The sequence below is a fragment of the Streptomyces sp. MP131-18 genome, from assembly GCF_001984575.1.
GTDB lineage: Bacteria > Actinomycetota > Actinomycetes > Streptomycetales > Streptomycetaceae > Streptomyces > Streptomyces johnsoniae.
In genome coordinates, this window is the sequence record NZ_LZNS01000001.1 from 1,037,967 (window position 1) to 1,092,947 (window position 54,981).

General features: G+C 74.1%; 54 protein-coding genes (2 of these 54 running past the window's edge). 29 read left to right on the forward strand and 25 right to left on the reverse strand.

Annotated features, from left to right (window positions below; genetic code table 11):
• The 6 genes from ligD to STBA_RS04320 form a co-directional block, all read left to right on the forward strand.
• On the forward strand, window positions 1-817 hold the 3' portion of the coding sequence (ligD, locus tag STBA_RS04295; RefSeq protein ID WP_077057941.1) for a non-homologous end-joining DNA ligase. Its footprint begins 191 nt before the window's first position; 817 of the gene's 1,008 nt are visible here — the last part of the coding sequence; the start codon falls outside the window, past its left edge; its stop codon occupies window positions 815-817.
• 35 nt (window positions 818-852) lie between these two features.
• Complete coding sequence (locus STBA_RS04300) at window positions 853-1,482, forward strand: nucleoside/nucleotide kinase family protein (protein ID WP_077057942.1); 630 nt, start codon at window positions 853-855, stop codon at window positions 1,480-1,482.
• A 71-nt stretch (window positions 1,483-1,553) separates the two neighbouring features.
• Complete coding sequence (locus tag STBA_RS04305; RefSeq protein WP_077057943.1) at window positions 1,554-3,440, forward strand: methylmalonyl-CoA mutase family protein; 1,887 nt, start codon at window positions 1,554-1,556, stop codon at window positions 3,438-3,440.
• Window positions 3,440-5,644: a methylmalonyl-CoA mutase gene (scpA, locus tag STBA_RS04310; protein WP_077057944.1), complete on the forward strand. Its 2,205-nt coding sequence runs from the start codon at window positions 3,440-3,442 to the stop codon at window positions 5,642-5,644. The genes STBA_RS04305 and scpA overlap by 1 nt, the downstream gene beginning before the upstream one ends.
• 22 nt (window positions 5,645-5,666) lie before the next feature.
• On the forward strand, window positions 5,667-6,668 hold the full coding sequence (meaB, locus tag STBA_RS04315; RefSeq protein ID WP_077057945.1) for a methylmalonyl Co-A mutase-associated GTPase MeaB: 1,002 nt from the start codon (window positions 5,667-5,669) through the stop codon (window positions 6,666-6,668).
• Window positions 6,669-6,721: 53 nt separating this feature from the next.
• Window positions 6,722-6,952: a DUF6191 domain-containing protein gene (locus STBA_RS04320; protein ID WP_253194521.1), complete on the forward strand. Its 231-nt coding sequence runs from the start codon at window positions 6,722-6,724 to the stop codon at window positions 6,950-6,952.
• 40 nt (window positions 6,953-6,992) lie between these two features.
• Here STBA_RS04320 and STBA_RS04325 read toward each other — a convergent pair whose 3' ends face one another.
• Together STBA_RS04325 and STBA_RS04330 are read right to left on the reverse strand one after the other, a co-directional pair.
• Window positions 6,993-7,661, reverse strand: coding sequence for a histidine phosphatase family protein (locus STBA_RS04325; protein ID WP_077057947.1), 669 nt, complete (start codon window positions 7,659-7,661; stop codon window positions 6,993-6,995).
• A gap of 117 nt (window positions 7,662-7,778) precedes the next feature.
• Window positions 7,779-8,411 (reverse strand): NAD(P)H-dependent oxidoreductase, encoded by a 633-nt coding sequence (locus STBA_RS04330; RefSeq protein WP_077057948.1) that lies wholly within the window; start codon window positions 8,409-8,411, stop codon window positions 7,779-7,781.
• A 139-nt stretch (window positions 8,412-8,550) separates the two neighbouring features.
• Between STBA_RS04330 and STBA_RS04335 the strand changes: the two genes are divergently transcribed.
• Window positions 8,551-9,162: a TetR/AcrR family transcriptional regulator gene (locus STBA_RS04335; RefSeq protein WP_077057949.1), complete on the forward strand. Its 612-nt coding sequence runs from the start codon at window positions 8,551-8,553 to the stop codon at window positions 9,160-9,162.
• Window positions 9,163-9,286: 124 nt separating this feature from the next.
• Window positions 9,287-9,820 (forward strand): hypothetical protein, encoded by a 534-nt coding sequence (locus STBA_RS04340; protein WP_143659422.1) that lies wholly within the window; start codon window positions 9,287-9,289, stop codon window positions 9,818-9,820.
• A gap of 298 nt (window positions 9,821-10,118) precedes the next feature.
• Here STBA_RS04340 and STBA_RS04345 read toward each other — a convergent pair whose 3' ends face one another.
• Window positions 10,119-10,997: a LysR family transcriptional regulator gene (locus STBA_RS04345; RefSeq protein WP_077057951.1), complete on the reverse strand. Its 879-nt coding sequence runs from the start codon at window positions 10,995-10,997 to the stop codon at window positions 10,119-10,121.
• Between the two features lie 83 nt (window positions 10,998-11,080).
• Here STBA_RS04345 and STBA_RS04350 point away from each other — a divergent pair, with 83 nt between their 5' ends.
• Window positions 11,081-11,806 carry an SDR family oxidoreductase gene (locus STBA_RS04350; protein WP_077063103.1) on the forward strand — a complete coding sequence of 242 codons (726 nt, stop codon included), beginning with the start codon at window positions 11,081-11,083 and terminating at the stop codon, window positions 11,804-11,806.
• A gap of 136 nt (window positions 11,807-11,942) precedes the next feature.
• Here the strand turns inward: STBA_RS04350 and STBA_RS04355 are convergent, their stop codons facing one another.
• Entirely contained in the window at window positions 11,943-12,953 is a 1,011-nt protein-coding gene (locus STBA_RS04355; RefSeq protein WP_077057952.1) for a hypothetical protein, read from the reverse strand.
• 116 nt (window positions 12,954-13,069) lie between these two features.
• Here STBA_RS04355 and STBA_RS04360 point away from each other — a divergent pair, with 116 nt between their 5' ends.
• Window positions 13,070-13,726 (forward strand): TetR/AcrR family transcriptional regulator, encoded by a 657-nt coding sequence (locus STBA_RS04360; RefSeq protein WP_077057953.1) that lies wholly within the window; start codon window positions 13,070-13,072, stop codon window positions 13,724-13,726.
• A 162-nt stretch (window positions 13,727-13,888) separates the two neighbouring features.
• Here STBA_RS04360 and STBA_RS04365 read toward each other — a convergent pair whose 3' ends face one another.
• Together STBA_RS04365 and STBA_RS04370 are read right to left on the reverse strand one after the other, a co-directional pair.
• Window positions 13,889-14,068 (reverse strand): DUF397 domain-containing protein, encoded by a 180-nt coding sequence (locus STBA_RS04365; RefSeq protein ID WP_366510731.1) that lies wholly within the window; start codon window positions 14,066-14,068, stop codon window positions 13,889-13,891.
• A gap of 4 nt (window positions 14,069-14,072) precedes the next feature.
• Window positions 14,073-14,963: a helix-turn-helix transcriptional regulator gene (locus STBA_RS04370; RefSeq protein ID WP_077057955.1), complete on the reverse strand. Its 891-nt coding sequence runs from the start codon at window positions 14,961-14,963 to the stop codon at window positions 14,073-14,075.
• 249 nt (window positions 14,964-15,212) lie between these two features.
• On the opposite strand from STBA_RS04370, the gene STBA_RS37555 reads away from it, so the two are divergent.
• Window positions 15,213-15,362: a hypothetical protein gene (locus STBA_RS37555; protein WP_171987639.1), complete on the forward strand. Its 150-nt coding sequence runs from the start codon at window positions 15,213-15,215 to the stop codon at window positions 15,360-15,362.
• Window positions 15,363-15,630: 268 nt separating this feature from the next.
• Window positions 15,631-15,897 (forward strand): hypothetical protein, encoded by a 267-nt coding sequence (locus STBA_RS04375; RefSeq protein ID WP_077057956.1) that lies wholly within the window; start codon window positions 15,631-15,633, stop codon window positions 15,895-15,897.
• A gap of 11 nt (window positions 15,898-15,908) precedes the next feature.
• Here the strand turns inward: STBA_RS04375 and STBA_RS04380 are convergent, their stop codons facing one another.
• Complete coding sequence (locus STBA_RS04380; RefSeq protein ID WP_077057957.1) at window positions 15,909-17,915, reverse strand: TIM-barrel domain-containing protein; 2,007 nt, start codon at window positions 17,913-17,915, stop codon at window positions 15,909-15,911.
• Between the two features lie 524 nt (window positions 17,916-18,439).
• Here STBA_RS04380 and STBA_RS04385 point away from each other — a divergent pair.
• Together STBA_RS04385 and STBA_RS04390 are read left to right on the forward strand one after the other, a co-directional pair.
• On the forward strand, window positions 18,440-18,628 hold the full coding sequence (locus STBA_RS04385; protein WP_077057958.1) for a DUF2795 domain-containing protein: 189 nt from the start codon (window positions 18,440-18,442) through the stop codon (window positions 18,626-18,628).
• Window positions 18,625-19,452: an SDR family oxidoreductase gene (locus STBA_RS04390; protein WP_077057959.1), complete on the forward strand. Its 828-nt coding sequence runs from the start codon at window positions 18,625-18,627 to the stop codon at window positions 19,450-19,452. The genes STBA_RS04385 and STBA_RS04390 overlap by 4 nt, the downstream gene beginning before the upstream one ends.
• Before the next feature lie 56 nt (window positions 19,453-19,508).
• On the opposite strand, the gene STBA_RS04395 is transcribed toward STBA_RS04390, so the two are convergent.
• The 8 genes from STBA_RS04395 to STBA_RS04430 all read right to left on the reverse strand — a co-directional run bounded on the left by STBA_RS04395 (window position 19,509) and on the right by STBA_RS04430 (window position 27,949).
• Entirely contained in the window at window positions 19,509-20,825 is a 1,317-nt protein-coding gene (locus STBA_RS04395; RefSeq protein ID WP_077057960.1) for an MFS transporter, read from the reverse strand.
• Window positions 20,826-21,025: 200 nt separating this feature from the next.
• A complete protein-coding gene (locus STBA_RS04400; protein WP_077057961.1) occupies window positions 21,026-22,201 on the reverse strand; it encodes a zinc-dependent alcohol dehydrogenase in 1,176 nt (391 codons plus the stop codon).
• Between the two features lie 89 nt (window positions 22,202-22,290).
• Window positions 22,291-22,647: a hypothetical protein gene (locus tag STBA_RS04405; RefSeq protein ID WP_077057962.1), complete on the reverse strand. Its 357-nt coding sequence runs from the start codon at window positions 22,645-22,647 to the stop codon at window positions 22,291-22,293.
• Complete coding sequence (gene ctaD, locus STBA_RS04410; RefSeq protein WP_077057963.1) at window positions 22,644-24,395, reverse strand: cytochrome c oxidase subunit I; 1,752 nt, start codon at window positions 24,393-24,395, stop codon at window positions 22,644-22,646. The genes STBA_RS04405 and ctaD overlap by 4 nt, the downstream gene beginning before the upstream one ends.
• Before the next feature lie 92 nt (window positions 24,396-24,487).
• Window positions 24,488-24,946: an SRPBCC family protein gene (locus STBA_RS04415; protein ID WP_077057964.1), complete on the reverse strand. Its 459-nt coding sequence runs from the start codon at window positions 24,944-24,946 to the stop codon at window positions 24,488-24,490.
• Window positions 24,937-26,508: an NAD(P)/FAD-dependent oxidoreductase gene (locus STBA_RS04420; protein WP_290443702.1), complete on the reverse strand. Its 1,572-nt coding sequence runs from the start codon at window positions 26,506-26,508 to the stop codon at window positions 24,937-24,939. Before STBA_RS04420 ends, STBA_RS04415 begins: the two co-directional genes overlap by 10 nt.
• Window positions 26,505-27,569: an NAD-dependent epimerase/dehydratase family protein gene (locus STBA_RS04425; protein WP_077063105.1), complete on the reverse strand. Its 1,065-nt coding sequence runs from the start codon at window positions 27,567-27,569 to the stop codon at window positions 26,505-26,507. Before STBA_RS04425 ends, STBA_RS04420 begins: the two co-directional genes overlap by 4 nt.
• The gene (locus STBA_RS04430; protein ID WP_077057965.1) at window positions 27,566-27,949 is read right to left on the reverse strand and encodes a DUF2267 domain-containing protein; all 384 of its coding nucleotides are present in this window, start codon (window positions 27,947-27,949) and stop codon (window positions 27,566-27,568) included. The genes STBA_RS04425 and STBA_RS04430 overlap by 4 nt, the downstream gene beginning before the upstream one ends.
• A 205-nt stretch (window positions 27,950-28,154) precedes the next feature.
• On the opposite strand from STBA_RS04430, the gene STBA_RS04435 reads away from it, so the two are divergent.
• On the forward strand, window positions 28,155-29,006 hold the full coding sequence (locus STBA_RS04435) for a SigB/SigF/SigG family RNA polymerase sigma factor (protein ID WP_077057966.1): 852 nt from the start codon (window positions 28,155-28,157) through the stop codon (window positions 29,004-29,006).
• A gap of 140 nt (window positions 29,007-29,146) precedes the next feature.
• Here the strand turns inward: STBA_RS04435 and STBA_RS04440 are convergent, their stop codons facing one another.
• From STBA_RS04440 to STBA_RS04455, 4 genes are all read right to left on the reverse strand, one after another.
• The gene (locus tag STBA_RS04440; RefSeq protein WP_077057967.1) at window positions 29,147-30,037 is read right to left on the reverse strand and encodes an SDR family oxidoreductase; all 891 of its coding nucleotides are present in this window, start codon (window positions 30,035-30,037) and stop codon (window positions 29,147-29,149) included.
• A 63-nt stretch (window positions 30,038-30,100) separates the two neighbouring features.
• On the reverse strand, window positions 30,101-31,903 hold the full coding sequence (locus STBA_RS04445) for a thiamine pyrophosphate-requiring protein (RefSeq protein ID WP_077063106.1): 1,803 nt from the start codon (window positions 31,901-31,903) through the stop codon (window positions 30,101-30,103).
• Between the two features lie 31 nt (window positions 31,904-31,934).
• Window positions 31,935-32,897 carry a TIGR03557 family F420-dependent LLM class oxidoreductase gene (locus STBA_RS04450; protein ID WP_077057968.1) on the reverse strand — a complete coding sequence of 321 codons (963 nt, stop codon included), beginning with the start codon at window positions 32,895-32,897 and terminating at the stop codon, window positions 31,935-31,937.
• Between the two features lie 79 nt (window positions 32,898-32,976).
• Window positions 32,977-34,056 carry an NAD-dependent epimerase/dehydratase family protein gene (locus STBA_RS04455; RefSeq protein WP_077057969.1) on the reverse strand — a complete coding sequence of 360 codons (1,080 nt, stop codon included), beginning with the start codon at window positions 34,054-34,056 and terminating at the stop codon, window positions 32,977-32,979.
• Between the two features lie 177 nt (window positions 34,057-34,233).
• On the opposite strand from STBA_RS04455, the gene STBA_RS04460 reads away from it, so the two are divergent.
• Genes STBA_RS04460 through STBA_RS04505 form a run of 10 tightly spaced genes read left to right on the forward strand, consistent with a single transcriptional unit; the run spans window position 34,234 to window position 44,882 of the window.
• The gene (locus tag STBA_RS04460) at window positions 34,234-35,178 is read left to right on the forward strand and encodes an NAD-dependent epimerase/dehydratase family protein (protein WP_077057970.1); all 945 of its coding nucleotides are present in this window, start codon (window positions 34,234-34,236) and stop codon (window positions 35,176-35,178) included.
• Window positions 35,179-35,215: 37 nt separating this feature from the next.
• Window positions 35,216-36,871 carry a carbamoyltransferase C-terminal domain-containing protein gene (locus tag STBA_RS04465; protein WP_077057971.1) on the forward strand — a complete coding sequence of 552 codons (1,656 nt, stop codon included), beginning with the start codon at window positions 35,216-35,218 and terminating at the stop codon, window positions 36,869-36,871.
• Window positions 36,868-37,974, forward strand: coding sequence for a glycosyltransferase (locus STBA_RS04470; RefSeq protein WP_077057972.1), 1,107 nt, complete (start codon window positions 36,868-36,870; stop codon window positions 37,972-37,974). Before STBA_RS04465 ends, STBA_RS04470 begins: the two co-directional genes overlap by 4 nt.
• Window positions 37,967-38,605, forward strand: a complete 639-nt coding sequence (locus STBA_RS04475; protein ID WP_077057973.1) for an HAD-IIIA family hydrolase — start codon at window positions 37,967-37,969, stop codon at window positions 38,603-38,605. The genes STBA_RS04470 and STBA_RS04475 overlap by 8 nt, the downstream gene beginning before the upstream one ends.
• On the forward strand, window positions 38,602-39,678 hold the full coding sequence (locus tag STBA_RS04480; protein ID WP_077057974.1) for a glycosyltransferase family 9 protein: 1,077 nt from the start codon (window positions 38,602-38,604) through the stop codon (window positions 39,676-39,678). The genes STBA_RS04475 and STBA_RS04480 overlap by 4 nt, the downstream gene beginning before the upstream one ends.
• Entirely contained in the window at window positions 39,675-40,640 is a 966-nt protein-coding gene (locus STBA_RS04485) for a glycosyltransferase (protein ID WP_077057975.1), read from the forward strand. The genes STBA_RS04480 and STBA_RS04485 overlap by 4 nt, the downstream gene beginning before the upstream one ends.
• Window positions 40,640-41,875 (forward strand): glycosyltransferase, encoded by a 1,236-nt coding sequence (locus tag STBA_RS04490; RefSeq protein ID WP_077057976.1) that lies wholly within the window; start codon window positions 40,640-40,642, stop codon window positions 41,873-41,875. Before STBA_RS04485 ends, STBA_RS04490 begins: the two co-directional genes overlap by 1 nt.
• 30 nt (window positions 41,876-41,905) lie before the next feature.
• Complete coding sequence (locus STBA_RS04495; protein ID WP_077057977.1) at window positions 41,906-42,535, forward strand: SIS domain-containing protein; 630 nt, start codon at window positions 41,906-41,908, stop codon at window positions 42,533-42,535.
• A complete protein-coding gene (gene rfaE2, locus STBA_RS04500; RefSeq protein WP_077057978.1) occupies window positions 42,532-43,929 on the forward strand; it encodes a D-glycero-beta-D-manno-heptose 1-phosphate adenylyltransferase in 1,398 nt (465 codons plus the stop codon). Before STBA_RS04495 ends, rfaE2 begins: the two co-directional genes overlap by 4 nt.
• Window positions 43,926-44,882: a glycosyltransferase family 9 protein gene (locus tag STBA_RS04505; protein ID WP_077057979.1), complete on the forward strand. Its 957-nt coding sequence runs from the start codon at window positions 43,926-43,928 to the stop codon at window positions 44,880-44,882. Before rfaE2 ends, STBA_RS04505 begins: the two co-directional genes overlap by 4 nt.
• Here STBA_RS04505 and STBA_RS04510 read toward each other — a convergent pair.
• A complete protein-coding gene (locus tag STBA_RS04510; protein ID WP_077057980.1) occupies window positions 44,870-45,769 on the reverse strand; it encodes a glycosyltransferase in 900 nt (299 codons plus the stop codon). The two genes, STBA_RS04505 and STBA_RS04510, sit on opposite strands and share 13 nt — an antisense overlap.
• On the reverse strand, window positions 45,756-46,628 hold the full coding sequence (locus STBA_RS04515) for a glycosyltransferase (protein ID WP_077057981.1): 873 nt from the start codon (window positions 46,626-46,628) through the stop codon (window positions 45,756-45,758). Before STBA_RS04515 ends, STBA_RS04510 begins: the two co-directional genes overlap by 14 nt.
• A 101-nt stretch (window positions 46,629-46,729) precedes the next feature.
• On the opposite strand from STBA_RS04515, the gene STBA_RS04520 reads away from it, so the two are divergent.
• From STBA_RS04520 to STBA_RS04530, 3 genes are all read left to right on the forward strand, one after another.
• Entirely contained in the window at window positions 46,730-47,662 is a 933-nt protein-coding gene (locus STBA_RS04520) for a polysaccharide pyruvyl transferase family protein (protein ID WP_077057982.1), read from the forward strand.
• Window positions 47,663-47,710: 48 nt separating this feature from the next.
• Window positions 47,711-49,819: a catalase gene (locus tag STBA_RS04525; RefSeq protein ID WP_077057983.1), complete on the forward strand. Its 2,109-nt coding sequence runs from the start codon at window positions 47,711-47,713 to the stop codon at window positions 49,817-49,819.
• A 113-nt stretch (window positions 49,820-49,932) separates the two neighbouring features.
• Window positions 49,933-50,355: a CBS domain-containing protein gene (locus STBA_RS04530; RefSeq protein WP_077057984.1), complete on the forward strand. Its 423-nt coding sequence runs from the start codon at window positions 49,933-49,935 to the stop codon at window positions 50,353-50,355.
• A 61-nt stretch (window positions 50,356-50,416) separates the two neighbouring features.
• Here STBA_RS04530 and STBA_RS04535 read toward each other — a convergent pair whose 3' ends face one another.
• Together STBA_RS04535 and STBA_RS04540 are read right to left on the reverse strand one after the other, a co-directional pair.
• Window positions 50,417-51,721 (reverse strand): NAD(P)/FAD-dependent oxidoreductase, encoded by a 1,305-nt coding sequence (locus STBA_RS04535; RefSeq protein WP_077057985.1) that lies wholly within the window; start codon window positions 51,719-51,721, stop codon window positions 50,417-50,419.
• Window positions 51,722-51,795: 74 nt separating this feature from the next.
• The gene (locus tag STBA_RS04540; protein ID WP_077057986.1) at window positions 51,796-52,512 is read right to left on the reverse strand and encodes an ANTAR domain-containing protein; all 717 of its coding nucleotides are present in this window, start codon (window positions 52,510-52,512) and stop codon (window positions 51,796-51,798) included.
• Window positions 52,513-52,592: 80 nt separating this feature from the next.
• Here STBA_RS04540 and STBA_RS36255 point away from each other — a divergent pair, with 80 nt between their 5' ends.
• Window positions 52,593-53,759, forward strand: a complete 1,167-nt coding sequence (locus STBA_RS36255) for a PAS domain-containing protein (RefSeq protein ID WP_077057987.1) — start codon at window positions 52,593-52,595, stop codon at window positions 53,757-53,759.
• On the opposite strand, the gene STBA_RS37035 is transcribed toward STBA_RS36255, so the two are convergent.
• Window positions 53,656-54,210, reverse strand: coding sequence for a DUF6328 family protein (locus STBA_RS37035; protein ID WP_143659423.1), 555 nt, complete (start codon window positions 54,208-54,210; stop codon window positions 53,656-53,658). The genes STBA_RS36255 and STBA_RS37035 overlap by 104 nt on opposite strands.
• 4 nt (window positions 54,211-54,214) lie before the next feature.
• Window positions 54,215-54,981, reverse strand: partial view of a SigB/SigF/SigG family RNA polymerase sigma factor gene (locus tag STBA_RS04555; protein WP_077057988.1) — the 3' portion only. The gene runs 46 nt beyond the window's last position; 767 of the gene's 813 nt are visible here — the last part of the coding sequence; the start codon falls outside the window, past its right edge; it ends in the stop codon at window positions 54,215-54,217.

The following is a 54,981-nucleotide window of genomic DNA, read 5'->3' on the forward strand; positions in this document are numbered from 1 at the left end:
CCCGCCCGCCGCGTTCGGCGGGCTGGCCACCGTCCTCGACGGCGAGATCGTGGCCCTGGACGCGGCCGGGCGGCCCGACTTCGGCCTGCTCCAGCGCCGCCACCAGCGCCGCCCCGGCACCGGCCGCCCGGCCGCACCCGCCGTCACCTACTTCGCGTTCGACCTCCTGCTGCGCGGCCAGGACACCCACCTGCGGGCCCCCTATGCGGAACGCCGCGCCGCGCTGAGCCGGTTCGCCGCCGCCGCGGAGCCGGCCGCGGGCGGCCGGCTGGCCGTTCCGCCGCACTACACCGGACCCGGCATCGGCCCGCAGGACCTCCTCGGCATCGCCGAACAGCACGGTCTGGAAGGGCTGCTGGCCAAGCGGCTCGACTCCCCCTACCAGCCGGGCCGCCGCTCACGGCTGTGGATCAAACGGCCGCTGGTGTCCACGCAGGAGGCCGTGATCGGCGGCTGGCAGCCGGGCGACGGCCGCCGCTCCGGCACCGTCGGCTCCCTGCTGCTCGGCGCCCACGACGCCGAGGGACACCTGCGCTACATCGGCCACGTCGGCAGCGGCTTCACCGCGGCCACGCTCGCCGACCTCCTGCGCCGGCTCACTCCGCTGGCGCGCGCCACCAGCCCGTTCGACGGGCCCGTGCCCCGCGAGCACGCCCGCACCGCCCGCTGGACCGAGCCGCGCCTCGTCGGAGAGGTCGCCTTCCGTGCCTGGACCCGCGACCTCAGGCTGCGCCAGCCCTCCTGGCGCGGCCTGCGCCCCGACCGTTCCCCGGAGGGCATCACCCTGCCGGGACCGCCGCCAGGGAACGACCGCTGAGGAGCGCTGCGCGCGCTCCCGTAGGGTTGCCGCCCATGGATCTCGACGCGCTCGCCGCGGACGCCCGCGGCCTGCGGCGGGCCGGACGGCGCGCCGTGCTCGGTCTCGCGGGCCCGCCGGGGGCCGGCAAATCCACGCTGGCCCGCGCCCTGGTCGCGGCGCTCGGCGAGGAGGCCGCCTACGTTCCGCTGGACGGTTTCCACCTCTCCAACGCGCAGCTCGACCGCCTCCGGCTGCGGTCGCGCAAGGGCTCGGAACCCAGCTTCGACGTCTGGGGCTACGCCGCCCTGCTGCGGCGGCTGACCGCGGGCGAGGGCGGGGACCCGGCCCGTGAGGTGTACGTGCCCGACTTCGACCGCGGGCTCGACGAACCGGTGGCCGCCAGGCACCGGGTCCCGCCGGGCGCCTGGCTGATCGTCACCGAGGGAAACTACCTGGCCTGCGACCTCCCCGGCTGGCGCGAGGCACGCGCCTTGATGGACGACGTCTGGTACGTGGACGCCGCCGACGCGGTCCGCGACGCCCGGCTGATGAGCCGCCACACGGGCCACGGCCGCACCACCGCCGCGGCGCGCGCCTGGGTGGACACCAACGATGTGCCGAACGCCACACTGGTGCTGGCCTCGCGGGAGCGCTGCGGGCGCGTGATCCCCGCCGACGGCTGACCGGGCGGTGGCACCCCGGTGCCGAAGCTGGGGTGGGTAGCGGTTTCACCGCGACCCCCAGTTCTGGAAGCATGACGGTCATGAGTGATGAGGAACTCCCCCTGGCCGCAGAGTTCCCCGCGGTGACGCGAGAACAGTGGCAGGAACTGGTGGCCGGCGTGCTGCGCAAGGCCGGGCGGGGCGACCTCGCGGGCCCGGACGCCGAGGCGAAACTGGCGACCCGGCTCGGCGACGGCCTGGTGACCCGCCCGCTGTACACGGCGGAGAACGGCCGGGCCGAGGGCGGGTACCCCGGCTTCCCCCCGTTCGTGCGCGGCGGCAGGCCGCAAGGCACCGCGGTCACCGGCTGGGACGTGCGGCAGCGGCACAACGATCCGGACCCGGCGCGGACCAACGAGGCGGCGCTCGCGGACCTGGAGAACGGCGCCACATCGCTGTGGCTGACCGTCGGAGCCGCGGGACTGCCCGTGAGCGGCCTGGAGAAGGCCCTGTCCGGCGTCTACCTGGATCTGGCGCCCGTCGTGCTCGACGCGGGCGCGGAGACGGGGGCCGCGGCCCGGGAGCTGCTGCGCCTGTTCGAGGAGCGGGGCGTGGCGCCCGGCGACGCGCTCGGCCACCTCGGCGCCGATCCGCTGGCCCTGGTCGCGCGCACCGGCCGCGACGGCGGGCTCGCGGCCCAGCTCGCGCAGGCGGCCGAGCTGGCGGTGCGGTGCCACCGGGAGTACCCGCGGCTGACCGCGGTCGGCGTCGACGCGCTGCCCTACCACGAGGCCGGTGGCTCGGCGGCCGAGGAGCTGGGCTGCTCCCTGGCCACGGGCGTGGCCTACCTGCACGAGCTGACCGAGGCCGGTCTCGACGTGGACGCGGCCTGCGGGCAACTGGAGTTCCGGTACGCGGCCACCGCCGACCAGTTCCTCACCATCGCCAAGCTGCGGGCCGCGCGCCGGCTGTGGGCCCGGGTGGCCGAGGTGTGCGGTGCCTCGCCCGAGGCGCGGGCGCAGCGGCAGCACGCGGTGACGTCGCCGGTGATGATGACGCGGCGCGACCCCTGGGTGAACATGCTGCGCACCACCGTGGCCTGCCTGGCGGCGGGCGCGGGCGGGGCGGACGCGGTGACGGTGCTGCCGTTCGATCACGATCTCGGGCTGCCCGACGCCTTCTCCCGGCGCATCGCGCGCAACACCTCGTCGGTGCTGATGGCGGAGTCGCACCTGGCGCGCGTCATCGACCCGGCGGGCGGCTCCTGGTACGCGGAGGAGCTGACGCGGGAGCTGGCCGAGGCCGGCTGGGCGTTCTTCCAGGAGCTGATGGGCGCGGGCGGGCAGGCCGGGGCGCTGGCGTCCGGGATGGTCGCGGAGCGTCTCGCGGCCACCTGGCGGGAGCGGTCGCGGCAGCTGGCCGTGCGCCGTGAGCCGGTGACCGGGGTGAGCGAGTTCCCGACGCTGGCGGAGCGGCCGGTGGAGCGGATTCCGGCGCCCGCGCCGCCGGCCGGCGGGCTGCCGCGGGTGCGCAGGGACGAGGCGTTCGAAGCGCTGCGGGCGCGCAGCGACGCGCATCTGGCGGCGACGGGCGCCCGGCCGCGGGTGCTGCTCGCGGCGCTCGGTTCCGCCGCGGCGCACACGGCGCGCGTGACGTTCGCGGCGAACCTGTTCCAGGCGGCCGGGATCGAGCCGGTGCACGAGCCGGAGTCGGTCGACGCCGGAACGGCCGGGGCGGCGCTGCGGGCGGTCGGCACCGAGGTGGCGTGCCTGTGCGGCAGCGATGCGCTGTACGCGGAGCAGGCGGCCGGGGTAGCCGCGGCGCTGAAGGACGCCGGGGCGCGACGGGTCTTCCTGGCGGGCCGTCCCGGTGAGCTGCGGGACGCCTTCGAAGAGGCGGGTGTCGACGACTTCGTGTTCGTGGGCTGTGACGCGATCGCCGTCCTGTCCTCCGTTCTTGACCTCATGGGAGTGGCGTGATGGAGATTCCCGACTTCACGGAGATCGGCCTCGGGCCGGCCGCCGGCGGCGGGACCGCGGACGCGTGGCGGCAGCGGGTCAAGGAGGGGGCCGGGCACAGCGCCGAGGACCTGGTGTGGGAGACGCCCGAGGGGATCGCCGTCAAGCCGCTGTACACGGCGGACGACCTGGCCGGGCTCGACTTCCTGGACACCTACCCCGGGGTGGCGCCCTATCTGCGGGGCCCCTACCCGACGATGTACGTCAACCAGCCCTGGACGGTCAGGCAGTACGCCGGCTTCTCCACGGCGGAGGAGTCCAACGCGTTCTACCGGCGGAACCTGGCGGCCGGTCAGAAGGGCCTGTCCGTGGCGTTCGACCTGCCGACGCACCGCGGGTACGACAGCGACCACCCGCGGGTGACGGGCGATGTCGGGATGGCCGGGGTGGCGATCGACTCGATCTACGACATGCGGCAGCTGTTCGACGGGATTCCGCTGGACCGGATGAGCGTGTCGATGACGATGAACGGCGCGGTGCTGCCGGTGCTCGCGCTGTACATCGTGGCGGCCGAGGAACAGGGGGTGACGCCGGACAAGCTCGCGGGGACCATTCAGAACGACATTCTGAAAGAGTTCATGGTCCGGAACACCTACATCTATCCGCCGCAGCCCTCGATGCGGATCATCTCCGACATCTTCGCGTTCACCTCGCAGCGGATGCCGCGGTACAACTCGATCTCCATCTCCGGGTACCACATCCAGGAGGCCGGGGCCACGGCCGACCTCGAACTGGCGTACACGCTGGCGGACGGCGTGGAGTACCTGCGGGCCGGGCTCGACGCGGGGCTTGACGTGGACGCGTTCGCGCCGCGGCTGTCGTTCTTCTGGGCGATCGGCATGAACTACTTCATGGAGATCGCCAAACTGCGGGCGGCCCGGCTGCTGTGGGCCAAGCTCGTGCGGCGCTTCGAGCCGAAGAACGCGAAGTCGATGTCGCTGCGGACGCATTCGCAGACCTCCGGCTGGTCGCTGACGGCGCAGGACGTCTTCAACAACGTGACCCGCACCTGCGTGGAGGCCATGGCGGCCGCGCAGGGGCAGACCCAGTCGCTGCACACCAACGCGCTGGACGAGGCGCTGGCGCTGCCGACGGACTTCTCCGCGCGCATCGCGCGGAACACGCAGATCCTGCTCCAGCAGGAGTCCGGGACGTGCCGCGTGATCGACCCGTGGGGCGGCAGCGCGTACGTGGAGCGGCTGACGCACGACCTGGCGCGGCGGGCCTGGCAGCACATCGAGGAGGTCGAGGCGGCCGGCGGGATGGCGAAGGCGATCGACGCGGGCATTCCGAAGCTGCGCGTCGAGGAGGCGGCGGCCAGGACGCAGGCGCGCATCGACTCGGGGCGGCAGCCGGTTATCGGCGTCAACCTGTACCGGGTGGACGCGGACGAGACGATCGAGGTGCGGGCCGTGGACAACTCCGCGGTGCGGACCCAGCAGGTGGAGAAGCTGCGGCGGCTGCGGGAGGAACGGGACGAGGTGGCCTGCCGGGCGGCGCTCGACGCGCTGACGACGGCCGCGGGTGACGACGGGCGGGGCGCGGGCCTGGACGGGAACCTGCTGACGCTCGCGGTCGGTGCGGCCAGGGCAAAGGCGACGGTGGGCGAGATCTCGGACGCCCTGGAAAAGGTGTTCGGGCGGCACTCGGCGCAGATCCGTACCATTTCCGGTGTGTACCGGCAGGAGGCGCAGGAGTCGCCCGGGGTGGCCCGCACCCGGGGCCTGGTGGCGCGGTTCGAGGAGGCCGAGGGCAGGCGACCGCGGATTCTGGTGGCCAAGATGGGCCAGGACGGCCACGACCGCGGGCAGAAGGTGATCGCCTCCGCGTTCGCCGACCTGGGCTTCGACGTGGACGTCGGCCCGCTGTTCCAGACACCGGCGGAGGTGGCGCGGCAGGCGGTCGAGGCGGACGTGCACATCGTCGGGGTGTCCTCGCTCGCGGCCGGGCACCTGACGCTGGTGCCCGCGCTGCGCAAGGAGCTGGCGCAGGAGGGCCGGGAGGACATCACGATCGTGGTCGGCGGGGTGATTCCGCCCGGGGACGTGACGGCGCTGCACGAGGCGGGCGCGGCGGCTGTGTTCTTGCCGGGCACGGTGATCCCGGACGCGGCGTTCGACCTGCTGACGACGGTGGCCGCCGGTCTCGGTCACGACGACCTGTAGACGACCCGTAGAAACGAAGGACATGCCGCGCACCATTGACATCGAGGCGTACGCCAAGGGCGTCCTGGCCGGTTCCAGGTCCCATGTGGCCCGGGCGATCACGCTGGTGGAGTCGACGCGGGCCGACCACCAGGAGCTGGCCCAGCGACTGCTCCTCGACCTGCTGCCGCATGCCGGGCGGGCCAGGCGCGTGGGGATCAGCGGAGTGCCTGGAGTCGGCAAGTCGACGTTCATCGACGCGTTCGGCAGCATGCTGACGGGCCTCGGGCACAAGGTGGCGGTACTCGCGGTCGACCCGTCCTCCACCCGGACGGGCGGGTCGATCCTGGGCGACAAGACGCGGATGGAGCGGCTGTCGGTGGACCCGGCGGCGTTCGTGCGCCCCTCGCCGAGCGCGGGCACGCTGGGCGGCGTGGCGAAGGCGACGCGGGAGAGCATCGTCGTGATGGAGGCCGCCGGCTACGACGTGGTGCTGGTGGAGACCGTCGGGGTCGGCCAGTCGGAGACGACGGTGGCCCGCATGGTGGACTCCTTCCTGCTGCTGACGCTGGCCCGCACGGGCGACCAGCTCCAGGGCATCAAGAAGGGCGTGCTGGAGCTGGCGGACGTCATCGCGGTGAACAAGGCGGACGGGCCGCACGAGCGCGAGGCGCGCACGGCGGCCAGGGAGCTGTCCGGCGCGCTGCGGATGCTGCACCCGCCCGAGGAGGGGTGGACACCGCCGGTACTGACGTGCAGCGCGCTGGAGCAGGCGGGCCTGGAGACGGTGTGGGAACGCCTGGAGCGGCACCGCGCGGTGCTCGACGCCGACGGGCGGCTGGCGGCGAAGCGGCGCGACCAGCAGGTGGACTGGGTGTGGTCGATGGTGCGGGAGCACCTGATGACCGGATTGCAGCGGCACCCCGCGGTGCGCGGCCTCGCGCCGCTGGTGGAGGAAGAGGTCCGCGGGGGCACGCTGACGGCGACACTGGCGGCCGAGCGACTCGTCGCGGCCTTCCGCGAACCGTACGGTGACGGGCCGTGAACGCGTAAGCTGGGCGGCGGAGTTGCCGTGCCCGTTCCGACGAGGGGAGCCTCGTGCTCACAGTCAATATGCTTGAGGAACTGTTCGCTCCCGGCAGCCATCACACGCACGAGGAGCGGAGCCGGCTGGCGCTGACGCTCGTCGAGGCAGGCGGCCTCGCCCCCGACCGGGGGCCGATCGACCTCGACTCCGGCGAGGCGGTGATCAGCCTGTCCGCGGGCCCGGCACGCGTGCGGCAGAACGACCCGGAGGACCCCGACGACCCGGACGGCCCCGGCCGCTGAGGACCCGGCCGCAACGACCGACCGAGCCGTCGGCCGCTGCTCAGCCGTCGGCGTCCTCGACGGATTCCCCCGCGGGGCCGCTCGCGTGCGGAGTGCTGTCCTCGGGGCCTACGGACCGGTCTTCCCAGCGGATGACGCGCCAGCCTTCGGCCGGGGCGCCGGAGAGGATGACGACACCGGTGTTCCGCAGCTCGTGGGTGGACGCGAAGGCGGCGTCGATGTTCTCCGCCCTGGCCGCCGCCCACATGCGGATCGCGGCGCCGTGGCTGACCATGGCCACGGTCCCGGCTCCGGTGCCCGCGGCCTCCTCGACCACGGCGTCGAAACGCCGCAGCGCCTCCACGCCGTTCTCCCCGCCCGGCATGCGACGCCCGGTGTCCCCCGCCGACCAGGCGAAGGCCGTGGTCAGGTAGGTCTCGATCGCCTGGTGGTCCCCCCGCATCTCCAGATCACCGGCGGACAGCTCCCGTATGCCCTGCCGCACACCGACTTCCAGACCCGTCCGGGCGGCCAGCGGTGCCGCGGTGAGCTGGGCGCGGAGGAGCGTGGACGCGTAGAGCGCGTCGATCGTCTCCGCCGACAGCGCTTCCGGGAGGGCAGCCGCCTGCTCCTGTCCCAGCGGGGTCAGCGCGGGGCCGGGTTCGGCCGTGTCCAGCAGGTGCTTGAGGTTGGAGGGGGTCTGGCCATGTCGAACGAGCAGCAGTCGCATAAACGGTTCTGTCTCCAGTGAGGCGAGTGGCGGTGGTCTGTCCACTGTGCCATTCCGGAGCCTCGCCCCCTCCACGGGTCCTCCGGGTCCTCCGGGTCCTTCACCGGGTGGGGACCGTCAGTTCCCGGCGAGCGCCCGGCCCGCCTGACGGGCGGCGTCGAGCGCCTGCGCGTGGTGCTGTTCGGCGAGGCCCCGCAGGCTCTCCATGGCGGGGGTGGTGGCGGCGAGGGTGAGCTCCCGCTTGACGACGGTGAGGTCGGCCTGCCAGATGTCGGCAAGGACACGTTCCAGGTAGGGGGTGGAGTGGTCCCAGCCCTCGCGCGGGGCGCCGGGGCCGTAGCCGCCGCCGAGGGTGGTGACCAGCACGGTGGGCGTGCCCTTCAGCAGGGGGGTGGTGGAGCCGCCGCCGGCGATGACGAGGTCCACCCAGGCCTTGAAGTGCTGGGAGACGCCGAAGTTGTACAGCGGTACGGCCAGGATCGCGGCGTCGGCGTTCTGGAGCTCGTCGGCCAGGGCCGCGGCCAGGGCGAGGGCCTCGTGCTGCGCCGGGGTGCGGTCCGTCTCGGCGGTGAAGCCGGCGGTGGTGGCGAGGGCCCAGGCGTCGGCGGGAAGGGAGTCGGTGCCGAGGTGGCGGCGGGTCACCGCGGCGTCGGGGCGTGCGGCGGTCCACTCGGCCTCGGCTATGTCGGCGATCTCGGCGCTGGCGGAGGCGCCGGGCAGGATGCTGGCGTCCAGGCGGAACAGGTTCATGGCGTGATTCCTCGCAGGTGGATGGGCCACGGGTGTGGTCTCGACGGGGGACGGCGGCGGGCCTGAGGCCGGGGCCGCGGCTCCGTCCGATCTAAACGGACTCTACCCCGCTTCTTCTTCCCCGGGGTAGGTTGAACGTGTGGAACCGCCTGTAGTGCCCTTCGGAAAGCCGCGTGGTGAGCGCGCCGACGCGGTGCGTAACCGTGAGCGCCTGCTGGAGACGGCCCGCGAGATGATCGCGGAGCGGGGCGTCGCGAAGGTGACGATGGACGGCCTGGCCGAGCGCGCCGGGCTGGGCAAGGGCACCGTGTTCCGCCACTTCGGCAGCCGGGCCGGCATCTTCAGGGCGCTGCTGGACGCGGACGAACGGCGGTTCCAGGAGCAGGTGCTCTCCGGCCCCCCGCCGCTGGGGCCCGGCGCCGACCCGGTGGCGCGCCTCGTCGCCTACGGCCGCGCCCGTATCGCCTTCCTCCTCGACCACCACGCCGTGGCCCGGGCGTCCCTCGACCGCGGCCGGCCCGCCCCGGCCGGCGACCCGTCGGTGTCCCAGCTCCACATCCGCATGCTGCTCGGCCGGGCCCAGGTACGGATGCCCAGCCTGAACGGCCTCGCGGTCCAGCTCACCGCCGCCCTCGAAGGCCCGCTGCTGCTGTACCTGTCCATGTCGGAAACGAGCGCGCCCCCGGCACCGGACGTCGACCACTTCCTCGGCGACAGCTGGCAAGCCCTGATCGAACGCATCGCCCGCTGACCGTCCGCCTGTCAAGGTGTGCGACGACGATCGAATGGCTGGGTACGGACGCAGGGCTTCGCCAGGATCGGACCGTTCGGTTCCGGCGCCGAGGCAGGTGCCGGTCAACTCTCAGGAGGACAGGGTGAGGACAGCCTTATTACGTCGTTTACCACAGCGGTGGTCGGGCTACCGCCTGCTGCGCTGGCTCGGCATCCCGGTGGCCCTGGTGGCCACCATGCTGCTGACGGCGCCGGCCGCTCACGCGGAGCTACGGGAGCAGCGTTCGATCAACTTCCAGGACGACGGGGCCTACGCGATCGTCCACTACGGGGAGGACGACCAGGGCCACTATCTCCAGTTCTACCTGCACGACACCCTGGACGACGGGCTGTGTGCCGTGGCCCGCGCCGACTTCAGGGTCGACCAGGGGCTCACCGGTCACCACCACATCGACCCGGGGCAGGTCACGCTGTGCGAGGACGGCGAGCGGGCATGGTCCGAGCGGTGGTACCCGGAGCCGAACAACGACGGAGAAGAATCGGGGCCCGACACCTGGGAGATCACCGGAATCCGGTGGGCCGACGCGTGCCGGGAGGAGCTTGACGGCACGAGGGTCTGCCGGTGGGGGGACGGCGTGCCGGACGTCAGTGTCCACAACATTCCCCTGCTCCCCTAGGAACAACTCGGCCGCAGCGCCATAACCACGAGAAACCGGCCGTTCCGGAGGCGGCCCTCCCCAGACGGGGTCGGACGAAGCGGACGGCGTGATCGGCCGGCTCGCCGGCCGGGACCCGCAACAAGGGTCCCGGCCGGTCCGGCACCGCCTGCACGGACGCGGCAACCGAGCAGCGCTCCCTGCCGCTCGGGGCGGTGAACCGTCCCGTGCCGGGAACGGCCGTGGGCGTGCGGGTGGTTCGCCACGGGCGAGAAGCGCGGGTCGGCACGAGCTGTGCCGGGCCCGCGGTGGCGGGGCCTCAGCCCGCGGGCGCGGGCAGCGCGGTGCCGCGGAGCCCGGCCGCCGCGCGGACGAGTGAGGCGATCGCCGGCGAGTGGCTGTTCGGCGGCCAGGCGATGACCGTGGTGACGTCCGGCGCGTCGACGACGGGCACCGCGACGTGATCGGGCCACTGCCAGGCGCGGCTGGAGGCCGGAATCACAAGCAGTGTCTTGCCGAGCGCCACGAGCTGGGCGAGCTGCGACTGGGTGCGCACCTCCGGTCCCGGCCCGTCCGGGTAGGACCCGTCGAGCCGGGGCCACCGCGCGATGGGCAGGTCCGGCACGTCGCGGACGTCGGCCAGCGTGAGCTGCTCGCGCGACGCGAGCGGATGGCCCGCGGGCAAGAGGGCGATCTGGCCTTCGACGCAGAGGTCCTCGGTGTCGAACCCGGCGAGGTCGTCGAACGGCCGGTGCATGAGTGCCACGTCGGCGCGCCCGCCGCGCAACAGCCCCGCCTGCTCGCCGACCTCGCACAGGAGGACTTCGACCGGTGCCGCACCGGGTTCGCTCGCGAGCGTGTCGAGGAGCCGTTGCAGCAGCTCGTGGGACGCCCCGGCCTTCGTCACGAGCACCAGTGGCCGCTTCGGCTCTCCGGCACGCCGCGTTCTGCGCGCAGCGGCCGCGACCGCGTCGAGGGCCGCCCGCGCCTCACGGAGCAGCACCCGGCCGGCGTCGGTGAGCGCCACTCCACGGCGGTCCCGGTCGAGGAGCCGGACGCCGAGCCGCCGCTCCAGCAGGCGGATCGCGCGTGAGAGCGGCGGCTGCGCCATCCCGAGCCGAACGGCGGCACGTCCGAAGTGCAGCTCTTCGGCGACGGCCACGAAGTACCGGAGCTCGCGGGTCTCGAGATCGTCCACGGGCGGAGCCTACCGGCTGATACCCGGCAAGTATCACGGGGCACCGAATCCGTCTTGGACGGCGAGTGCGCAACTCGCCGAGCATGGATCGCGTGAACGACACAAAGACCGCGCTGGTCACCGGCGCGAACAAAGGAATCGGCTTCGCCATCGCACAGGGCCTCGGGGCCATCGGCTTCACGGTCGCGGTGGGGGCCCGCGACGACGCCAGGCGCGAGGCGGCCGTCGAGCGGCTGCGTGCCGCGGGCGTCGACGCGTTCGGGGTCGCCCTCGACGTCACCTCCGACATCAGCGTCGCCGCGGCGGCGGCGACCATCGAACGGACGGCGGAACGACTCGACGTGCTCGTCAACAACGCGGGCATTTCCGGCCGGACGGACGGTGACGCGCAGGACCCGACGACGCTCGACCTCGACGTCGTCCGCACCGTCCTCGAAACGAACGTGCTCGGGGTCGTCCGGGTGACGAACGCGATGCTCCCGCTGCTCAGCCGCGCAGGCTCGCCGCGCATCGTCAACATGTCGAGCAACATGGGCTCGCTGACGCTGCGGACCGGCCCGATCATGGCCGCGTACGCACCGTCGAAGTCGATGCTCAACAGCGTCACGGCGCAGTACGCCCGCCGACTCGCCGATAGCAAGGTCATCGTGAACGCCGCCTGCCCCGGCTATGTCGCGACCGACTTCACCGGCTTCAACGCGCCACGGACGCCCGAGCAGGGCGCCGCGATCGCGATCCGGCTCGCCACCCTTCCGGACGACGGGCCGCGAGGCGGCTTCTTCGACGACGAGGGCGTCGTCCCCTGGTGACCCGGACGGACGGGGAGCGCGACGGCACCGAGCGTCGGAGAAAGCGGAATCGCGACGACCGCAGGGGCCGGGCAGGCCGGGCGGGCCGGACGGGCCGACTTCCTCGATAACGGGAAGCGGAGCCGCTCGGGGCCCGTCATCTCCGATACCGCTGCGCCACGGCCGCGAAGGCGGCCTTGGGTTCCCATTCCATGTCGGGGTAGGTCTGCCCCCGGTGCCCTTCGAGGAGTCTGACGATGCCCAGGCCGGCCCGGTCCAAGTCGTCCCTGGGGTCGCCGTCCGGGCGGTGCGGGTAGCCGGGCAAGGCGAACAAGAACACGAACGCGCTGTCCACGCCCTCGGTCTCGAAGATCTCCAGCAGTTCGCTCAGATATGCGGCCTGGCCGGCCTCGTCACGCTCGTAGCTGCCGTTCAGCCGTACCGGGGCCTTGGTCTGTGGGTCGTACTCGACCACTTCGAGTACCCGCCCACCGCGGTCTCCCGCGCCGCGGTAGGCCGCGGTGCCGAACCCGGTGATGGCGAGCGGCTTCGGACCTTGGGCCAGGGTGCGCACCGCGTCCCGGAACCGGTCGGCGACCTCGGCGGAGCGGATCAGCTCGAACGTCACGATGTCGAAGGGCGTCCAGTCGACCTGCTCGAACTGGATGGACGCGTAGGTGAGCTTGCCCTGGAAGTGCTCGCGGACCGTGGCCGCGGCGTCGCGGAGGAATGCGTTGATGCGCACGCCGAGTTCGCGTATCGCTTCGGCCCGCCGCTCGGGTTGGCTCATCAGCCGCCCGACCCGTTTCTCGGGGCTCTCTCCGGCCAGGAACCCGCGGTTCATCACGCTCAGCTCGACCCCTGCGACGAACACGACCGTGGCCCCCTGCTGCCGCAGCCGTTCCGCTCGCGCGGCGCAGTCACGGAGGAGCGTGAGGATCTGCTCCGGGTCCAGCTCCAGCGGATAGGGCGAGAGCCAGACCTCCAGGCCGAGTTCGGCGGCGGCACCGGCGGCCAGCTCCAGTCGGTCGGGGTCGCCGCCGATGATCTGGACCGCGTTGCAGTGCAGGTCGTCGCGGATGATGGCGAGCTCGCGCCGGACCACCGCGGGGTCGAAGTGCTCGCGGGATATCTGGCCGTGCACGACGAATCCGGTGTCGTAGGTCATTCCTCTTGCTCGCATGATGACGTCCTCTCTGCCGGTCCCGGTCGGGCCGAGGCTGACAGGAAAAGTGCGTGCGCGCAAGTTTGCGCGCACGCAGCATTGTGTGGAACGCTGACGCCGTGACGACACCACCACCAGGGCTGCGGGAGCGAAAGAAGCAGGCCACGCGCGAGGCGCTGCGCGAGGCGGCCCTGCGCCTGGCCGTGGAGCGCGGACCGGACCAGGTGCGGGTCGAGGACATCGCCGAGGCGGCCGGGGTCTCGCCGCGCACCTACAACAACTACTTCGCCAGCCGGGAGCAGGCGATCGTCTCCGCTGTGACCGCGGACCGGGAGGCGCGGATCGCGGCGGCGGTGGCGGCCCGGCCCGCAGGAGTGCGCCTGGCCGACGCCGTCACCGAAGCAGTGGTCGAGCAGTACACGGACACCGGTGAGCGCGAACACAAGGCGCTGCTGCTGATCACCACCGGGACCGCGCTGCGCGACGCGTTCCTGGATGCCACCGCCGGCATCGAACCGCCTCTCACGGCGGTGATCACCGAACGCCTGGATCACGCCGGGGCGCACACGGCCCGCGTTCTCGCGGCGAGCGTGGCCGCGGCGGTTCGCATCGCGCTGGAAGGCTGGCTCCGGCCGGCCGGGCACACAGAGTCCGCCAAGAGTTCCGGCGCCGGAGGACTGGTCGTGCCCTCCGGCTCACTGCCCGACCGGCTCCGCTCGGCGCTGGCCCCGCTCGCACCCGCGTTCGACGCCGCCGAGCGACACACCCGGCCGTGAAGCCGACCCACGAACAGCAGATTTGGAGCAAGCCGATGCACCCGGCCGTCGCCATCCTCGTCAGCCAATGCAACGGAGATGACGCGTGTCAGGTCGCGATCTACGACTGGAGTACTGATCACCGGCCGATCGGAACGCAGTGGGCATGACCTTTGTGGTGTGTCACACGCGGCCGCGCTCCTTGACCGAGGCGACGAACGCCGACCAGGCATCTCCCGAAACGACCAGTGCGGCACCGTTCCGCACCTTGCCGTCCCGCACTGGCACGAAGCCCGGAAGGGCGTCCGCCACCTCGACACAATCGCCGGTCCCGTTGCTGTAGCTCGACTTGCGCCAGGCCATGTCGTCAATCCTGCTGTTCATAGCTCCCCGCTACGTCTGCCATGAGGCGCCGCGACGCCTGCTCATCCAGTGAGGCCCGCCAGATTTCTGCGAACGCATCGTCGTACTTCTGCACCTCCGTGGGTTTGTCCAGGTACAGGCTCCCTGTGTAGCCATCCGCGTAGACGGTCGGAGGCTCCGTCTCGGCACCGTCGCCGTTGAGCGGGAACCGCAGGACGTTGAACGGGCCCGTGACGAGGCCCGGGTGCGCGGCGGCGGTGAACGGGACGACCCGGATCTCCAGATTGGGCAGTTCGGAGACGTAGATCAGGTGCGCGAGCTGCCGGGACATGGCCCCGTGGCCGCCGACGGGGCGCCGCAGGACCGACTCACCCAGCGCGATGCGGAGCGATGGCGGGTAGGTGACCCGGTTCAGCAGCACTTGGCGCTCCAGGCGCAGCTCCACGCGGCGGTCGAGATCGTCGTCATCCACGTCGCGCACGTGAGTGCGGATGATCTCCCGGGCGTACTCCTCGGTCTGGAGAAGACCGGGGACAACATCACCGTGGTACAGGTCGATCCTCGCTGCCGCCTCTTCGAGACCGATGTACACATCGAAGTGCTCGGGAATCACGTCGCCGTAGGCATGCCACCAGCCACGCGCCTTGGTCTCCTTGGCGAGCCCCATCAGCGCCTCGGTCATCTCGGGTGAGGCCCCGTAGATCATGCACATGGCCTGGGCATCGAGACTGCGGAGACTGGTCTGCCCGGTCTCAATGCGCCAGAGCTTCGGCTCGGACCACTCCAGGCGCCGCGCCGCCGCCCGTACGGTGAGCCGCGCCTTCATGCGCAGCTCCCGCAGGTGACGCCCGAGTTGGCGCCTCGGCACGGTCGAGCCGGTCGGACGTGTTGTCACGGCCCCTCCCTCTCCCTGTCATTCATTCTGAAGGACTTTCATCGCCCGGTCTGTAGTGGTTCCGCTCCCCGTTCTGGGAGGCGAGTCACCAGTTCGAAAGGTTCTGACCGGAACAACGATTTGTAGTCTTGCACTTTCTGCCGCGACGGCAACAGAGTGAAGTCACGTCATCACGTGACGCGTTGTCTGGAGCCCCGGGCTTCCCACGCGTCTGTGCGTCACAGGAACGGCTGAACGGCAGGTGACCCCATGAGCACTCCTCCGCACCCCTCCACCCCGACGGAGGCCCCCGATCCCGGAGACCGTCCGACGACGGCGGAACTTCTCGCCCAAGCCGATGAACTCGCCCAGCGGGTACGCGAGCACCTCGGACAGCAAGGCCCAGGAGCGGTCAAGTGATCCGCCAACCCCGCCGCGTCCGGGCGTGGTTATTTCAGCGCGTCGGCTCCGCCCGACGACCCGCCCCGCGCGGTGAAGCACACGCGCATGCGCTCCTCCACGTACCGGGCCGGGCAGGCCGGCCCGCGTGCTGCCATCACAGCCGGCACGCCCAGGGCGAGCCTCGGAGAGCGGGGGGCCCCCGGCCGCGGCACCACCGCACCCCGTACGAGACCGCCTTCCAGGACGCACTGACATCCCCGAGTACAGACACCGGAGTGCCACTGCCATGACGCCTCAGCCCGTGCACCGCATAGCCACCCCGCCCACCGCCCGAGTGCTGGTCTCCGTCGAGGTCGACGCACGCACCGTCAAGCGTGGCGACCAACTGATGATCGGTGGACAGCCGTTCACCATCAGGGACATGACCGCGCTGGGCCCGGGTCGCAAGCGCCTGACGTTCATCACCGGGGAGATCCTGACGATGAACGCCACCACCGTCCTGTGGGCTGCCCGCCTCGTCGATCCCCGCCTGCGCGGGGGAACGCCGCGGTGACCGCCTCCGGTTCAGTCCCGCAGTACCGCGGAGATGCCGCGTTCGGTGCGGGTGAATGCCGGGAACTGGTCGGGGGTGCAGTGCACTTCGTGCCAGCCGGGGCCGGTCAGTGGCGGGCAGCCGAGAAGTGGTGTCCACTCCCCCGGCGGCGCCCACAGCAGGCGCCGGCCGCCCGGCTGAAGGATCGGTGCCACGAGCACGTCCGGCCCGAGGAGGTACTGGAGGTCGGCGTCGCGGGCGGCTCGGTCGCCGGGGTGTGCCAGCGGCATCGGCCGCATCAGGGGCAGTTCGTCCGCGGCGGACTCGGCGAGGTAGGGCCGCAGCCGGTGCCGCAGCCGGCAGGCGGCGATGACGGCGGAGCGCACCGGCTCCGGGTAGGCCGTGGGCTCGCGGCGGCCGACGCCGTGGAAGCGGGTGATCGGCGAGAACACGGCCCACTGCGCCCACCGGCCGTACAGTTCCGGCTCGACGTCGGTGGGCGTCCCGTAGGGCGCCATGCTGGCGCGCTGGGCGATGGCCGCCCGGTAGGACGCGGGCGTCCAGTAGCCGCCGGCGTCGTGGGTGACCAGTGAGGCGCCGCTCAGGGACATGGACAGCAGGGCCCGCAGGGTGGAGACCAGGCCGCTCCAGGTGGACGGCAGGTCGCCCGCCCAGTGCGCGGGATCGCGCTGGGAGCCTGCGGTGCCGGAGCGGGCGATGGCGACGAAGTCGCCAGGGCGGGTCGCAAGACCCGTCTCGCGGACCGCGTCCTGGTAGATCAGGCCGTAGCTGTTGCGGCGTTCTGTGCCGGTGGTGCCGTCGGCGAACACGGCGGCGTCGGGAATCTCCTCGCCGAAGTCGGCCAGGACCGCGGCGTTGCCCTCGTCCTTCAGGGTGTGGGCCAGGCGGTCCGACCACCAGGCCCTGGCCCGGGCGTTGGTGAAGTCGACGACGAGCACGTTCTCGTTGTCGGCGGCGGGGACGGGCCGGCCGGCGGCGTCGCGGACCAGGTAGCCGAGGTCGCCCAGCCGGTCGGCCAGCGGGGAGCCGCGGGTGACGTACGGGTTGATCCACAGGCTGGTGCGCACCCCGCGGTCCCGCAGCGGGGCGGTCCAGCCGCTGGGGAAGCGGCTGCGGTCGGGCCCGGTGCTCCAGGCGGCGTCGTGCAGGACGGACTCCTCCAGCCACTCGTCGACGTGGATGACGTCGACGGGGCAGTCGGCCGCGCGGAGTTCGTCGACGGTGCGGACGACTTCCTCGGCGGTGAAGTAGGACGAACGGCTCATCCACACCCCGTAGGCCCATTCGGGCAGGGCGTGGGGGCGGCCGGTGAGGGCCAGGTAGCGGCGCAGGATGCCGGGGGCGTCGCCGGTGATGAGGAACAGGTCGAGCGTGTCGCCGCCGATCTCGACGCTCGCGGCCTCGGAGTGGGTGGCGCCCAGGTCGGCCTCGACGGTGCCGCCGGTGTGGGCGTACAGGCCCCAGCCCGTGTCGGACCACAGCAGCGGGATGTTGAGGTAGGCGGTGGCGCGGCCGGCGGCGCGGCTCTCCTCGGTGTTGCGCAGTCGGCGGTGCCGGCCGCGGAGGTTGATGCCCTGGTAACTCTCACCGCCGCCGTAGACGGCGGCGTCGGGCGCCAGGTGGACCGTTTCCACCCAGCAGCCGTCGGGGTGCTCGGCGGTCGGCGGGCGGTAGCCCGCGCGGAACGGCACGGTGTCGGCCTCGGGGTCGGCGAACCTGCGGTAGGCACCGCAGGTGAGGCCCTGTCCGCCGTCCCACAGCGCCTCGACACCAGGACCGCTGATCCGGGTGCCCTCGGGCACGCGGGTCAGCTCGGCGGGGGTGTCGGGCAACCCGGCGAGCAGGGGCGTGCCGTACTCGGGGGCGCCGCTGGTGCCCGCTTCGCGCAGCCGCAGCACGCCCTCGACGGGAACGGTGCACGACAGGGTCAGCATGCGGCCCGAGGCGAGCGTGACACGCAGGTGCCGTCCGTCGGGCGCGGGTTCGGCCGCCACGTACGGGTCGGTCTCCGCCGTCATGGCCACCTCCGTCGCATCGCGGGCGCCGCGCGCCGGCCGCGCGGGGGCCCGCGCCGAGTACCCGGCCCCCGGCCTGCGGAAACGCTGCGCGGCCTGGGCGGCGGGGGCTGCGGGTGGAGACGCGGGGCGAGGCGGGGGTCTCCGGCACAGGCACGGGAAAACGCGAGAACCCGGGGGCCGCCGCGGCACCGTGCTCGGATTCCTGCATGTGAAGGGCTCGCTGGGCGCGGCGCGACCGGCCGTTCCCGGGGGAGGCCCCCTGCACCCCGGTGGTGCGGGTGCGGCCGGGCACGCCGCCGGACGACGCGCTGACCGCGATGCGAGCCGCGGGTGACGCACCCTCGTGGCCGTGACCGGCGACAGGGGTACGCCGCCGGACGTCGCGCGGTTCGCCGCGCGGTTCGCCGCGCGATGGAGGACGTGCCGGCCGAGCTGGGCGGTCCCGGTGCGAATGGCTTCTGAAGGCGTCGGGTACACGGCCCTGGTCACCCGATGAGGAACGATTCGAGAATCCGGAGGACGCCATGGGCAAGACCAATCCCATCGAGGTCCAGAAGGCCCTGAAGGACACGCACTACCCGGCCGGGAAGCCGGAGCTCGTCGAGCGGGCCAGGGCGAACGGCGCGGACAAGGGGCTGGTCAAGAAGATCGCCGACATGCCCGGAGACCGCTTCGACGGCCCGAACGACGTCGAGAAAGCGATCTTCGAGTGACCGGGTCACAGCCCGGCAGCACCGCCCCCGTCGCCCTGGTGACGGGGGCGGAGTCCGGAATCGGCCGGGCGACCGCGATCCGGCTGGCGCAGGGGGGCATGGACGTCGGCATCACCTGGTACCGCAGCGAGGCCGACGCCGAGGAGACGGCACGGGAGGTGCGGGCCGCCGGCCGCCGGGCGGAGACCGCACGGATGGACCTGGCGGACCTGCCCGCCGCCGCGGACGTGGTGGACGCGCTGGCGGAACGGCTGGGGCGGCTCGACGTGCTGGTCAACAACGCGGGAACGGGCAGCCCCGCGACGCCGTTCACCGATCTCGACCTGCCGACGGTGCGGCACGTGCTGGACGTCGACCTGGTCGGCCCGCTGCTGTGCGGGCAGCGGGCGGCGCGGCGGATGATCGCGCAGGGCGGCGGGGGGCGCATCGTGAACGTGACCAGCGTGCACGAGCACCAGCCGCGGGTGGGGGCGGCGCCGTACTGCGCGGCGAAGGGGGGCCTGGGGCTGCTCACGCAGGTGATGGCGCTCGAACTGGCCGAGCACGGCATCCGCGTCAACGCCGTCGCACCCGGCGAGATCGCCACGCCGATGACCGGGCAGGCGGGCGTCGACGTGACCACGCGGGAGCGGCCCGGCGTGCCGCTGGGGCGGCCGGGCGATCCGCGGGAGGTCGCCGAGGTCGTCGCGTTCCTCGCCGGGGACGGGTCCGGGTACGTGACCGGCGTGTCCTGGCCGGTGGACGGCGGGATGCTGCGGATGGGCCCGATGGCCGGGTCCCACATGCGCGAGCACACGTGGCGCCGCCCCGGCACCGGCGCCTGAGGCGCGGACAGCCGGGACGGCGCGGGCGGCTGAGGCGGCGCGGGCGGCGGCGCGGGTCAGGCCACGGCGGCCAGCTCCGCCGGGCGCGGGGCGGGCTCCGGCGCGGGCGCCGTCTCGGCGGCGGGCCGCGGGGCGCGGCGGGCCCCGAGCGCGAGGCCCGCGGTGGCGGCGAGGGCGATGACGAGACCGCCGGCGACGAGGGCGGCGCGCGCGCCGGCCAGCTCCATGAGCACGCCGATCACGGGCGGGCCGATCAGGCCCCAGCCGGTGCTCAGGCTGCGCCACACGCCCAGGACGCGCCCGCGCATATGCGGCGGCGGGTCGGTCTGGAGGACGGTCGTGCCCGCGGTGTCGGAGACGGATTCGACGACGGCCATGGGGATGACGAGCAGGATCAGCAGTGCCAGCGTCGGGGTGAACCCGGTGGCGATCTGGAGCACGGCGCCCGCGCCCGCCATCGCCGCGACCAGGCGGACGGAGGGCCGCTGGAGCAGCCCCGCGAGCAGGGCGCCCGCGATACCGCCGATGGCCAGGGCGGTGGAGACGGTGCCGAACGCGCCGGGCCCGGCGGCCAGCGGGCCGGTCACCAGAACGGCCAGCGTCAGGGCGTAGTTGCGGCCGAAGATCGCGCTCAGGCCGGTGATGGCCGCGAGCGCGACGAGCCGCGGACGGCCGAAGAAGAAGCGCAGGCCTTCGCGCGGGTCGGCGCTCGGCCGCGCGGCCTCGGCGGGCGCCACCTGGGCGTCCGGGTCGGTCGAGCGGTCGATCAGCCGCAGGAACGGGATGACCGCGGCGACGAAGACGAACGACAGGCCGTTGGCGACGAACGCGGCGGCGGTGCCGAACAGCACCACGGCACCGCCGGCGAGCGCCGTTCCGGCGAGGCGGCCGACGCTGTGCACGGCCGAGCCGAGGGCGATCGCGGAGGGCACGTCCCTGGTGCGCACCAGGTCGTTGCCGAGCAGGGCGCAGGCCGGGTTGTCGACGGTGGCGATGACGCCCGTGACGGCGGAGAGGATCAGCAGCAGCGGCACGTTCAGCGCGCCGAACGCGACGAGAGCGGCCGTGGTGAAGGCGACGGCGCCGAGGGCCGCCTGGCTGAGCGCGGCGGTCAGCTTGCGCGGCCAGGCGTCGACGGCCGCGCCGCCGATCAGGCCGAGCAGCAGGCCGGGACCGGCCTGGACGGCCAGGGACACGCCGGTCATGGCGGCGGAGCCGGTGACCTGGAGGACGAGCAGGTTCTGGACGGTGAGCTGCATCCAGGTGCCCGCGTTGGACACCAGGTTGGCCAGCGACCACCAGCGCATGCTGGGGTAGCGCAGGCAGCGCCACGGGCTACGGCGGGTGGCGGGGGCAGGCGCGAGTGCAGACATGGGGAAAAGGGGGGTGGGGGGCGGGGAAGGCCCCGGACGGTGCCGGGGACGCCGCCCACCATGGCAAATGCGGCGGAAGCCGGGGAAGACCAAGATCACCCCGACGCGGTCGCCGGTGCCGTCACTCCTTGGGGCGCCTGGCCCGTACGCACTGCGTGCGCTTGCTCACACCCGTGCTCACACCGCGCTCAGGCCCGTGCTCACACCCGCAGGACGACCTTGCCGGTCTCCTTGCGCTGGAACATCGCGTAGGCGTCGGGCGCCTGGTCGAGCCGCAGGTGGTGGGTGGCAAAGTCGTCCGCGCCCAGCGGGTCGTCCCCGGCGAGCAGCGGCAGGATGTCGGGCACCCAGCGCCGCACGTTGGCCTGGCCCATGCGCAGCTGGATCTGCTTGTCGAAGAGGGTGAGCATCGGCATCGGGTCGGCCATGCCGCCGTAGACGCCGCTGACGGAGATGGTGCCGCCGCGGCGGACGAGGTCGACGGCCAGGTACAGCGCGGACAGCCGGTCCACACCCGCCTTGCCCGCGATCTTCTCCGCGGCCCGGCCGGGCAGCAGCCCGCCCAGGTTCTGCGCCAGCTTGCCCGCGGTGCCGCCGTGGGCCTCCATGCCGACCGCGTCGACGACGGAGTCCGCGCCCCTGCCGTCGGTGAGGTCGCGCACGGCCTCGACGACGTCGTCCTTGCCGGTGACGTCGAGGGTGGTCACGCCGCGTGCGCGGGCCCTTGCCATCCGTTCGGGCACGAGGTCGATACCGATGACCTGCCGGGCGCCCTGGCGGAGGGCGATGCGGCAGCACATGTCGCCGATCGGGCCGAGGCCGAGCACGGCCAGCGTGCCGTTCTTGGGGACGTCCGCGTAGGCCACGGCCTGGTACGCCGTGGGCAGCACATCGGACAGGAACAGGTACCGGTCGTCGGGCACGTCGGGCGGCACGATGACCGGGCCGTAGTGGGCCTGCGGCACCCGCAGGTACTCGGCCTGGCCACCGGGTACGGAGCCGTACAGCTTGGTGTAGCCGAACAGCGCGGCACCCGTGCCCTGCTCCCTGACCTGCGTCGTCTCGCACTGCGTCTGGAGCCCGCGCTCGCACATGAAGCAGGAGCCGCAGGCGATCTGGAACGGGACCACGACCCGGTCGCCCGGGCGCAGGTCGGTGATGGCGGAGCCGACCTCGGTCACGACGCCCATCGGCTCGTGGCCGAGGATGTCCCCCGGCGTCATGAACGGGGTCAGCACCTCGTAGAGGTGCAGGTCGGACCCGCACAGGCCGGTGGACGTCACCCGGATCACCGCGTCCGTCGGCTCCTCGATGCGGGGTTCCGGCACCTCGTCCACCCGCACGTCGCGCTTGCCGTGCCACACCACTGCCTTCATGGCGCCTGCCTCCGGTTCCCGTCGTCCGGCGTAAGAACGCCGGGCGAGTACCCCGCCGGGCCGGGGTCAGTCGGGCGGGCGCGGGACGATCAGCCGCGGGTGGTGAGCAGCAGGGAGCCGGCCGCCAGGCCCACGGCGGCCAGCACGGCGCAGGCCGCCGCGCACAGCACGCGCCTGCGCAGGCACCGGTAGCGGTCGGTGTACTCCGCCTGGAGGCCGCGGCAGCGGTCGGCGACGGCGACCAGGACGCGGCGGGAGAGGGCGATGCGTTCCTCCGCGTACCGGTCGGCCAGCTCGGCGCGCTGCTCCTCGCTGAGGCCGGTCAGCCGCGCGGCGAACATCTCGGCCTCGGCGCGGGCACCCGCCAGCTCGGCCTGCCACAGCAGGTAGCCCTCCAGCTGCGCGATACCCGCGGCGGCCTCGCGTTCGCTGCCGCCCGTGCTCATCTGCCGGACTCCCGCGGGCCGGGGGCGGGGCCGGGGCCGGGGGCGTGCGTTCCCGACTCGGCGATGTCCCGGCGGCCGGTCTGGCGGGACTGGTCGACGACGGCCACGTCGGGGTGGTGCAGGTCGAAGGCGGGCGCTTCGGAGCGGACGCGGGGCAGGGTGGTGAAGTTGTGGCGCGGCGGCGGGCAGGAGGTGGCCCACTCCAGGGAACGGCCGTAGCCCCACGGGTCGTCCTCCTCGACCCTCGGCGCGTGCCGGGCGGTGTGCCAGATGTTGTAGAGGAACGGCAAGGTGGACAGGCCGAGCAGGAAGGCGCCGATGCTGGAGATCATGTTGAGGGCCGTGAAGCCGTCGGCGGCCAGGTAGTCGGCGTAACGGCGGGGCATGCCCTCGGCGCCGAGCCAGTGGTGGACGAGGAACGTGCCGTGGAAGCCGACGAACAGCGTCCAGAAGTGGATCTTGCCGAGCCGTTCGTCGAGGCAGGTGCCGGTGAACTTGGGCCACCAGAAGTAGAACCCGGCGAACATCGCGAAGACGACGGTGCCGAACACCACGTAGTGGAAGTGCGCGACGACGAAGTAGCTGTCCGTGACGTGGAAGTCCATCGGCGGGGAGGCCAGCAGGACGCCGGTCAGGCCGCCGAAGAGGAAGGTGACGAGGAAGCCGATGGACCACAGCATGGGCGTCTCGAAGGACAGCGAGCCGCGCCACATGGTGCCGATCCAGTTGAAGAACTTGACGCCGGTGGGCACGGCGATGAGGAAGGACAGCATCGAGAAGAACGGCAGCAGCACGGCGCCGGTGGCGAACATGTGGTGCGCCCACACGGTCATCGAAAGGCCGGTGATGGCGATGGTGGCGCCGACGAGCCCGATGTAGCCGAAGATCGGCTTGCGGCTGAAGACGGGGATGACCTCGGTGATGATGCCGAAGAACGGCAGCGCGACGATGTAGACCTCGGGGTGGCCGAAGAACCAGAACAGGTGCTGCCACAACAGGGCGCCGCCGTTGGCGGAGTCGAAGATGTGCGCGCCGAAGACGCGGTCGGCGGCGAGCCCGAAGAGGGCGGCGGCCAGTACGGGGAACGCCATGAGCACCAGCACGCTGGTGAGCAGGATGTTCCACGTGAAGATCGGCATGCGGAACATCGTCATGCCCGGCGCGCGCATGCAGATGATGGTGGTGATGAAGTTGACCGCGCCGAAGATGGTGCCGAAGCCGGAAAGAGCCAGGCCCATGATCCACATGTTGGGGCCGACGCCCGGGGAGTGGATCTCGTTACTGAGCGGGCTGTAGGCGAACCAGCCGAAACTGGCCGGGCCCTGCGGGGTCAGGAAGGAGGCGAGCACCAGCAGCCCGCCGAACAGGTACAGCCAGTAGGCGAGCCCGTTGAGCCGGGGGAACGCCACGTCGGGGGCGCCGATCTGGAGCGGCATGATCCAGTTGGCGAACCCGGCGAACAACGGGGTGGCGAACAGCAGCATCATGATCGTGCCGTGCAGCGTGAACGCCTGGTTGTACTGCTCGTGGGACAGCATCTGGATTCCCGGGCGGGCGAGTTCGGCCCGCATGGCCATGGCGAGTACGCCTCCGACCAGGAAGAACAGGAAGGAGGTGACGAGGTAGAGCGAGCCGATCTGCTTGTGGTCGGTCGTGGTCAGCCACGACACCACGATCCGGCCGGGGGTTCTGGGCTTCTTCGGCGCTGGGCCGCGTGCGTCGGCCCGCGCCTCGGTGACGGTCGCCATGAACGGGTCCTTTCCCTGAAGGTCGCGGCCCGTTTTATCGGTGTGCGGGCGACCCCGGCCGGTTTGACTCGTTCGTGGGCGTGTGCGGACGTTCAGCGACCGCCGGGCGGCGGGGCGGAGTCCGCCTCGACAACCTGCGCCAGCCTGCGGACCATCCGGCGGTTGCGGATCTGGAGCAGGGCCTCGGACAGCATGCTGTGCAGCCGGCCGCCCGGGCCGGTCAGCGGGTGCTCGTCGATGGTCACCAGGGTGTTCTCCTCGCCCCACGGGCGCAGGTCGATGCCGATGCGGGCGGTGCCCACCAGGCGGCTGACCGCCTCCAGTTCGAGCACGCCGACGGGCTCGCACGCGCGCACGACGGTGCGCCCGTGGAGCGTGGCCGGGCCGACCTTGACGGTGTAGCGGAGGGCCGCCCCGACCTCGGGCCAGGTGCCTTCCACGGGCTGCGAGCCGGCGGTGCCGACCACCCACTCGGCATACCTGGTGCCGTCGGCGAGCACGGCCCACACCGCGGACGGGGGGCGTCGGATCAGTACGGGCCTCACGGCCATGTGCGGCTCCTCACGCGCGGGTTCCATCGGGCTCGGTGCAGGGCGGCACGGGCCGCGTTCGCACCGCAGGCCCCGTGCACACCGCCGCCGGGATGCGCGGAGGACGAGGCCAGGTACAGGCCCGCCACCGGCGTGCCGGGGCGGCCGGTGCCGGGGATCGGGCGGAAGACCAGTTGCTGGTGCGGGGCGGCGGTGCCGCCGCCGAGCGCCCCCCGGTACAGGCTGGGGTTCAGGGCTTCGAGACCGGCCGGGGGCAGTATCCGCCGGGCGGCGATCGTGTCGCGGAAGCCGGGCGCGAACCGTTCGACGGCCGCCTCCAGCCGGTCGGCCAGGGCCTCGGGCGGCCCCGCCCCCGCGGCACCGCGCGGCAGGTGGGTGTAGGCCCAGGCCGATTCCGTGCCGGCCGGGGAGCGGCCGGGGTCCGCCGTGGTCATCTGGCCGAAGACGGCGCAGGGGTGGCGGGGGACGGTTCCGCAGGCCAGGTCGGCGGCGTAGCGGGTCAGGTGGTCCCGGCTCTCGGCGAGGTGCACGGTGCCCGCCGCCGCGGCGGCCTCCGCGGTCCACGGCACGGGCCGGGTCAGGGCCCAGTCGACCTTGAACGTGGGGTGGTCCCACTGGAAACGCCGCAGGTCCGCGCGCAGCCGGCGCGGCAGGTCGGCCCAGGCGACGAGGCCGCCGTACAGCGCGGGCGCGGGCACGTCGGCCAGGACGGCGCGGCGGGCGGGCACCGGCTCGCCGTCCGCGGTGCGCACGCCGAGGCAGCGCCCGTCGCGCACCAGGACGCGGTCGACGGGGGTGTTGCAGCGCACCTCGCCGCCGCGGTCGGCCAGGCGGCGGACCAGGGCGTCGGTGAGGCGCCCGGCGCCGCCGGCCGGGACGGGCCAGCCGTACCGCTGGCCGAGCATGGTCAGCAGCCAGCCGAACGCGCCGCTGCCCGCGGACTCGGGCGGGAGGTCGGCGTGCAGCGCGCTGCCGGTGAGGAGCAGCGGCCCGCCGGGCCCGGCGAACTCCTCCTCGCCGAGCCGCCGCGCGGGCAGGGCCAGCATGCGCAGCAGACGCAGTCCGTCGGCGGCGGGCAGCAGGCGGCGCAGGACGGCCACGCCGCGGCGCAGCGGCGGGAACGGGCCGAGGAGCGCGTCGAGGAGGTCGGGGGCGAGCCGGTCCCAGCGCGCCACCAGGCGCAGCCAGGCGTCGCCGTCGCCCGGCGCGAACGCATCGAGCGCGGCGGCCGTGTGCTCAGGATCGTGGTGCAGCACGGCGCAGCGGCCGTCGGGCAGCGGGTGGGCGAGGACGGCGGGGGCGTGGCGCCAGGCCAGGCCCCAGCGTTCGAGGCCGAGCCGCCGCAGGGCCGGGGAAGCGACGGCCAGCGGGTAGAAGGAGCTGAAGAGGTCGTTGACGTGGTCCGGGTGGACGCCGCGGTCGCTGCGGACGGCGCCGCCCGGTGCCGCGGTGGCTTCGAGCACCAGCACGTGCCAGCCGGCGTCGGCCAGCATGTTGGCGGCGACGAGGCCGTTGGGACCCGCGCCGATCACGACGGCGTCCGGCGCGCCGCGCGGGGTCACTGCCGCTCCCCCGGTCCCCTGGCCGCCTCCCGCAGGCGGCCGCCGCCGGGCAGGCGGCGGCGCAGCGGCGGGGTGTCGCCGCCGCCGCTGCCGCGCAGCCCGGAGAGGAAGCGGGCGGCGGCGTCGGCCGCGGAGTGCCGCGGGTGCCAGCCGAGTTCACGGCGGGCCCGCCCGGTGTCCATCAGCGGGAAGGTGAGGACGGCGTCCAGCATGGACGCCGACGTGGGCACCAGGCGCAGGTGCCAGGCCGCGTCCACGGCGGCCCGCAGCGGCCGGTAGGGCACGGTCAGCAGGCGCGCACCGGTGAGGCGGGCGAGCAGGCGCGGGTCGACGGGGGGTTCCGCGGCGATGTTGAACGGGCCGCGGACCTGCTGGAGCGCGGCGCGGCAGAAGGCGTCCGCGGCGTCGTCGGAGTGCAGCGCCTGGAAGGTGAGCCCGGCCAGGTCGGGGAGCACGCGCAGCGGGCGCGGGGGCCGCCGGGCGGGGAGGAACGGGCCGGCGAACAGCCGCCGTTGCTGCGGCGCGCTGTCCGCGGCGATGACGATGCCGGGCCGCAGCCGGACGACGCGCACGCCGGGGTTCGTGTGCTCGAAGACGTCCAGGAGCCGTTCGGTGTACGCCTTCTCCCGGCAGTAGGGCGCGGTCGGCCAGCCGTCGGTGGGCCAGGACTCGTCCACGCGGCGGTCCTTGGGCCCGGGGGCGTAGGCCACCACGGAGGAGGCGTGGACCAGCGCGGGCACGCCGGCGCGGGCCACGGCCGCGAACACCCGGTCGCTGCCGAGGACGTTGGTGCGCCAGGTGACCTCGGGGCGGTGGGCGGGCTGGAAGAGGCACGCGAGGTGGATGACGGCGTCGGCACCGGCGAAGAGCCGGTCGAGTGCTGGCTCCTCGGTGATGTCGGCGCCGATCCAGGTCACGCCGTCCCGGGGCGTCTCCGGGCGGCGGCGGGCGATGCCCACGACGGACCGGACGCGCGGGTCCGTGGCGAGGCGCCGCACGACCCCCGTACCGATATTGCCGGTTGCCCCGGTGACGACGATGCGGGCGGATGCGGTGTTCAGGTCAGCTCCGCATATCCGAAGAGATCGGCGTAGCCGGAGGGCAGCTGACTGAGCAGTTTGTTCATCGCGCCGCCCGCGACGCGTTCCGAGAGAACGGAGAAAACGACGCGGGTATCGGTCTCCGCGGTCTCCACGTCCTCGTCCGCGTGGTGCGCGACGTTGCTGATGAATTCCTCGACCCCCCAGCTGCGTCCGGTGTCGTCCGCGCTGTGGAGGATTTCCGCCAGCGGCATGGGCAGCTGGTCCGCGAGGTGCTCGGCGGAAGGCCCGGGAAGGCGCCGGCCGAGGGTGATCAGGACCGATTCGACGATGCGTTCCGCCTCGTCGGCGGGGTACTCCCCGCGCTCGCGCACGGTCGAGAGAAAGGCGCTGTAGGACACGGTGCCGCCCTTTCCTGTCGATTGCGTTTCCGTCTTTTCCAGGTCGCGTCCTCCGCGTAACCAGCGGGGCGCGCGGGAAACCTCGGCGGCACCCTCCGGCGTTCGAGATGTGCGCGCGGGCAAATGCGGGCAGACTTGTCGGGAACGGCCTCTTCCCGTGGCGAGCAGCGCGAATCGCACGCCCACCCTCACCTGGGAGAGCAGAATGAATACACCCGCAAACCCCCGCAAGAAGCGACATCCGCACGACGACGCGCCGGACACGAGCAGTCAATTCCAGCGCATTGCCGAGCTGCCTCCGTGTCCGGAGCGCGAGGCGTTGCGCCGGGACGTGATATGTGCGTGGATTCCGATGGCGGACCGGCTGGCGCGGACGTTCCGCGACCGTGGCGAGGCGCTGGAGGACCTGGAGCAGGTCGCGGCGCTCGGCCTGGTGAAGGCGGTCCACCGGTTCGATCCGAGCCGCGGGCGGCCCTTCGAGAGCTACGCCGTGCCGACGATCGTCGGTGAGGTGAAACGCCACTTCCGGGACCACATGTGGGGGCTGCACGTGCCGCGGCGCACGCAGGAGCTGCGGAACCGGGTGCGGGCCTCGGCCCGGCAGCTGAGTTTCCGGCTCGACGAGCGGGGACCGAGCGTGGAGCAGATCGCGGAGCACAGCGGCCTGACCGAGGACGAGGTCAGGACCGGCATGGAGGCGCTGGAGAGCTTCAGCACTCTCTCGTTGAATGCTGAACTTCCAGGTGCGGACGGCGACTACTCGCTGCTCGACACGCTGGGCTCGCACGAGCCCGGGTTCGACCGCGTGGTGGACCGCGAGTCGGTCAAGAGCCCCTTGCAGGCGCTGCCGGAGCGCGAGCGGCACATCCTGTACCTGCGCTTCTTCCACGGCATGACGCAGAGCCGCATCGCGCGGCACCTGGGGATCTCGCAGATGCACGTCTCGCGGCTGCTGAGCCGGGCCTGCGAACGCATCCGCACCGAGGTGGACGGCCACGACGGCACGATGGAGCCCGCGGCCGCTCCCGCGCCCGCCGCCGGCGGAACGGTGGCCTGAGGTGCGTCCCGGCCCGCTGCGGCGCCCGCTGCTCGCCCTGTGGATCGGGCGGAAGGTCTGGCGCGCCGTACAGCGGCACCGGCGCCGCGGGGCCCGCCGCCCCTGAGGCGGCGGGCCCCGCGGCCTTCGTCGGTGCGCCGTCAGGGCAGGGCGCTGCCGCCGGTGGCGTTCAGGATCTCCGCGGTGACGAAGCCCGCGTCCTGCGAGGCGAGGAACACGTAGGCCGGCGCCATCTCGCCCGGCTGGGCCGGGCGGCCCAGTCCTGACTGCGCGCCGAACTCGCTGGTGTCGGGCATCGTGGAAGGGATCAGCGGCGTCCACACCGGTCCGGGGGCGACGGCGTTGACCCGGATGCCCTCGGGCGCGAGCTGTGCGGCCAGGCCCTGGGTGAAGGTGACGATGGCGCCCTTGGTCATGGCGTAGTCCAGGAGCTTCGGGCTCGGCCGGTACGCCTGCACGGAGGTCGTGTTGATGATGCTGCCGCCCGCCGGTATGTGCGGGAGCATCATCCGGCACAGCCAGAACATGCCGTACAGATTGGTGTGCACGATCCGGTCGAACTGCTCCGTGGTGATCTTCTCGATGCCGTCCGGCTGGGCCATCTGATAGGCGGCGTTGTTGACCAGCACGTCGACGCGGCCGAACTCGGCGACGGCCCGGTCCGTCAGCCGGCGGCACTCCTCCTCCACCCGGATGTCGCACGGCAGCGCGACCGCGCGGCGGCCCGCCTCGGTGACGAGACGGCACGTCTCCTCCGCCTCGTCCGCCTCCTCGGGCAGGTGCGTGAACAGCACGTCGGCCCCCTCCCTGGCGAAGGCCAGGGCCACCGCGCGGCCGATGCCGGAGTCCCCGCCGGTGATGACGGTGCGGCGGTCCGCGAGCCGGTCGCAGCCGCGGTACGTGCGCTCGCCGTGGTCCGGCCGCGGCGACATCTCCCCGGTCTCGCCCGGGGGCTCCTGCGACTGGTCGGCGAACTCCGGCGCGGGGTGGCGCTCGGTGGGGTCCTGCGGTTCGGGCTCTCGTGCCGTCATCTGACGCTCCTTTCCGCGGCCGCCGCCGCGCGGCCGGATCGCCCGCGGCACGGTGCTTCCCGTTCAGTCCTTGCTCTGGTCACCGCCGGTGAGGTACTGCTGGAGCTTGGCCTTGAGCCCCTTCCTGACCACGTCGGCGCGGTCCGGGTCGCCCTTCAGCAGCGCCTTGGCGGTCGCTTCGATCTGCTCCCACGTCGCCGCCGGCGGGATCGGCGGCACCGCCGGATCGGTGAGGAACTCCACAACCGCGGGCCCCGGCGCGGCCAGCGCCTCGCGCCAGCCCGCCTCGACGTCCTCCGGCTTCTCCACCCGCACCCCGGTCAGGCCGAGGGAGCGGGCGAAGGCCGCGGCGGACACGTCGGGCAGCTCCTGCGAGGGCAGGAACTGCGGGGCGCCGGACATCGCACGCATCTCCCAGGTCACCTGGTTGAGGTCCCGGTTGTTCCACACGCCGACCACCAGGTGCGGATTCTCCCAGGCGTGCCGGTACTTGGCCGCGGTGATCAGCTCGCTCATGCCGTTCATCTGCATCGCCCCGTCGCCGACGAGGGCCACGGCGGGCCGGTCGGGGTGGGCGAACTTCGCGCCGATCGCGTACGGCACGGCACAGCCCATGCTGGCCAGCGTGCCGGACAGGGAGCCGCGCATCGTCCCGCGCATGGTGATGTGGCGCGCGTACCAGTTGGTCACGGACGCGGAGTCGGCGGCGAGGATCGCGTCGTCGGGCAGCAGCGGGTCGAGGGCGTGCGCGACGTACTGGGGGTTGATGGGGTCGGCGTCGACCAGCTCCGCCTGCCGGGCCAGCGCCTCGTGCCAGCGCTCGGCCCGCTCGGCCAGCTCGCGGTGCCGCTGCGCCGCGCCTTCCTTCCGGTGCAGCAGCGGCAGCAGCTTGCGCAGCGTCGCCGTGGCGTCGCCCACGAGGTTGACCTCGTACGGGTAACGCATGCCGATCAGCCCGGGGTCGATGTCGATCTGCACGCCCCTGGCCTGGTCGAACTCCGGGAGGAACTGGCTGTAGGGGAAGCTGGAGCCGATGGTGACGAGCGTGTCGCACTCGCGCATCAACTCGTAGGAGGGGCGGGTGCCGAGCAGGCCGATCGTGCCCGTCACCCAGGGCAGCGTGTCGGGCAGGACGTCCTTGCCCAGCAGCGCCTTCGCGACGCCGGCGCCGAGGAGTTCGGCCAGCTCCCCGACCTCCGCGCGGGCCTTGGCGGCGCCCTGCCCGACGAGGACGGCGACCTTCTCGCCCGCGTTGACGACCTCGGCGGCGCGCGCGAGCGCGTCGTCGGTCGGGGTGACCGTCCAGGCGCTGTCGTCGCGGCTGGAGGGCACCATTTTGAAGGCGTGCTCCGGCTCGTGGTGGTCCAGGGTCTGCACGTCGGCGGGCAGCACGACGACGGCCGGGGCGCGGCGGCCGTAGGCGGTACGGAAAGCGCGGTCCAGCACGTTCGGCAGCTGCTCCGGGACATTCACCGTCTCCAGGAAGGCCGCGACGTCCTTGAACAGCGCGTGCAGGTCGACCTCCTGCTGGTAGGCGCCGCCCATGGCGGTGCGGCTGGTCTGGCCGACGACGGCGACCACGGGGACGTGGTCGAGGGCCGCGTCGTACAGGCCGTTGAGCAGGTGGATGGCGCCGGGTCCCGAGGTGGCGGTGCACACCCCGGCCCGGCCGCTGAACTTCGCGTACCCCACGGCCTGGAACGCGGCCATCTCCTCGTGCCTGGCCTGGACGAAGCGGGGTTCGTTGTCGGCGCGGCCCCAGGCCGCGAGGAGTCCGTTGATGCCGTCGCCGGGGTAGCCGAACACGACGTCGACGTCCCAGGCGCGCAGCCGGGAGAGGACGAAGTCGGCGACTGTCTGGCTCATCATTGACCTTTCAGCCTTGAGCGCCCGGCTCTCAGCGGGGCAGCTGCGGGAGGACCTTGGTGCGGTAGAACTCGAAGAAGCCGTCCATGTCGGGCCCGATCTGGCTCAGGTAGACGTGGTCGAAGCCGGCTTCCGCGCAGGCCGTCAGGGCGCGGATGTGTTCCTCGGGGTCGTCGCCGAGCGGCACCTGCCCGCCGTCGCGCACGTGGTCGGCGGTCACCAGCCGGGTGGCCTGCTCGAAGTGGCGCGGCTCGGGCAGTTGGGCGGCGAGTTCGCCGGGCAGGAAGAGGTTGGGCCAGCGTTCGAGCACCGTGGCGGCGGCCCGTTCGCGGTCGGTGTCGTAGCAGACCTTGATGCCGCAGGCCGTCGGCTTCGCCCCGCCGCCGCCCTCCCGGAACCGGCGCAGAAGCCCCGCCTCGGGGCCCATGGTGACGAAGCCGTCCCCGATGCGGGCGGCCAGGTCGGTCGCGGCCGGGCCGTAGCCGGAGATGTCGACGGGGACGGGCTCCTCGGGCAGGGTGTACAGCCGCGCGTTCTCCACCGTGTAGTGCCGGCCGCGGTGGCTGACGCGTTCGCCGGTCAGCAGCCGCCGGATGATCTCCACGGCCTCCGCCAGCATTTCGAGGCGCACCTCGGCGCGCGGCCAATGGGTGCCCAGGATGTGCTCGTTGAGGGCCTCGCCGCTGCCGAGGCCGAGCCGGAACCTGCCCTCGTGCTGTACCGCGCTCGTGGCGGCGGCCTGGGCGATGACGGCCGGGTGGATGCGGACCGTCGGGCAGGTCACGGCCGTCTCGACCGGGAGCGTCGTGGCCTGGGCGAGCGCGCCGATGGCACCCCAGACGAACGGGCTCTGGTCCTGGGCATCGATCCACGGGTGGTAGTGGTCGGAGATCCACAGCCCGCTGAATCCGGCGCGTTCCGCCTGCCCGGCCTGCTCCACCAGAGCCTGCGGTCCGTGGTCCTCGCTGGCCAGAAAGTAGCCGAACGACGTCATGACTGCCCCTCTCCCTGTCCGTTCCGGCGTGGCGCCGCCACGGGTAACCGCGCGGTGCCCGGCGGAAACCCGGCGCGGGTCAGGGGCGCTTGCCGACGCCGGTGGCCAGCTCGTCGAACCGGCCGTGCGGCAGCTTCGGTTCGAGCGGCGGGGTGGGCAGCCCGGTGGCGTGCCGCATGCCCGCGAGCAGATCGCGCAGGGCGTCCTGCGCGGTGTGCCGCGGCTCCCAGCCCAACTCGGCGCCGGCGCGCGCGCAGTCCATCAGCGGCAGCCGCATGAACGCGTCGAACAGCGGCGGCGGCGCCGGGGCGAGGCGCGCGCCCCAGGCGGCGGCGAGGGCGGCGCGCAGCAGCGGCCGGGGCACGCGCACCGGCCTGGCGTCGAAGAGGTCGCCGAGCAGCCCGGCGTCGACGACCGGTCCGGCCGCGAGATTGAACGCGCCGCGCACCGGGCGGTGGACGGCCAGCCGGTACGCCTCCGCGGCGTCGGCCGCGTGCAGCACCTGGAAGCGCAGGCCCCGCACGTCGGGAACGACGGGGCTGAGGTGGGGGCGGACCATCGGTCCGAAAAGGAACGGTCCCGCGAACAGGCGGCGTTGGGACGAGGCGGCGGCGCGGGCGAAGATGAATCCCGGTCGCATCCGCACCACGCGGATACCGGGCTGTTCGTGCGCGAACGTGTCGAGCAGGCGTTCCACGTACGCCTTTTCGCGGCTGTAGGACGCGGTCGGCCAGCCGTGGGTGGGCCAGCTCTCGGTGACCGCCCGGTCCTTGGGCCCGGGGGCGTAGGCGGCGACCGATGAGGCGTACACCAGGGCGGGCACGCGGGCGGCCGCGGCGGCGTGCAGCACGTGACCGGTGCCGAGCACGTTGGTGCGCCAGGTCATCAGCGGGTCGCGGGCGGGCTGGATCAGCCAGGCCAGGTGCACCACCGCGTCGGCGTCGCGGAAGTGGGCGGTGAGCGCCGCGCGGGCGGCGCCCGCGTCGCGCAGGTCGACCGCGGCCCAGGTGGTCTTCTCGACCTCCCAGGCGGGGAGGCGGTGGGCCAGGCCGAGGACGCTGGAGACGTCCGGGTCGGCGGCGAACGCACGCACCAGCGCGCTCCCGACATTGCCCGTCGCCCCCACGACCACGACGCGCTTGCCGTCGGCGGAAGTCATCGGCACCAGTCCTTGTCAGCGGGGTCGGCCGGCTCGGCCGGCTCAGCCGTTGAAGCTGTTGAAACGCGTTCGCGCCGGGTACCCCGGTACGGGCGGCGGCACACCGCCCCGATTCCACCCGTTTGCCGGTTTTGGCGAGGGGGTACTTGGGTGCGGTCGTTGACGAAAGGAGATGACATGCGCTTCCGACACGCGGTCGTCACCGGCGGAGCCGGCTTCCTCGGCTCGCATCTGTGCACCGCGCTGCTGGCCGAGGGCACGGCCGTCACCTGCATCGACGACCTGTGCACGGCCGACGAGGAGAACATCGCGCACCTGCGCGGGCAGCCGGCGTTCACGTTCACGCGCGCCGACGTCCGCGAGGCGTTCGACGTGGCGCGGCCCGCCGACCTCGTGCTGCACCTGGCGTCGCCCGCCTCGCCCGCCGACTACCTGAAACTGCCGCTGCACACGCTGGAGACCGGCAGCCTCGGCACGCGCAACGCCCTCGCGCTGGCCCGCAGGCACGGCGCGCGCCTGGTCCTCACCTCCACCTCCGAGGTGTACGGCGACCCGCAGCAGCACCCGCAGAGCGAGGACTACTGGGGGCACGTCAACCCCGTCGGCCCGCGCAGCGTGTACGACGAGGCCAAACGTTTCGCGGAGGCGCTGACCACGGCAGAGGCCGGGGTGCACGGCACGGACACCGGGATCGTGCGGCTGTTCAACACCTACGGGCCGCGGATGCGCGGCTACGACGGGCGCGCCGTGCCGACGTTCATCCGGCAGGCGCTGGCCGGGGAGCCGCTGACGGTGACCGGCGACGGGCAGCAGACCCGTTCCCTCACCTACGTCGAGGACACCGTGCGCGGGGTGCTGGCCATGGCCGGGTCCGATCTGCGCGGCCCCGTCAACATCGGCAACCCGCAGGAGGTCACCATGCTGGAGCTGGCGCGCCTCGTGATCCGGCTGACCGGGTCGGGGTCGCGGGTGCGCATGGTGGAGCGGCCGACCGACGACCCGACCGTGCGCTGCCCCGACATCACCCTGGCCCGCGGCAAGCTCCAGTGGGAGCCGCGGACCCCGGCCGAGGAGGGCCTGGCCCGCACCATCGCCTGGTACCGCGCGCCGGTGGCGGCCTGAGCACACCCACGTCACCCGCACACCCCCGGAGGGCCCCATGCGCGTACTCGGAATCAACGCCCTGTTCCACGACCCGGCGGCGGCCCTCGTCATCGATGGACAGACCGTGGCCGCGGCCGAGGAGGAACGCTTCTCCCGCCGCAAGCACGGCAAACGGCCCGTCCCGTTCGCCGCCTGGGAGCTGCCGGAGAAGGCGGCGGCCTGGTGCCTGGGGCAGGCCGGACTGCGCCCCGAGGACCTGGACGCCGTCACCTACTCGTTCGACCCGTCGCTGGCGCGCCCCGCCGAGACGATGGGGCTGCACGACCCGTGGGACCACCTGCGGGTGACATACGCCCGCGAGGCGCCCTCCTTCCTCACCGAGGCGCTGCCGGGACTGGACCGGGAACGCGTGCGGTTCGTTCCGCACCACATGGCGCATGCCGCGTCCGCCGCCTTCGCCGCGCCCGCCGCGGAGAACTCCTCGGTGCTGGTCCTCGACGGGCGCGGCGAGTCCGCCTCGCACCTGGCGGCGCGCCGCACCGGCGAGGTGCTCGAGCCGCTGGCCGCGCAGGAACTGCCGCACTCCCTCGGCCTGGTGTACGAGGAGCTGACGGAGCATCTGGGCTTCCTGCGGTCGAGCGACGAGTACAAGGTGATGGCGCTCGCCTCCTACGGCACCCCCCGCTTCCTGCCCGAGCTGCGCCGCTACGTGCACCCCACCGGGGACGGCGGGTTCCGGGCGGCGGACGTGCCGTGGGCGGAGTTCGCCCCGCGGCGCCGCGCCGACCGGGCCTGGACACAGGAACACGCGGACCTGGCGGCCAGCGCGCAGTCCTGTCTGGAGGAGACGCTGCTCGACCTGGTCCGCTGGCTGCACGGGCAGACCAATGACGACGTACTGACGATGGCCGGCGGCGTCGCGCTCAACTGCGTGGCCAACTCGCGGATCGCCCGCGAGGGGCCGTTCGACCGCGTGTGGGTGCAGCCTGCCGCGGGCGACGCGGGCACCGCGCTGGGCGGCGCGCTGCTCCACGCGTCCCTCGCCGGCACCGCGCCGGTGCGGCCGCCGCCAGGCGCCGACCTCGGGCGCGGCTGGTCGGACGCCGAGATCGAGGCGTGGCTGAAGACGGCCGCGGTGCCCTTCGAACGGCCGCAGGACGTGGCGGGCGCGGTCGCGGAGGCGCTGGCGGAGAACGCGGTGGTGGCCTGGTTCCAGGGCCGCGCCGAGTTCGGGCCCAGGGCGCTGGGCCACCGCTCGCTGCTGGCGCATCCCGGCAAGTCGGGCAACCTGGAGCGGCTGAACGACATCAAGGGCCGTGAACAGTTCCGGCCCGTCGCGCCGATGGTGCTCGCCGAGCGCGCGGCCGAGGTGTTCGAGGGCCCGCTGCCAAGCCCGTACATGCTGTTCGTGCACGAGGTCCGGCCCGGCTGGCGCGACCGCATCCCGGCCGTGGTGCACGTGGACGGCACCGCGCGCATCCAGACCGTGGACGCGGCGGCGGAACCGCTGGTCGCGCGGATGCTCGCGCGCTTCGAGGAGCGCACCGGACTGCCCGTGGTCGTCAACACCAGCCTGAACACCGCGGGCCGGCCGATGGTCGACGACCCCAGGGACGCCCTTGAGTGCTTCGGCTCCTCGCCGGTCGACATGCTGGCGATCGGGCCGTTCCTGGTGCGCCGCCGCGCGCTGTTCGACGGCGGCGCCAGGTGACGGCCGCGGGCGGCCCCGACGCCCGGGGCCAGGACCGGGGCGCGGACACCGCCTACGCGGTGGTGATCCCCACACTCGGGCGGCCGAGCCTCGGCCGGGTGCTCGCCGCGCTCGCGGCCGACCGCGGGCCGCGCCCCGCACGCGTCCTGCTGGTGGACGACCGGCCCGCGCACGACCCGACGCCGCTGCCGGTGGCGGTGCCCGCCGTACTGCGGGACCTGGTGGAGATCGTGCCGGGCCGGGGCGCGGGTCCTGCCGCCGCCCGCAACGCCGGCTGGCGGCGCGCGCCCGAGCCGTGGATCGCGTTCCTCGACGACGACGTGGTGCCGGGCGCGGGCTGGGCCGACGCGCTCACGGCCGACCTGGCGGCGGCGGAGGCCGACATCGCGGGCGTGCAGGCGCGGATCGAGGTGCCGCTGCCGCAGGACCGGCGGCCCACCGACTGGGAACGCGGCACGGCCGGCCTCGCCACGGCCCGCTGGATCACCGCCGACATGGCCTACCGGCGCAAGGCGCTCGAAGCGGTCGGCGGCTTCGACGAACGTTTCCCCCGCGCGTTCCGGGAGGACGCCGACCTGGCGCTGCGGCTGCTGGCCGCCGGGTGGGTGCTGGCCCTGGGCGAACGCAGGACGCGCCACCCGGTCCGCCCCGCAGGGCGCTGGGTGTCGGTGCGCACCCAGGCGGGGAACGCCGACGACGTGCTGATGCGGCGCCTGCACGGCCCCGGCTGGTGGGCGCGCGCGCAGGCGCCGCGCGGCCGGCTGCCGCGCCACCTCGCCGTGACGGCCGCCGCCGCGGCCGCGCTCGGCGCGGCGGCGGCCGGGCGGCGGCGCGGCGCGGCGCTCTGCGCGGCGCTGTGGCTGGCCGGCACGGCCGAGTTCGCGGCGGCGCGGGTGCGTCCTGGGCCGCGCACGGGCAGCGAGGTGCGGCGCATGCTGGTGACCAGCGCGGCGATCCCGCCCACGGCCGTGGCGTACTGGCTGGCCGGGGAGCTGCGGCACCGCTCCGTGGCGCCGCTTCCCCCGGGCTCGGCCGGTCGGCGCGGCGCGGACCACCCGCTGTTTGATTCGGTCAATTCGGGCAACTCAGTCGTTCATGACTAAGGCCACGACGTCGACGCTCCCCGAGCCACGGGCGGGCGGCCCCTGGCTGCTGCCGCCCGCGGCGCCGGGCGCCCGGCCCGTGCGGCGGGCGGGTCCCGGGCCGGACGCGGTGCTGTTCGACCGCGACGGCACGCTGATCGAGGACGTGCCCTACAACGCCGACCCGGCCCTCGTCCGCCCGCTCCCCCGCGCCCGCGCGGCACTCGACCTGCTGCGCGCCCACGGCATCGGCGCCGGGGTGGTCAGCAACCAGTCGGGCGCCGCCCGCGGCTGCTTCGACCGCGCGGGCGTCGAGGCGGTGCGGCGGCGCACGGAGGAGCTGCTCGGCCCGTTCGCGGTGTGGGCCGTCTGCCCGCACGCCCCCGGCCAGGGCTGTGGCTGCCGCAAGCCGGAGCCCGGCCTGGTGCTCGCCGCGTGCGCCAGGCTCGGCGTCGCGCCGCACCGCGTCGCGGTCATCGGCGACATCGGCAGCGACATGGCCGCGGCGCGCGCCGCCGGGGCCCGCGGCGTACTGGTGCCCACCGCGGCCACCCGGCGGGCGGAGATCGCCGCGGCGCGGGAACGGGCCGCCGACCTGCTCGGTGCCGTGCGGCTGCTGCTCGGCGGCCGTCCGGCGGGAGGTGCGGCATGAACGACGGCGTGAGCGACGGCGTGAACGACGCACCCCGCACCCTGGTCGTGCGCCTGGACAGCGCGGGCGACGTGCTGCTGGCCGGGCCCGCCGTCCGGGCGGTCGCCGCGGGCTCCTCGGCGACCGCCCTGCTGTGCGGCCCCGGCGGCGAGGCCGCGGGCCGGCTGCTGCCCGGCGTCGACGACGTGATCGTCTTCGACGCCCCGTGGGTCAGTCTCCAGCCGCCGCCCCTGGAACGGCCGGGCGTGGACGCACTGATCGGCCGGCTCGCCGCCGGCCGCTTCGACCGCGCCCTGGTCCTCGCCTCGCACCACCAGAGCCCGCTGCCCGCGGCGCTGCTGCTGAAGCTGGCCGGGGTGCCGTGGATCGGCGCGGACAGCGAGCACTACCCCGGATCGCTGCTCCAGCTGCGGCACCGGCGCGCGCCGTACCGGCACGAGGCCGCCGCCGCGCTCGAACTCGCGCAGGCGGCCGGCTTCTCCCTGCCCGAGGGCGACTGCGGCGCCCTGCGCGTCGGCGCGCACCCGGACACCGCCCATCTCACCGGCGGCGATCCCTACGTGGTGGTCCACCCGGGCGCGGCCGTCCCGGCCCGCGCCTGGTCCCCGCAGCGCGCCGCACGGGCCGTGGCGGCGCTCGCCGGAGCCGGGCACCGCGTCGTGGTCACCGGCAGCCGCGGCGAGGAGGCACTGACCCGGCGGGTCGCCGGCGCGCACGCCCTCGACCTCGGCGGCAGGACCGGACTGCCGGAGCTGGCCGGGGTGCTGGCGGGCGCCCGCGTCGTCGTGGCCGGCAACACCGGGCCCGCGCACCTGGCGGCGGCCGTGCGCACCCCCGTGGTCAGCCTCTTCTCCCCGGTCGTCAGCGCGGACCGCTGGCTGCCCTACCGGGTGCCGCACCTGCTGCTCGGGCGGCAGAACAGCCCGTGCGCCAACACGCGTGCGCGGCTGTGCCCGGTCGCCGGGCACCCCTGCCTGGACTCCATCACCGACGAGGAAGTGATCGGCGCGGTGGCCGCGCTGACGGTGGGCGGCCCACGCCCGGAGGGCGCCGGACGGAAGGCGGCGGCATGAACATCCTGATCTGGCACGTGCACGGCGCCTGGACGACCGCGTTCGTCCAGGGCCCCCACTCCTACCTGGTCCCCGTCCTGCCCGACCGGGGCCCGGACGGTCTCGGCCGGGCGCGCACCTACCAGTGGCCCGAGTCGGTCCGTGAGGTGCCGCCGGAGCAGCTGGCGCGGGAGCCGGTCGACCTGGTGGTCCTCCAGCGCCCGCACGAGGCCGAGCTGGCGGAAGCCTGGCTCGGCGGGCGCCGCCCGGGACGCGACGTGCCCGCGGTGTACGTGGAGCACAACGCGCCGGCCGGGAACGTGCCCGACACCCGGCACCCGTTCGCCGACCGGGACGACCTGTTGCTGGTGCACGTCACCCACTTCAACCGTCTGTTCTGGGACTGCGGCGGCACCGCCACCACGGTCGTCGAGCACGGCGTGGTGGACCCGGGGCACCACTGGCGGGGCGATCTGGCCCGGGCCGCGGTCGTCGTCAACGAGCCGCTGCGGCGCGGCCGTGTCACCGGCACCGATCTGCTGCCGGGGCTCGCCGAGGCCGCGCCGCTCGACGTGTTCGGCATGCGCACCGGCGACCTGGCGGAGCGTCTCGGCATTCCCTGGGAACGGTGCCGCAGCTACGACCTGCCGCAGGCCAGGCTGCACGACGAGATGGCCCGCCGCCGCGTCTACCTGCACCCGGTGCGGTGGACCTCCCTGGGGCTCTCCCTCATCGAGGCCATGCACCTGGGCATGCCCATCGTCGCCCTGGCCACCACGGAGGCCGCCGAGGCGGTGCCGGAGGAGGCCGGGGTCCTCTCCACCAGGCCCGAGGTCCTGGCCCGCGCCACGGCCCGCTTCCTGGCGGACCAGGACGCGGCGGCCGAGGCCGGGCGGGCGGCGCGGCACGCCGCGCTGGAGCGCTACGGACTCAAACGTTTCCTCGACGACTGGGACCTGCTGATGGAGGAGGTGATCCGCTGATGAGGCGACCCTTGCGCGCGGGGCTGACCATCGCCCTCGTCTCCGAGCACGCCAGCCCGCTCGCCGCCCTCGGCGGCGAGGACGCCGGCGGCCAGAACGTGCATGTCGCGCAGCTGGCCGGGGAACTCGCGGACCGCGGGCACGCGGTGACGGTCTACACCCGCCGCGACTCCGTCTCGCTGCCCGCGACCGTGCGGCTGCGGCCGGGCGTCACGGTGCGGCACGTGCCGGCCGGGCCCGCCGAGCCGGTGCCGAAGGACCGGCTGCTGCCGTTCATGCCGCAGTTCGGTGCCGTGCTGGAACGGGAATGGGCGCGGACCCCGCCCGACGTGGTGCACTCCCACTTCTGGATGTCGGGGGTCGCCACGCTCCAGGCCGCCCGGCCGCTCGGCATCCCCTTCGTGCACACCTTTCACGCCCTCGGCGCCGTCAAGCGGCGCCACCAGGGGCCCGCGGACACCAGCCCCGCCGACCGGGTCACCTGGGAGCGGTACGTCGGCCTCAGCTGCGACCGCACGGTGGCGACCTGCCGGGACGAGGTCGAGGAGCTGATGGCCCTCGGCCTGCCGCCCGAGCGGGTCGGCATCGTGCCCTGCGGCGTCGACCCCGCCCTGTTCACGCCGGACGGGGCGGCCGCGCCCCGCGGCCCGCTCCCCCACCGGCTGCTCCAGCTGGGCCGCCTCGTGCCGCGCAAGGGCGCCGAGGTGTCCCTGGCCGCGCTGGCGGCGCTGCCGGACGCCGAACTCGTCATCGCCGGCGGGCCGCGGGCCGGCCGCCTCGACGCCGACCCCGATGTGCGGCGCCTGCGCGAGGCCGCCCGTTCGCTGGGCGTCGCCGACCGGGTGCGCTTCGCCGGCGGCTTGGCCCGCACCGACGTGCCGCCGCTGCTGCGCAGCGCGGACCTGGTGCTCTGCCCGGCGGACTACGAGCCGTTCGGCATCGTGCCGCTCGAAGCCATGGCCTGCGGCGTTCCCGTGGTGGCGAGCGCCGTCGGCGGCCAGCGCGACACCGTCGCCGACCCGGGCACCGGGCGCCTGGTGCCGCCGGGCGACCCGGTGGCCCTGGCCGAGGCGGCGGGCTCGCTGCTCGCCTCCCCCGCCGAACGCGCCGCCTGCGGCGCGGCCGGGCGGCGGCGGGTCCTGACCCGGTTCCGCTGGGCCGCGGTGGCCGCCGCCACGGAAGAGGTCTACCGAGAAGTCAGCAGCCGCCACCCCGCCCCCGTCAGCGGCGCCTGACCGCGCCCGACACAGGGAGGAACCCGTCCCATGCAAGAATCGCGCACCGCGCACGAGCACTGCCTGTCCCTCCAGGACGCGCTGCACCGCTTCCGCGACGACGGGCTCGGCGAGGCCGTCGCCTGGGGCCGGAACCTGGCGGGCATCCTGCCCGCGGGCGGGCGGCTGCTGTGCGCGGGGAACGGCGGCAGCGCCGCCCAGGCCCAGCACCTGACGGCCGAGCTCGTCGGCCGCTACGACCAGGAGCGCCGGCCCTTCTCCGCGATCTCCCTGCACGCCGAGACGTCCAGCGTCACGGCCATCGGGAACGACTACGGCTTCGACGAGATCTTCGCCCGCCAGGTCGCCGCCCACGGGCGGGCCGGGGACGTGCTGATGCTGATGTCGACCTCGGGCAGCAGCGACAACCTGCTGGGCGCGGCCACCGCGGGCCGCGCGGCCGGGCTGCGGGTGTGGGCGATGACGGGTCCCGTGCCCAATCCGCTGGCCGCGCAGGCCGACGCGGTCCTGAGCATCGACACGGAGAGCACGGCCACCGTGCAGGAGGCGCACCTGGTCGCGCTGCACGTGGTGTGCGAGAGCTTCGACGAGGCGCTGCCGGGCCCGGGGCCCGTCACCGCGCCCCAGCCCGCCGTGCTCACCCGAGGGGACGCGTCATGACGGGGCACCAGCCGATCGTGGTGGTCGGCGATCTGCTGCTGGACGAGGACGTGGCCGGGGACGCCGCCCGGCTCGCGCCGGACGCGCCGGTGCCGGTCGTCGAGGTCGCGGGCGAACGCCGCCGGCCCGGCGGCGCGGGGCTCGCCGCGGCCCTCGCCGCGCGCGACGGCCGCGAGGTGGTGCTGGTGACGGCGCTCGGCACCGACCCGGCAAGCGAGGCGGTGCGCGGGATGCTGCCGCCCGGGGTCCGGCTCGCCGAACTGCCGCTGGACGGCTGCCTGCCCGTGAAGTCGCGGGTGCTGGCCGACGGGCAACCGCTGGTGCGCGTCGACCGCGGCGGCGGCGTTCCCGGGTCACCAGGGCCGGCCGTGCACCGGGCGCTGCGGGAGGCCCGGGCCGTGCTGGTGGCCGACTACGGGCAGGGCACGGCCGCGGTGCTGCGGCAGGCGCTCGCCGATGCCGCCCGGCGCGTGCCGGTGGTGTGGGACCCGCACCCGCGCGGGCGCCCCCCGGTGGGCGGGGCACGTCTGGTCACGCCGAACGAGCGGGAGGCGCGCTGGTTCTGCGGCGAGCGGGAACGGGAGGGCGACGACTCCCTGCGCGCGCACAGCCGCCGCGGGGCGCTGCTGGCCGAGCGCTGGGAGGCGCTGTCCGTCGCCGTCACGCTCGGCTGCCGCGGCGCGGTGCTGGCCAGGGCGCACTGCGACGATCCGCTGTACGTGCCGGTCGCGGCCGGTCTCGACGGCGACCCGTGCGGCGCGGGCGACTGCTTCGCCGCGACGGCCGCGACCGTGCTGGCCGACGGGGGCCTGCCGCCCGAGGCCGTCGGCCAGGCCACGGAGGCCGCCTCGGCGTTCATCGCGGCGGGCGGCCCGGCCTCGCTCGCCCCGCGGGCGGCCCTGACCGCCGCCCGGCCGCCCGCCCCGGTGGCCGAGTCGGGCGACGTGCAGGGCCTGATCGCGTCGGTGCGGGCCGAGGGCGGGACGGTGGTGGCCGCGGGCGGCTGCTTCGACCTGCTGCACGCCGGACACGTGCAGTTCCTGGAGAACGCGCGGCGCACCGGCGACTGCCTGATCGTGTGCGTGAACTCGGACGCGTCGGTGCGGCGGCTGAAAGGCCCGGGCCGGCCGTTCAACCCGGCGGCCGACCGGACGCGCGTGCTGGCCGGGCTCGGCTGCGTGGACGCGGTCGTCGCGTTCGACGAGGACACCCCCGAGGCACTGCTGCGGCGGCTGCGGCCCGATGTCTGGGTGAAGGGCGGCGACTACAGCGTGCGCGACCTGCCGGAGGCCGCGGCGCTGCGCGAGTGGGGCGCCCAGACGCTGGTGCTGCCGTACCTGGACGGGCGGTCCACGACGGAGCTGGCGCGCCGCGCCGCCTGCGCCTCGCCATGACCGGCGCCGTGCCCAGGCTGGTCGTGCTGCGCGCCCTGGGCCTGGGCGACCTGCTGACGGCGGTGCCCGCGCTGCGCGGACTGCGCCGCGCGTTCCCCGGGCACCGGCTGCTGCTCGCCGCGCCCGCCTGGCTCGCGGAGGCCGCCGCCGCCACCGGCGCGGTCGACCGTCTGGTGCCCGCGACCGCGCCGGGCCGGGGGGTGCCCGGCCACATCCCGTGGGCCGGGCCGTTCCCCGAGCACGCCGTCGACCTGCACGGCAACGGCGAGGAGAGCCTGCGCGCGCTGCGCGCGCTGCGCCCGGGGCGGCTCTACGGCTACGCGCACCCGCAGGGCCCCGCGTGGCGGGCGGGTGAACACGAACGGGACCGCTGGTGCCGGCTGCTGTCCTGGTACGGAGTGCCCGCCGACCCGGCGGATGTGCGGCTGCCCGCGCCGCAGCTGCCCTCGCCCGCGCCGGGCGCGGTGGTGCTGCACCCGGGCGCGGACGCGCCCGCGCGCCGCTGGCCCGCGGAGCGCTTCGCGGCGCTCGGCCGCGAACTGCGGGCCGCCGGGCACCGGGTGGTGGTGACCTCGGGTCCCGGCGAGGGCGACCTGGCACGGCGGGTGGCGGCCCCGGGAGGGCTCGAGCGCGCCGACGCGCCGCCGTTCTGCAAGCTGGCCGCGCTGCTCGCGCAGGCGCGCGCGGTGGTGGTCGGCGATACCGGCGTGGCGCATCTGGCGACGGCGCTCGGCACGCCCTCGGTCGTGCTGTTCGGCCCGGTCTCCCCGCGCCTGTGGGGCCCGCCGCGCACGCCGCGGCACCGCGTGCTGTGGCATCCGGACCGGCCGGGCGACCTGCGCCCGGGAGATCCGCACGGCCCGGCCCCCGACCGCCGTCTGCTGCGCATCTCCGTCGCGGAGGCCGCGGCGGCGGTGGCGGCGCTGCCGCCCGGGGGCCGTCAGCCCACGTAGCGGCGGGCGTTCGAGGCGCGCTGGGCGGCTTCCAGCGTGCGCAGCCGGCGGTCGACCTCGGGCGGCAGGGGGCGGCGTTCCCGCAGGACCCAGGGCAGGCCGGCCGTGGCGCGCAGCAGGGCCGCGGCCGTGGTGCGGTCGTGCGGAACGGTGCGCAGCAGATGCGCGGTGCGGCGCAGCGCGGGGCGGGCGGGCCGGCGCAGCCAGGTGAACCACAGGGTGTTGCGGATGCCGTCGGCGCGGCGGCGGGTGGGGTCGCGCACGGCGGAGGGCGCGTGGTGGATCGTCAGGCTCTCGTCGAACATCAGCCACCAGCCGTCGGCCATCAGGTCGGCGGCGAGCAGCTCCTCCTCGCCGCCGAGCCACAGCCGGGGGTGGAAGCCGCCCGCCGCGCGGAAGGCGTCGGTGCGCAGCACGGTCGCGGCGGCGAGGAACGAGCCGAGGGCGGGCCCGGGCAGCCAGCCGGGGCGCGGCAGCGGCGAGGTGCGCAGCTCCTCGACGATGGGGTCCTCGGTGCCGTCGGGCTCGACGACGATGCGCGCGGTGACCGCGGCGACTTCACGGTGGGCGTCCAGGAGGTCGGCGGCACGGGTCAGCGAGCCGGGTTCCCACCAGGTGTCGTCGTCGCAGAAGGCGGTGTAGGGGGAGGTGACGTGCCGGACGGCCAGGTTGCGGCCGATCGCGCCGAGGTTGGCCCCCGGGGTCAGGACCAGGGTGGCGGGGTGGTGGCGGGCCACGGCCTGTGCCGTGCCGTCGGTGCTGCCGTTGTCGGTGACCAGGACGGGCGGCTGCTCGGGGAGGGCCGCCAGCCGGTCGAGGGTGTGCAGCAGCTCGCCGCGGCGGTCGCGGGTGATGATCACGACGGAGATGCGGTCATCGGGCGGCATGGGACAGCTCCAGGCGGCGGACGTGGGCCTCCACGTCGTCGGGCAGCGGCCGGCGGCCGCGCACGGCGGCGGGCAGCCGGGGCAGCAGTTGGGCGAGCGCGTGGCGGGCGGCGCCTTCCCGCGGGGCGTCGCGGGCGAGGCGCCAGGTCTGGCGCAGGGCCTCCGGCAGGGGGCGGCGCAGCCAGGCGGTCAGCACCTCGTTGCGCCGCACGAGGGTGCCGCGGCTGGGCCGCGGGCCGGTGGCGGGCTGGTGCACGGCCGTGATCTGCGGGGCGTAGCACACGTGCCAGCCGGCGGCGGTGAGGTCGTAGGCGAGGAGGGTCTCCTCCGCGCCGAAGAACAAGAGCGGGTGGTAGCCGCCGGCGGAGAGGAACGCGGAGCGGCGGACGACGGCGGCGCAGCCGAGGAAGCCGAGGACCGGGGGCCCGGGCAGTCCGTCGCGGGCGGGGGCGGGCGAGTCGGCGAGCACGTCGTTGAGCGGGTCGGGCGTGCGGGCCTCGCCGACGAGGGTGCGGGCGGCGAGCAGGCCGAGGCGCGGGTGGGCCTCCATCAGTCCGGCCGCGGCGGCCAGCGATCCCGGTGCCCACCAGGAGTCGTCGTCGCTGAAGGCGATGTAGCGGGCGGAGAGAGCCTGGACGCCGTAGTTGCGGGCCAGCGCGCCGCGGTTGGCGGGCAGGCCGAGGACGTGCACCTCGGGGAAGCGGTCGGCGAGCCGCGCGCGGGTGCCGTCGTCGGACGCGTTGTCGACGACCAGGATCGGCGGGCGCTCCGGCAGGGCGGTGAGCCGGTCCAGTGTGGCGAGGAGTCGGGTGGCGCGGTTCCGGGTGGCGATGACCACGCCGACGGTGGCGGCAGACACGCGGTCCCGAGTGCCCGCATCAGCCGACGGCAAACAGGGATGAAGGGGTCATACGGGGCGGCCGGTCGTTTCGGGGCGGTCGCCCAGGGCACTCGGCGTGAATGCAGAGTGACGGCGGACGAACGTTGCTTACGGGGTGGTTCAGCTTCGTCGACGGCGAGGCGACGGCGGGTGACGTGCTGGCGCTCGACCGGGTGCGGCAGGTCCTCGACGAGGGCGGCGAACCGTACGACGTGGCGTGGAGCCCGCGGTTCGAGCCGCGCGGCCTGTCCCTGGAACGGGCGCGGCCGGCGGACTACACGCGGCTGGTCTTCGTCTGCGGGCCCGTGCACGGGCCGCTGCCCGCGGGGCTGCACGAACGGTTCGCGCACTGCCACCGGATCGCGGTCGGCGTCTCGGTGATCGACCGGGACGATCCGGCGGTGGCCGGCTTCCACCGGGTGCTCGCGCGGGACGGGGCGGGCGGTGAGCCGCTGCGGGACCTGTCGCTGCGGGCGCCGCGCGGGACACCGGTGCCGGTGGTGGGGGTGCTGCTGACGCAGGGGCAGCGGGAGTACGGCGACCGCAGGATGCACGGCGCGGTGGCGGAGACGGTGACGCGGTGGCTGGCGGGCGCACGGTGCGCGCCGGTGGTGCTGGAGAGCAGGCTGGACCGCGGCGACGGCCTGCTGTGCGGCACCTCGGACCAGTTCCTCTCGGTGGTGGGGCGGCTCGACGCGCTGGTGACCGACCGGCTGCACGGGCTGGTGCTGGGCCTGCGCACGGGCGTCCCGCCGATCGCGGTGGACCCGGTGGCGGGCGGCGCGAAGGTGACGGCGCAGGCGAGGGCGTGCCGGTGGCCCGCGCTCGTGCCGGCCGACCTGCTGGACGAGCGGCGGCTCGACGTGTGGCTGACGTGGTGCCTGAACCGCGGCGGCACGGTCGCGCGGCGCCGCAAGGTGGAGCTCGGCACGGCACCCGACCCGGCGGACGGGCTGCTCGACACGCTGCGCACCGGCGGGCCCGAGGATGTTTGCAATGCGGTAAACGGGTAACCGGTGAGGCACTCTCGCACCTCGAGCGGCTGAACCGGAGGGAGCCCCATGTCCACGGACGAGGCGCGCGCCAAACAGGAACAACTCGATCCGCTGCGGGACCGTCCGGAGGACGGCCCGCTGACGACGAACTTCGGTTCGCGCGTCGACGACACGGACAATTCCCTCTCGGCGGGCGAGCGCGGCCCCACGCTGATGGAGGACTTCCACTTCCGCGAGAAGGTCACGCACTTCGATCACGAACGGATACCGGAACGGGTGGTGCACGCGCGGGGGGCGGGGGCCTACGGGTACTTCCGCCCCTACGCGTCGCTCGCCGAGTACACGAAGGCGGACTTCCTCCAGAGCGAGGACCGGGAGACACCGGTGTTCGTGCGCTTCTCCACGGTGGCAGGGTCGCGCGGCTCGGCCGACACGGTGCGCGACGTCCGCGGGTTCGCCACCAAGTTCTATACGCGCGAGGGCAATTACGATCTGGTCGGGAACAATTTCCCAGTGTTCTTCATCCAGGACGCCATCAAGTTCCCCGACTTCGTGCACGCCGTGAAGCCGGAGCCGGACAACGAGATCCCGCAGGCGCAGTCGGCGCACGACACGTTCTGGGACTTCGTCTCGCTCCAGCCGGAATCGATGCACATGGTCATGTGGCTGATGTCCGACCGGTCGATTCCCCGCAGTTACCGCATGATGCAGGGCTTCGGCGTTCACACGTTCCGCTTCGTTAACGCGGAGGGCCGCGGGACGTTCGTGAAGTTCCACTGGCGGCCGGTGCTCGGCACCCACTCGCTGGTGTGGGAGGAGGCCCAGACGATCGCGGGCAAGGACCCGGACTACAACAGGCGCGACCTGTGGGATGCCATCGAGCAGGGCGACCACCCCGAGTTCGAGCTCGCGGTGCAGCTGGTGCCGGAGGACGACGAGTTCCGCTTCGACTTCGACCTGCTGGACCCGACGAAGATCATCCCCGAGGAGACGGTGCCGCTGCGGCCCATCGGGAAGATGGTGCTGAACAGGAACCCGGACAACTTCTTCGCCGAGACCGAGCAGGTCGCCTTCCACACCGCGCACGTGGTGCCGGGCATCGACTTCACCAACGACCCGCTGCTCCAGGGCCGCAACTTCTCCTACCTGGACACGCAGCTGATCCGGCTCGGCGGCCCCAACTTCGAGCAGCTGCCGGTGAACCGGCCGGTGGCGCAGGTGCGCAACAACCAGCGCGACGGCTACGGGCAGCACCGCATCCACCCGGGCAAATCGTCGTACGCGCCGAACTCGGTGTCCGGCGGCTGCCCGGTACTCGCGTCCCCGGACGCCGGTGCCTACGTGCACCACCAGGAGCGGGTGGACGGCGTGAAGATCCGCAAGCGCAGCGAGAGCTTCTCCGAGCACTACAGCCAGGCCACGCTGTTCTGGAACAGCATGGCGGACTGGGAGAAGGAGCACATCGTCGCCGCGTACCGCTTCGAGCTGGGCAAGACGACGCACCGCGAGATCCGCGAGCGCACCGTCGAGCAGCTGAACCACATCGATCACACCCTGGCCACCGCCGTGGCCGAGGGGATCGGCGTGCCGCCGCCCGCCGAGCCGGCCGGCCGCAACCACGGCAGGACCTCACCGGCCCTGAGCCTGGCCAACAGCCCGACGGACTCCGTCGCCACCCGCCGCGTCGCGATCCTGGTAGCGGACGGCGTCGCGAAGGAGCAGGTCTCGGCGCTGCGCGGCGCGCTGTCCGAGGCGGGCGCCGTGCCCGAGGTGCTGGCGCCGCACGACGGCGCGGTGCGCGCGGCGGAGGGCGGCACGGTCGAAGTGGACCGGGCCATGAACACGATGGCCTCGGTGCTGTACGACGCGGTGTGCGTGCCGGGCGGCGCGGACAGCGCGGGCACGCTCGGCGAGGACGGTTTGGCCAGGCATTACGTCGCCGAGGCGTTCAAGCACGGCAAGGGCGTGGCGGCGCTCGGCGAGGGCGTCGGGCTGGTCCGCGGTCTCGGCCTGCCCGGCATCCGGCTGTCCGGCGAGGGCGACGGCGTGGTGGACGACCACGGCGTGGTGAGCAGCGCGGACGGCGCCGCGGTGACGGACGTGGCCGCGGCGTTCGCGGACGTGATCGCCCGCCACCGGCACTGGGACCGGGACAGCGACAGGATCGTGGCGTAGGCACAGGTGCCGGGCGGGGGCCCCGCCCGGCGCCGTTTCCGAGGCGGTAAGGCCGGAGGCGGCAAGGCCATGGGCAGCGGAACGCGGAGGAGCACGCGGGGAGGCGGTCGGCCATGAACCGGCGGGTGCGGGACGTCATGACGCCGGCGGTCGCCGCCGTACGGCCGGACGCCTCGCTGGTGGAGGCGGCGCGGCTGATGCGCGCGCAGGCCATCGGCGACGTGCTGGTGGCACAGGACGGGGTCCTGCTCGGGGTGCTCACCGACCGCGACATCACGCTGCGCGCCGTGGCGGAGGGCCTGGACCCGGTCACCGTCTCCTGCCAGTCGGTCTGCACCCCGGACCCGGTGTGCGTGGAGCCGGACGACGACCTGGCGAAGGCCGCCCGCCTGATGCGGGAGCACGCGGTGCGGCGGCTGCCGGTGGTCGAGGGACTCGGCATGGTCGGGGTCGTCAGCATCGGCGACGTCGCGCGGGCGCAGGACCCGGACTCGGCACTCGCGGACATCAGCGGGGCGCCCCCGAGCGGCGGCTGAGCGATAAGGACAGCGCCCGCCCGGAGGGAAACCTCCGGGCGGGCGCCGTGGTGCGGCGCAGTCAACTTCTGGGCGTGCGGGCCAGCTCGGGCGAGGCCGTGTCCAGTGGTACGGAGCCGGAGCGAACCATGCCGAGCTGGACGGCCTGGCGCGGCAGCGCGGCTTCGAGCAGCCAGTCGGCGGCGACCCTGATCCGGTTGCCCGGCATCGCCAGCAGGTGGTAGCCGCGCGTCACCGCGCCGGCCAGCGGTCCCGACAGCGGGACATGGAACGGGTTGGCCGCCCCCTGCACGCCGCCGAGGTCGACGGCGAAGCCGCGGTCGTGGTGCTCGTAGGGGCGCCGTTCGCCGAGGCCGTGGTGCGCGGCCACGTTGCGCGCCGCCGTCCTGCCCTGCCGCCAGGCGTGCTGGGCGGTCATGGGCGTGAACTCGCCCGGCTTGGTGAGGTCGGGCACCGCCGCGGCGTCGCCGCAGGCGAAGACCTCCGGGTGGCCCGGCACGTTCAGGTAGCGGTCGACGACCAGCCGGCCGCGTTCGGTTGGCAGGCCCATGTCGGCGACGAGCGGGTCGGGCCGGACGCCGACGCACCAGATCAGGCTGCGGGTGTCGACGCTCTCACCGTCGTCGAGCAGCACGCCGCCGCGCCTCGCCTCCTTCACCGAGGTGCCGGTGCGGACGTCGACGCCGCGGCGGCGCAGCACCGCGTCGGCGGTGCGGGAGAGCCGTTCGTCCAGCTCGGGCAGCACCCGGGGCGCGATGTCGAGCAGCATCCAGCGGGGCGTGACCCGCGGGCCGCGGGTCCGGCGGGTGACGGCGTCGGCGAACAGCGTGCCGTGCGCGGCCACCTCCGTGCCCGTGTAACCGGCGCCGACCACGACGAACGTGGAACGGGCCCGCCGCTCGTCCTCGTCCTCGGTGTGCGCGGCCAGCTCCAGCTGCCGCACGATGTGGTCCCGCAGGTACAGGGCCTCCGGCAAACCGCGGAAGCCGCGGGCGTGCTCGGCGATACCGGGGATGGGCAGCAGCCGGCTGACGCTGCCGACGGAGAGGATCAGCGTGTCGTAGCCGAGGTCGGCGGTATTGCCCTCGGGGTCCGTGTAGTGGACGCGCCGCGCGTCGAGGTCGACGCCGTCCGCCTCGCCGAGGACCAGGCGGGCCTGCGGCAGCGTTCCGGTCAGCGAGACGGTGACCCGGCGCGGCTCCAGGATGCCGGCGGCGACCTGCGGCAGCAGCGGCAGGTAGAGAAAGTAGTCGGTGGGATTGAGCAGCACGACCTCGGCGTGCTTGCGCACCGTTCGGGACAGGGACCTGGCGGCCTGGTACCCGGCGAATCCCGCTCCCACAATCACGATCCGGGACCGGCTCATGCGCCACCTCCTTGGGACAGGTACTCGGACACAACGAGGTGCTGCGGGTACCCGCCGCGCGGCGTCTGATGCGCTCAGCGGCCGGGGGCGAGGCGGGCGAGTCCGGCCTCGATGCCGTGTCCCTTGGTGCGCACGACGCCCCGGGCGAGATCGGCGAGCTTGCTGTTGGTGCGCTGGGACTGGCGGCGCAGCACGTCGAAGGCGGTGTCCGCGTCGCAGCCGAGCACGTGCATGAGGATGCCGCACGCCTGGTCGATGACGGGCCGCGAGCGCATCGCGGTGTCGAGCTGGTCGACCTCGGTGAGGGCGCTTTCGTAGGCGCGGTCCCGGGCGAAGGTGCGAGTGGCGAAGTCGCCGATGAGGGAGGCCACCGTGTGGGTCCTGGCGTCCATGAGGCCGGGGCGGAAACCGCAGACGGTGACGGTGACGGTGAGGTCGTTGTGCCGGAACGGCAGGGTGGCGCTGGACCGGACGCCCGCCTGGAGGGCGACGGCGCGGTAGTCGGGCCAGCGCCGTTCGACCAGCAGGTCGCCGACCGCGGCGGGCTCGCCCGAGCGCACCGCGGCGGGGATGGGGCCAACGCCCGACTCGAACTGCACGCTGACCAGGGGCGCGAGGTCGGGGTGGGTGACGGCGGCGGGGGCCTCCTGGCCGCCGTCGATCCCCGCGGTCGCCGCCGCGCCACAGGCACCGGGCGCGCACTGGACCGCCTCCTCCGCGAGTCTGGTCAGCGCGCGGGCGGAGACTTCCGTGGGCTGGCCTGGCGGGGCGGGTGCGCGTGACAGGGACATAGCCGTCGCCTGCCCCGGGACATCTCACAGAAACGGTGCAGGGTTCGATAATCAGACTGGAATGCGGTTACTGTGCCGCCATGGTCCAAGCCGAGGATTATGGCGCCGAGCTCAACGACTTCCGCAAGCGGGTCGCCGAGCTGCGCGCGACACGCGCTCTTCCGGACGGCGCGCGGCCGGCCACCCTGGACGCCGCCCTCTTCGAACTGCAATACGTGTCCGATGTTCTGTGGCCGCGGCACGAGCAACTGGTCGCCGCGCAGCGGCAGACCGCGCGGCCCGCCGACCCCAAGGAGCTCCAATTGCTTCGTGCGGTCTTCCAGCGGTTGCCGCTGCCGGTCCTGCTGCTCGACGGGGACAGCGTCGTCAACCGACTGAACTTTGCCGCCAGTCAACTGTTCGGTTTGCGCGCCGGTTATGCGGCGGGCCGGTCGATCACCGCCTCCTTCAACCACGAGGGCCGCGCCGCCTTCCGCGGGCAGGTCGCGGCCGTCGCCCGGCACGAGGGCAGCCGGAGCCTCGCGGTGGAGCTGATGCACGGCCTCTCCGGCGAGACGGAACGCCCCGGCCGGCTGTGGGTCACGCTGACCGCCGTCCGCCCGCCGGGGCACCGGCGTACGGCCGTGCTCGCCGTGTGCCAGCCGTTGGCCGGGGCGGCGGGACGGCCACCGGCGCCCGCCTCCCCCGCCGTGCCCGCCCAGCGGCCGGACCCGGCCGAGGTCAGCAGCCACGTGTCCCTGATGGACCTGCTCGACGACATGACCGCCGCGCTGCTCGACGAGGGCCGCCACGGCGCTTCGCCGCTGGAGCGGGCCGGCCGGGTGCTGCACGGCCGCTTCGCGGACTGGGTGATCGCCGACCGGGCCGAGCCGGGCGGCGGGCCGCTGCGCCGGGCCGCCGTGCTCGCGCCCGAGGAGGCCCCGGACGGCGGCGGCGCCGCGGCCATCGCCGCGCAGGACCCGTCGGACGCGCCGCTGATACTCGAGGCGGCCAGGGCGGGCGCCTCGGCCCTTCAGATCCGGCCGGAGGACATGTTCGCACTCGGCGAGAGCGCCGACGGGCTGCCGGTGCTCGCGCTCACCGAGACCGCGTCGCTGCTGTGCGTTCCGCTGCGCCTGCCCTCGGGGGCGGTCCTCGGCGTGCTCACTCTGCTGAGGGCGGCCGGTCGCCCGGCGTTCGAGCTTGCCGAGGCGAGCGCGATGGAGCGGATGTCGCGGCATATCGCACTGGCTCTGCGCGCCGCTTGATCGCATACGGCAGCGCTCCCCACAGCGCGCCGCACAGCAGGAGCGCGCCGCAGGCGGTGACGACGCCCTCGGCCCGGCCGAGGACCACGTCCACGACCAGCAGCAGGGCCCCGGTCAGGGCGAGGGCCAGGACGCCGAGACCCACGGTGGCAAGGACCGAGGAGACCTCGACGATCTGGCGCTTCGCGCCGCGCCGGAACAGCCGCCGGTGCAGGGCGGCGGGCGCCGTGAACAGGACGGTCGCGGTCATCGCCAGCAGCAGCGTGCAGATGTACGTGCCGCGCTGGAAGCCGTCGAGGTCGTCGAAACGTGCGCTGAACGCCAGGGTCAGCAGGAAGGCGAACAGGATTTGCACGCCGGTCTGCGTGACCCGCAGCTCCTGGAGCAGCTCGACGAAGTTGCGGTCGTCGCGCTCCGGCGGCGTCTCGTTCCGCGGCCTGGCTCTCGGCATGGCGTCATCCTGCACTGCCTGCCTCCACCTCTTCACGCAGGCGCGTGCAGGTGCGGTTCAGCAGCCGGGAGACGTGCATCTGCGACACGCCGATGTGCTCGGCGATGCGGCTCTGCGTCATGCCGCGGAAGAACCGCAGGTAGAGGATCTGCCGCTCGCGCTCGGGCAGGGCCCGCAGCCGCCCGCGCAGCGACTCGCGGTCCACGACGCGGTCGTAGCCGGGCTCGATGCGGCCGAGGGTGTCGATCAGCGCGTAGCCGCCCTCGGGGGCACCGGACAGCTCGGCGTCCAGGGACAGGACCGCAAAGCTGTTGAGCGCTTCGAGACCGGCCTTGGCCTCGTCCTTCGTCATGTTGGCGTGCCGGGCGATCTCCGCGGCGTCGGGGCGGCGGCCGTCAAGGGTGTGGGTCAGCTCCTGGCTCGCGACCCGCACCCGGTTGCGCAACTCCTGCACGCGGCGCGGCACGTGCATGCTCCACAGGTGGTCGCGGAAGTGCCGCTTGATCTCGCCGACGATGGTGGGCACCGCGTAGCTCTCGAAGGCGGTGCCCAGGTCCGGGTCGTAGCGCCGCACGGCCTTGACCAGGCCGAGGCGGGCGACCTGCTCCAGGTCCTCCAGGTTTTCCCCGCGGTTGCGGTACTGCCGCGCGAGGCGGGCCGCCATCGGCATCCAGGCGCGGACGATCTCGTTCCGCAGGCCGTCGCGCTCCGGGCCGCACTCCATGGTGGCGAGCCTACGGAAAGCGGCGGCGGTGTCGGGGGCGTCGTGGT

Excerpts from the sequence above, each read along its gene's own strand:
- STBA_RS04300 (WP_077057942.1), top strand. The coding sequence starts at position 853 with ATGGATCTCGACGCGCTCGCCGCGGACGCCCGCGGCCTGCGGCGGGCC.
- STBA_RS04305 (WP_077057943.1), top strand. The coding sequence starts at position 1,554 with ATGACGGTCATGAGTGATGAGGAACTCCCCCTGGCCGCAGAGTTCCCC.
- scpA (WP_077057944.1), top strand. The coding sequence starts at position 3,440 with ATGGAGATTCCCGACTTCACGGAGATCGGCCTCGGGCCGGCCGCCGGC.
- meaB (WP_077057945.1), top strand. The coding sequence starts at position 5,667 with ATGCCGCGCACCATTGACATCGAGGCGTACGCCAAGGGCGTCCTGGCC.
- STBA_RS04325 (WP_077057947.1), bottom strand. The coding sequence starts at position 7,661 with ATGCGACTGCTGCTCGTTCGACATGGCCAGACCCCCTCCAACCTCAAG.
- STBA_RS04330 (WP_077057948.1), bottom strand. The coding sequence starts at position 8,411 with ATGAACCTGTTCCGCCTGGACGCCAGCATCCTGCCCGGCGCCTCCGCC.
- STBA_RS04350 (WP_077063103.1), top strand. The coding sequence starts at position 11,081 with ATGGATCGCGTGAACGACACAAAGACCGCGCTGGTCACCGGCGCGAAC.
- STBA_RS04355 (WP_077057952.1), bottom strand. The coding sequence starts at position 12,953 with ATGACCTACGACACCGGATTCGTCGTGCACGGCCAGATATCCCGCGAG.
- STBA_RS04365 (WP_366510731.1), bottom strand. The coding sequence starts at position 14,068 with ATGGCCTGGCGCAAGTCGAGCTACAGCAACGGGACCGGCGATTGTGTC.
- STBA_RS37555 (WP_171987639.1), top strand. The coding sequence starts at position 15,213 with ATGAGCACTCCTCCGCACCCCTCCACCCCGACGGAGGCCCCCGATCCC.
- STBA_RS04375 (WP_077057956.1), top strand. The coding sequence starts at position 15,631 with ATGACGCCTCAGCCCGTGCACCGCATAGCCACCCCGCCCACCGCCCGA.
- STBA_RS04380 (WP_077057957.1), bottom strand. The coding sequence starts at position 17,915 with ATGACGGCGGAGACCGACCCGTACGTGGCGGCCGAACCCGCGCCCGAC.
- STBA_RS04385 (WP_077057958.1), top strand. The coding sequence starts at position 18,440 with ATGGGCAAGACCAATCCCATCGAGGTCCAGAAGGCCCTGAAGGACACG.
- STBA_RS04395 (WP_077057960.1), bottom strand. The coding sequence starts at position 20,825 with ATGTCTGCACTCGCGCCTGCCCCCGCCACCCGCCGTAGCCCGTGGCGC.
- STBA_RS04400 (WP_077057961.1), bottom strand. The coding sequence starts at position 22,201 with ATGAAGGCAGTGGTGTGGCACGGCAAGCGCGACGTGCGGGTGGACGAG.
- STBA_RS04405 (WP_077057962.1), bottom strand. The coding sequence starts at position 22,647 with ATGAGCACGGGCGGCAGCGAACGCGAGGCCGCCGCGGGTATCGCGCAG.
- ctaD (WP_077057963.1), bottom strand. The coding sequence starts at position 24,395 with ATGGCGACCGTCACCGAGGCGCGGGCCGACGCACGCGGCCCAGCGCCG.
- STBA_RS04415 (WP_077057964.1), bottom strand. The coding sequence starts at position 24,946 with ATGGCCGTGAGGCCCGTACTGATCCGACGCCCCCCGTCCGCGGTGTGG.
- STBA_RS04435 (WP_077057966.1), top strand. The coding sequence starts at position 28,155 with ATGAATACACCCGCAAACCCCCGCAAGAAGCGACATCCGCACGACGAC.
- STBA_RS04440 (WP_077057967.1), bottom strand. The coding sequence starts at position 30,037 with ATGACGGCACGAGAGCCCGAACCGCAGGACCCCACCGAGCGCCACCCC.
- STBA_RS04445 (WP_077063106.1), bottom strand. The coding sequence starts at position 31,903 with ATGAGCCAGACAGTCGCCGACTTCGTCCTCTCCCGGCTGCGCGCCTGG.
- STBA_RS04450 (WP_077057968.1), bottom strand. The coding sequence starts at position 32,897 with ATGACGTCGTTCGGCTACTTTCTGGCCAGCGAGGACCACGGACCGCAG.
- STBA_RS04455 (WP_077057969.1), bottom strand. The coding sequence starts at position 34,056 with ATGACTTCCGCCGACGGCAAGCGCGTCGTGGTCGTGGGGGCGACGGGC.
- STBA_RS04460 (WP_077057970.1), top strand. The coding sequence starts at position 34,234 with ATGCGCTTCCGACACGCGGTCGTCACCGGCGGAGCCGGCTTCCTCGGC.
- STBA_RS04465 (WP_077057971.1), top strand. The coding sequence starts at position 35,216 with ATGCGCGTACTCGGAATCAACGCCCTGTTCCACGACCCGGCGGCGGCC.
- STBA_RS04475 (WP_077057973.1), top strand. The coding sequence starts at position 37,967 with ATGACTAAGGCCACGACGTCGACGCTCCCCGAGCCACGGGCGGGCGGC.
- STBA_RS04480 (WP_077057974.1), top strand. The coding sequence starts at position 38,602 with ATGAACGACGGCGTGAGCGACGGCGTGAACGACGCACCCCGCACCCTG.
- STBA_RS04485 (WP_077057975.1), top strand. The coding sequence starts at position 39,675 with ATGAACATCCTGATCTGGCACGTGCACGGCGCCTGGACGACCGCGTTC.
- STBA_RS04490 (WP_077057976.1), top strand. The coding sequence starts at position 40,640 with ATGAGGCGACCCTTGCGCGCGGGGCTGACCATCGCCCTCGTCTCCGAG.
- STBA_RS04495 (WP_077057977.1), top strand. The coding sequence starts at position 41,906 with ATGCAAGAATCGCGCACCGCGCACGAGCACTGCCTGTCCCTCCAGGAC.
- rfaE2 (WP_077057978.1), top strand. The coding sequence starts at position 42,532 with ATGACGGGGCACCAGCCGATCGTGGTGGTCGGCGATCTGCTGCTGGAC.
- STBA_RS04505 (WP_077057979.1), top strand. The coding sequence starts at position 43,926 with ATGACCGGCGCCGTGCCCAGGCTGGTCGTGCTGCGCGCCCTGGGCCTG.
- STBA_RS04510 (WP_077057980.1), bottom strand. The coding sequence starts at position 45,769 with ATGCCGCCCGATGACCGCATCTCCGTCGTGATCATCACCCGCGACCGC.
- STBA_RS04520 (WP_077057982.1), top strand. The coding sequence starts at position 46,730 with ATGCAGAGTGACGGCGGACGAACGTTGCTTACGGGGTGGTTCAGCTTC.
- STBA_RS04525 (WP_077057983.1), top strand. The coding sequence starts at position 47,711 with ATGTCCACGGACGAGGCGCGCGCCAAACAGGAACAACTCGATCCGCTG.
- STBA_RS04530 (WP_077057984.1), top strand. The coding sequence starts at position 49,933 with ATGAACCGGCGGGTGCGGGACGTCATGACGCCGGCGGTCGCCGCCGTA.
- STBA_RS04535 (WP_077057985.1), bottom strand. The coding sequence starts at position 51,721 with ATGAGCCGGTCCCGGATCGTGATTGTGGGAGCGGGATTCGCCGGGTAC.
- STBA_RS04540 (WP_077057986.1), bottom strand. The coding sequence starts at position 52,512 with ATGTCCCTGTCACGCGCACCCGCCCCGCCAGGCCAGCCCACGGAAGTC.
- STBA_RS36255 (WP_077057987.1), top strand. The coding sequence starts at position 52,593 with ATGGTCCAAGCCGAGGATTATGGCGCCGAGCTCAACGACTTCCGCAAG.
- STBA_RS37035 (WP_143659423.1), bottom strand. The coding sequence starts at position 54,210 with ATGCCGAGAGCCAGGCCGCGGAACGAGACGCCGCCGGAGCGCGACGAC.